General features: G+C 69.7%; 55 protein-coding genes (2 of these 55 only partly in view). 24 read left to right on the forward strand and 31 right to left on the reverse strand.

Going from position 1 to position 54,996, the window contains the following annotated elements; genetic code table 11:
* The 3 genes from hutI to ACFWYW_RS11690 form a co-directional block, all read right to left on the reverse strand.
* On the reverse strand, positions 1 to 854 hold the 5' portion of the coding sequence (gene hutI, locus ACFWYW_RS11680) for an imidazolonepropionase (protein ID WP_379616555.1). It extends 355 nt beyond the left edge of the window; the window shows 854 of its 1,209 coding nt (coding positions 1-854); it begins with the start codon at positions 852 to 854; its stop codon lies off the left edge, out of view.
* Positions 855 to 1,281: 427 nt separating this feature from the next.
* Positions 1,282 to 2,700 carry a GTPase HflX gene (hflX, locus tag ACFWYW_RS11685; RefSeq protein ID WP_379616553.1) on the reverse strand — a complete coding sequence of 473 codons (1,419 nt, stop codon included), beginning with the start codon at positions 2,698 to 2,700 and terminating at the stop codon, positions 1,282 to 1,284.
* A 75-nt stretch (positions 2,701 to 2,775) separates the two neighbouring features.
* The gene (locus tag ACFWYW_RS11690; protein WP_379616551.1) at positions 2,776 to 3,465 is read right to left on the reverse strand and encodes a DUF4097 domain-containing protein; all 690 of its coding nucleotides are present in this window, start codon (positions 3,463 to 3,465) and stop codon (positions 2,776 to 2,778) included.
* Positions 3,466 to 3,612: 147 nt separating this feature from the next.
* Between ACFWYW_RS11690 and aceB the strand changes: the two genes are divergently transcribed.
* The 5 genes from aceB to ACFWYW_RS11715 all read left to right on the forward strand — a co-directional run bounded on the left by aceB (position 3,613) and on the right by ACFWYW_RS11715 (position 9,861).
* Positions 3,613 to 5,190, forward strand: a complete 1,578-nt coding sequence (aceB, locus tag ACFWYW_RS11695) for a malate synthase A (RefSeq protein WP_379616549.1) — start codon at positions 3,613 to 3,615, stop codon at positions 5,188 to 5,190.
* The gene (locus ACFWYW_RS11700; RefSeq protein WP_379616547.1) at positions 5,187 to 6,635 is read left to right on the forward strand and encodes an FAD-linked oxidase C-terminal domain-containing protein; all 1,449 of its coding nucleotides are present in this window, start codon (positions 5,187 to 5,189) and stop codon (positions 6,633 to 6,635) included. The genes aceB and ACFWYW_RS11700 overlap by 4 nt, the downstream gene beginning before the upstream one ends.
* Entirely contained in the window at positions 6,635 to 7,789 is a 1,155-nt protein-coding gene (locus tag ACFWYW_RS11705; protein ID WP_379616545.1) for an FAD-binding oxidoreductase, read from the forward strand. The genes ACFWYW_RS11700 and ACFWYW_RS11705 overlap by 1 nt, the downstream gene beginning before the upstream one ends.
* A gap of 1 nt (position 7,790) precedes the next feature.
* Positions 7,791 to 9,014, forward strand: a complete 1,224-nt coding sequence (locus ACFWYW_RS11710) for a (Fe-S)-binding protein (RefSeq protein WP_379616543.1) — start codon at positions 7,791 to 7,793, stop codon at positions 9,012 to 9,014.
* 109 nt (positions 9,015 to 9,123) lie between these two features.
* Entirely contained in the window at positions 9,124 to 9,861 is a 738-nt protein-coding gene (locus tag ACFWYW_RS11715) for an IclR family transcriptional regulator (protein WP_379616739.1), read from the forward strand.
* A 347-nt stretch (positions 9,862 to 10,208) separates the two neighbouring features.
* Here ACFWYW_RS11715 and ACFWYW_RS11720 read toward each other — a convergent pair whose 3' ends face one another.
* The gene (locus ACFWYW_RS11720; protein WP_379616542.1) at positions 10,209 to 10,979 is read right to left on the reverse strand and encodes a VOC family protein; all 771 of its coding nucleotides are present in this window, start codon (positions 10,977 to 10,979) and stop codon (positions 10,209 to 10,211) included.
* On the opposite strand from ACFWYW_RS11720, the gene ACFWYW_RS11725 reads away from it, so the two are divergent.
* The 3 genes from ACFWYW_RS11725 (at position 10,978) to ACFWYW_RS11735 (ending at position 13,917) form a co-directional block, all read left to right on the forward strand.
* Positions 10,978 to 11,715, forward strand: a complete 738-nt coding sequence (locus tag ACFWYW_RS11725; protein WP_379616540.1) for an IclR family transcriptional regulator — start codon at positions 10,978 to 10,980, stop codon at positions 11,713 to 11,715. The genes ACFWYW_RS11720 and ACFWYW_RS11725 overlap by 2 nt on opposite strands.
* Positions 11,716 to 11,718: 3 nt before the next feature.
* On the forward strand, positions 11,719 to 11,931 hold the full coding sequence (locus tag ACFWYW_RS11730) for a DUF2277 domain-containing protein (RefSeq protein ID WP_379616538.1): 213 nt from the start codon (positions 11,719 to 11,721) through the stop codon (positions 11,929 to 11,931).
* 72 nt (positions 11,932 to 12,003) lie between these two features.
* Positions 12,004 to 13,917 carry a hypothetical protein gene (locus ACFWYW_RS11735; RefSeq protein WP_379616536.1) on the forward strand — a complete coding sequence of 638 codons (1,914 nt, stop codon included), beginning with the start codon at positions 12,004 to 12,006 and terminating at the stop codon, positions 13,915 to 13,917.
* Here ACFWYW_RS11735 and ACFWYW_RS11740 read toward each other — a convergent pair.
* Positions 13,914 to 14,354, reverse strand: coding sequence for a hypothetical protein (locus ACFWYW_RS11740; protein ID WP_379616534.1), 441 nt, complete (start codon positions 14,352 to 14,354; stop codon positions 13,914 to 13,916). The two genes, ACFWYW_RS11735 and ACFWYW_RS11740, sit on opposite strands and share 4 nt — an antisense overlap.
* A 50-nt stretch (positions 14,355 to 14,404) precedes the next feature.
* On the opposite strand from ACFWYW_RS11740, the gene ACFWYW_RS11745 reads away from it, so the two are divergent.
* Genes ACFWYW_RS11745 through ACFWYW_RS11755 form a run of 3 tightly spaced genes read left to right on the forward strand, consistent with a single transcriptional unit; the run spans position 14,405 to position 16,666 of the window.
* Positions 14,405 to 15,085 carry a response regulator transcription factor gene (locus tag ACFWYW_RS11745; RefSeq protein WP_379616532.1) on the forward strand — a complete coding sequence of 227 codons (681 nt, stop codon included), beginning with the start codon at positions 14,405 to 14,407 and terminating at the stop codon, positions 15,083 to 15,085.
* Positions 15,082 to 16,320: a sensor histidine kinase gene (locus ACFWYW_RS11750; RefSeq protein WP_379616530.1), complete on the forward strand. Its 1,239-nt coding sequence runs from the start codon at positions 15,082 to 15,084 to the stop codon at positions 16,318 to 16,320. Before ACFWYW_RS11745 ends, ACFWYW_RS11750 begins: the two co-directional genes overlap by 4 nt.
* Before the next feature lie 46 nt (positions 16,321 to 16,366).
* Entirely contained in the window at positions 16,367 to 16,666 is a 300-nt protein-coding gene (locus tag ACFWYW_RS11755; protein ID WP_379616528.1) for a PepSY domain-containing protein, read from the forward strand.
* 3 nt (positions 16,667 to 16,669) lie between these two features.
* Here the strand turns inward: ACFWYW_RS11755 and ACFWYW_RS11760 are convergent, their stop codons facing one another.
* Positions 16,670 to 17,341: an HNH endonuclease family protein gene (locus tag ACFWYW_RS11760; protein ID WP_379616526.1), complete on the reverse strand. Its 672-nt coding sequence runs from the start codon at positions 17,339 to 17,341 to the stop codon at positions 16,670 to 16,672.
* Between the two features lie 185 nt (positions 17,342 to 17,526).
* On the opposite strand from ACFWYW_RS11760, the gene ACFWYW_RS11765 reads away from it, so the two are divergent.
* Together ACFWYW_RS11765 and ACFWYW_RS11770 are read left to right on the forward strand one after the other, a co-directional pair.
* On the forward strand, positions 17,527 to 18,108 hold the full coding sequence (locus tag ACFWYW_RS11765) for an RNA polymerase sigma factor (protein WP_379616524.1): 582 nt from the start codon (positions 17,527 to 17,529) through the stop codon (positions 18,106 to 18,108).
* A complete protein-coding gene (locus tag ACFWYW_RS11770) occupies positions 18,105 to 19,172 on the forward strand; it encodes a CU044_5270 family protein (RefSeq protein WP_379616522.1) in 1,068 nt (355 codons plus the stop codon). Before ACFWYW_RS11765 ends, ACFWYW_RS11770 begins: the two co-directional genes overlap by 4 nt.
* On the opposite strand, the gene ACFWYW_RS11775 is transcribed toward ACFWYW_RS11770, so the two are convergent.
* From ACFWYW_RS11775 to miaA, 10 genes are all read right to left on the reverse strand, one after another.
* The gene (locus ACFWYW_RS11775) at positions 19,132 to 22,269 is read right to left on the reverse strand and encodes a 2Fe-2S iron-sulfur cluster-binding protein (protein ID WP_379616520.1); all 3,138 of its coding nucleotides are present in this window, start codon (positions 22,267 to 22,269) and stop codon (positions 19,132 to 19,134) included. The two genes, ACFWYW_RS11770 and ACFWYW_RS11775, sit on opposite strands and share 41 nt — an antisense overlap.
* Positions 22,266 to 22,505 (reverse strand): sarcosine oxidase subunit delta, encoded by a 240-nt coding sequence (locus tag ACFWYW_RS11780; RefSeq protein ID WP_379616518.1) that lies wholly within the window; start codon positions 22,503 to 22,505, stop codon positions 22,266 to 22,268. Before ACFWYW_RS11780 ends, ACFWYW_RS11775 begins: the two co-directional genes overlap by 4 nt.
* Positions 22,505 to 23,707 (reverse strand): sarcosine oxidase subunit beta family protein, encoded by a 1,203-nt coding sequence (locus ACFWYW_RS11785; RefSeq protein ID WP_379616516.1) that lies wholly within the window; start codon positions 23,705 to 23,707, stop codon positions 22,505 to 22,507. Before ACFWYW_RS11785 ends, ACFWYW_RS11780 begins: the two co-directional genes overlap by 1 nt.
* Before the next feature lie 437 nt (positions 23,708 to 24,144).
* Positions 24,145 to 26,556, reverse strand: a complete 2,412-nt coding sequence (locus tag ACFWYW_RS11790; protein ID WP_379616514.1) for an FAD-dependent oxidoreductase — start codon at positions 26,554 to 26,556, stop codon at positions 24,145 to 24,147.
* Between the two features lie 421 nt (positions 26,557 to 26,977).
* On the reverse strand, positions 26,978 to 27,340 hold the full coding sequence (locus ACFWYW_RS11795) for a phosphomannose isomerase type II C-terminal cupin domain (RefSeq protein WP_379616512.1): 363 nt from the start codon (positions 27,338 to 27,340) through the stop codon (positions 26,978 to 26,980).
* 37 nt (positions 27,341 to 27,377) lie between these two features.
* Positions 27,378 to 28,136 carry an SDR family NAD(P)-dependent oxidoreductase gene (locus ACFWYW_RS11800; protein WP_379616510.1) on the reverse strand — a complete coding sequence of 253 codons (759 nt, stop codon included), beginning with the start codon at positions 28,134 to 28,136 and terminating at the stop codon, positions 27,378 to 27,380.
* Positions 28,136 to 30,412: a tetratricopeptide repeat protein gene (locus ACFWYW_RS11805; protein WP_379616508.1), complete on the reverse strand. Its 2,277-nt coding sequence runs from the start codon at positions 30,410 to 30,412 to the stop codon at positions 28,136 to 28,138. Before ACFWYW_RS11805 ends, ACFWYW_RS11800 begins: the two co-directional genes overlap by 1 nt.
* A 19-nt stretch (positions 30,413 to 30,431) precedes the next feature.
* A complete protein-coding gene (locus tag ACFWYW_RS11810; RefSeq protein WP_379616506.1) occupies positions 30,432 to 31,187 on the reverse strand; it encodes a hypothetical protein in 756 nt (251 codons plus the stop codon).
* Between the two features lie 25 nt (positions 31,188 to 31,212).
* Entirely contained in the window at positions 31,213 to 32,025 is an 813-nt protein-coding gene (gene dapF / locus ACFWYW_RS11815) for a diaminopimelate epimerase (protein WP_379616504.1), read from the reverse strand.
* Complete coding sequence (miaA, locus tag ACFWYW_RS11820) at positions 32,022 to 32,915, reverse strand: tRNA (adenosine(37)-N6)-dimethylallyltransferase MiaA (protein ID WP_379616502.1); 894 nt, start codon at positions 32,913 to 32,915, stop codon at positions 32,022 to 32,024. The genes dapF and miaA overlap by 4 nt, the downstream gene beginning before the upstream one ends.
* 79 nt (positions 32,916 to 32,994) lie before the next feature.
* Here miaA and ACFWYW_RS11825 point away from each other — a divergent pair, with 79 nt between their 5' ends.
* Positions 32,995 to 33,276 (forward strand): antitoxin, encoded by a 282-nt coding sequence (locus ACFWYW_RS11825; RefSeq protein WP_379616500.1) that lies wholly within the window; start codon positions 32,995 to 32,997, stop codon positions 33,274 to 33,276.
* Here ACFWYW_RS11825 and ACFWYW_RS11830 read toward each other — a convergent pair.
* On the reverse strand, positions 33,273 to 33,767 hold the full coding sequence (locus tag ACFWYW_RS11830; RefSeq protein WP_379640968.1) for a methylated-DNA--[protein]-cysteine S-methyltransferase: 495 nt from the start codon (positions 33,765 to 33,767) through the stop codon (positions 33,273 to 33,275). The two genes, ACFWYW_RS11825 and ACFWYW_RS11830, sit on opposite strands and share 4 nt — an antisense overlap.
* A 1-nt stretch (position 33,768) precedes the next feature.
* Here ACFWYW_RS11830 and ACFWYW_RS11835 point away from each other — a divergent pair, with 1 nt between their 5' ends.
* Positions 33,769 to 34,665 (forward strand): ribonuclease Z, encoded by an 897-nt coding sequence (locus ACFWYW_RS11835; protein ID WP_379616496.1) that lies wholly within the window; start codon positions 33,769 to 33,771, stop codon positions 34,663 to 34,665.
* On the opposite strand, the gene ACFWYW_RS11840 is transcribed toward ACFWYW_RS11835, so the two are convergent.
* The 4 genes from ACFWYW_RS11840 to miaB all read right to left on the reverse strand — a co-directional run bounded on the left by ACFWYW_RS11840 (position 34,662) and on the right by miaB (position 39,212).
* Complete coding sequence (locus tag ACFWYW_RS11840) at positions 34,662 to 35,330, reverse strand: hypothetical protein (protein WP_379616494.1); 669 nt, start codon at positions 35,328 to 35,330, stop codon at positions 34,662 to 34,664. The genes ACFWYW_RS11835 and ACFWYW_RS11840 overlap by 4 nt on opposite strands.
* A gap of 36 nt (positions 35,331 to 35,366) precedes the next feature.
* On the reverse strand, positions 35,367 to 36,101 hold the full coding sequence (locus tag ACFWYW_RS11845; RefSeq protein ID WP_379616492.1) for an isocitrate lyase/phosphoenolpyruvate mutase family protein: 735 nt from the start codon (positions 36,099 to 36,101) through the stop codon (positions 35,367 to 35,369).
* 126 nt (positions 36,102 to 36,227) lie between these two features.
* Complete coding sequence (locus ACFWYW_RS11850; protein WP_379616490.1) at positions 36,228 to 36,755, reverse strand: hypothetical protein; 528 nt, start codon at positions 36,753 to 36,755, stop codon at positions 36,228 to 36,230.
* A gap of 963 nt (positions 36,756 to 37,718) precedes the next feature.
* Positions 37,719 to 39,212 carry a tRNA (N6-isopentenyl adenosine(37)-C2)-methylthiotransferase MiaB gene (miaB, locus tag ACFWYW_RS11855; RefSeq protein WP_379616488.1) on the reverse strand — a complete coding sequence of 498 codons (1,494 nt, stop codon included), beginning with the start codon at positions 39,210 to 39,212 and terminating at the stop codon, positions 37,719 to 37,721.
* A gap of 173 nt (positions 39,213 to 39,385) precedes the next feature.
* Between miaB and ACFWYW_RS11860 the strand changes: the two genes are divergently transcribed.
* From ACFWYW_RS11860 to ACFWYW_RS11880, 5 genes are all read left to right on the forward strand, one after another.
* Positions 39,386 to 40,105, forward strand: a complete 720-nt coding sequence (locus ACFWYW_RS11860; RefSeq protein WP_376773517.1) for an amino acid ABC transporter ATP-binding protein — start codon at positions 39,386 to 39,388, stop codon at positions 40,103 to 40,105.
* Between the two features lie 18 nt (positions 40,106 to 40,123).
* A complete protein-coding gene (locus tag ACFWYW_RS11865) occupies positions 40,124 to 40,987 on the forward strand; it encodes a glutamate ABC transporter substrate-binding protein (RefSeq protein WP_379616485.1) in 864 nt (287 codons plus the stop codon).
* Between the two features lie 62 nt (positions 40,988 to 41,049).
* Positions 41,050 to 41,718, forward strand: a complete 669-nt coding sequence (locus tag ACFWYW_RS11870; RefSeq protein ID WP_379616483.1) for an amino acid ABC transporter permease — start codon at positions 41,050 to 41,052, stop codon at positions 41,716 to 41,718.
* Positions 41,715 to 42,587: an amino acid ABC transporter permease gene (locus ACFWYW_RS11875; protein WP_379616481.1), complete on the forward strand. Its 873-nt coding sequence runs from the start codon at positions 41,715 to 41,717 to the stop codon at positions 42,585 to 42,587. The genes ACFWYW_RS11870 and ACFWYW_RS11875 overlap by 4 nt, the downstream gene beginning before the upstream one ends.
* 65 nt (positions 42,588 to 42,652) lie before the next feature.
* Positions 42,653 to 44,476, forward strand: coding sequence for a S9 family peptidase (locus ACFWYW_RS11880; protein ID WP_379620652.1), 1,824 nt, complete (start codon positions 42,653 to 42,655; stop codon positions 44,474 to 44,476).
* Here ACFWYW_RS11880 and ACFWYW_RS11885 read toward each other — a convergent pair.
* Positions 44,473 to 45,333 (reverse strand): NAD(P)H-binding protein, encoded by an 861-nt coding sequence (locus ACFWYW_RS11885; protein ID WP_379620654.1) that lies wholly within the window; start codon positions 45,331 to 45,333, stop codon positions 44,473 to 44,475. The genes ACFWYW_RS11880 and ACFWYW_RS11885 overlap by 4 nt on opposite strands.
* 118 nt (positions 45,334 to 45,451) lie before the next feature.
* Complete coding sequence (locus tag ACFWYW_RS11890; RefSeq protein ID WP_379620656.1) at positions 45,452 to 46,480, reverse strand: saccharopine dehydrogenase NADP-binding domain-containing protein; 1,029 nt, start codon at positions 46,478 to 46,480, stop codon at positions 45,452 to 45,454.
* An 88-nt stretch (positions 46,481 to 46,568) separates the two neighbouring features.
* Here ACFWYW_RS11890 and ACFWYW_RS11895 point away from each other — a divergent pair, with 88 nt between their 5' ends.
* The gene (locus ACFWYW_RS11895) at positions 46,569 to 47,156 is read left to right on the forward strand and encodes a TetR/AcrR family transcriptional regulator (RefSeq protein WP_379620658.1); all 588 of its coding nucleotides are present in this window, start codon (positions 46,569 to 46,571) and stop codon (positions 47,154 to 47,156) included.
* 388 nt (positions 47,157 to 47,544) lie between these two features.
* On the opposite strand, the gene rny is transcribed toward ACFWYW_RS11895, so the two are convergent.
* Positions 47,545 to 49,161: a ribonuclease Y gene (gene rny / locus ACFWYW_RS11900; protein WP_379620660.1), complete on the reverse strand. Its 1,617-nt coding sequence runs from the start codon at positions 49,159 to 49,161 to the stop codon at positions 47,545 to 47,547.
* Between the two features lie 452 nt (positions 49,162 to 49,613).
* Between rny and ACFWYW_RS11905 the strand changes: the two genes are divergently transcribed.
* A complete protein-coding gene (locus ACFWYW_RS11905; RefSeq protein WP_379620662.1) occupies positions 49,614 to 51,044 on the forward strand; it encodes a hypothetical protein in 1,431 nt (476 codons plus the stop codon).
* Between the two features lie 100 nt (positions 51,045 to 51,144).
* Here ACFWYW_RS11905 and ACFWYW_RS11910 read toward each other — a convergent pair whose 3' ends face one another.
* Entirely contained in the window at positions 51,145 to 51,399 is a 255-nt protein-coding gene (locus tag ACFWYW_RS11910; RefSeq protein ID WP_379620664.1) for a helix-turn-helix transcriptional regulator, read from the reverse strand.
* A 161-nt stretch (positions 51,400 to 51,560) separates the two neighbouring features.
* Between ACFWYW_RS11910 and ACFWYW_RS11915 the strand changes: the two genes are divergently transcribed.
* On the forward strand, positions 51,561 to 52,700 hold the full coding sequence (locus ACFWYW_RS11915; protein WP_379620666.1) for a tyrosine-type recombinase/integrase: 1,140 nt from the start codon (positions 51,561 to 51,563) through the stop codon (positions 52,698 to 52,700).
* Between the two features lie 103 nt (positions 52,701 to 52,803).
* The gene (locus ACFWYW_RS11920) at positions 52,804 to 53,154 is read left to right on the forward strand and encodes an STAS domain-containing protein (RefSeq protein WP_379620668.1); all 351 of its coding nucleotides are present in this window, start codon (positions 52,804 to 52,806) and stop codon (positions 53,152 to 53,154) included.
* 89 nt (positions 53,155 to 53,243) lie between these two features.
* Here ACFWYW_RS11920 and ACFWYW_RS11925 read toward each other — a convergent pair whose 3' ends face one another.
* The 6 genes in view from ACFWYW_RS11925 to ACFWYW_RS11950 are tightly spaced (at most 60 nt apart) and all read right to left on the reverse strand, a layout consistent with a single transcriptional unit that may run on beyond the window.
* The gene (locus tag ACFWYW_RS11925) at positions 53,244 to 53,477 is read right to left on the reverse strand and encodes a hypothetical protein (RefSeq protein WP_379620670.1); all 234 of its coding nucleotides are present in this window, start codon (positions 53,475 to 53,477) and stop codon (positions 53,244 to 53,246) included.
* Positions 53,474 to 53,848, reverse strand: a complete 375-nt coding sequence (locus tag ACFWYW_RS11930) for a hypothetical protein (RefSeq protein ID WP_379620672.1) — start codon at positions 53,846 to 53,848, stop codon at positions 53,474 to 53,476. The genes ACFWYW_RS11925 and ACFWYW_RS11930 overlap by 4 nt, the downstream gene beginning before the upstream one ends.
* Positions 53,845 to 53,967, reverse strand: a complete 123-nt coding sequence (locus ACFWYW_RS11935) for a hypothetical protein (RefSeq protein WP_379620674.1) — start codon at positions 53,965 to 53,967, stop codon at positions 53,845 to 53,847. Before ACFWYW_RS11935 ends, ACFWYW_RS11930 begins: the two co-directional genes overlap by 4 nt.
* On the reverse strand, positions 53,957 to 54,421 hold the full coding sequence (locus ACFWYW_RS11940) for an XF1762 family protein (RefSeq protein WP_379620676.1): 465 nt from the start codon (positions 54,419 to 54,421) through the stop codon (positions 53,957 to 53,959). Before ACFWYW_RS11940 ends, ACFWYW_RS11935 begins: the two co-directional genes overlap by 11 nt.
* Complete coding sequence (locus ACFWYW_RS11945) at positions 54,411 to 54,746, reverse strand: hypothetical protein (protein ID WP_379620678.1); 336 nt, start codon at positions 54,744 to 54,746, stop codon at positions 54,411 to 54,413. Before ACFWYW_RS11945 ends, ACFWYW_RS11940 begins: the two co-directional genes overlap by 11 nt.
* Positions 54,747 to 54,806: 60 nt before the next feature.
* Positions 54,807 to 54,996, reverse strand: the 3' portion of a protein-coding gene (locus ACFWYW_RS11950) for a KTSC domain-containing protein (RefSeq protein WP_379620680.1). It continues 266 nt past the right edge of the window; only the last 190 of its 456 coding nucleotides appear in the window; the start codon falls outside the window, past its right edge; its stop codon occupies positions 54,807 to 54,809.

Consider the following 54,996-nt stretch of genomic DNA (forward strand, 5'->3'; position numbering starts at 1 on the left):
ACGGCGGGCACGCCGTACCGGGAGAGGATGGCGAGGTCCTCGTCGGAGGTGTGGTGGAGGCCGTCGGCGGAGGCGCAGCCGAGTTCGGCGGCCAGCTGGACGGCGCCGCGGCGGCTGAACAGGCCGGCGTGGATGCGCGGCAGCAGGCCGACGTTGCGGCCGGAGGCGAGGACCCAGCGGGATTCCTCGGTGGTGAAGTGGCCTTCGTCGCAGTAGACGTCGACGCTGTCGGCTCCGGCGGCGGCCGCGTCGGCGCACCAGGCGCCCACGGCCTCGACGTACTCGCGCTGGCGGCCGAAGTACTCGGGCGGGACCACGTGGGCCGCGAGGAAGGTGACGTGCACCCGCGGCATCATCGGCTCCTTCTCCAGCTCGCGCAGGAGCCGCACGTCGGCGAGTTCGCCGTCGCGCGTCAGGTGGTAGCCGGTCTTGGCCTCGACGGTGGTCGTGCCGCTGAGCAGCCAGGCGCGAAGACGTTCGCGCACGCCGTTGCAGAGGGTCCACGGGTCGGTGCCGCGGGTCACGGTGACGGTGGAGCCCACGCCGCCGCCCGCGGCGGTGATCGCCGAGGAGGTGGAGCCGCCGGTGCGGATGGCCAGTTCGGCGTAGCGGTTGCCGGCGTAGACGGGGTGGGTGTGCGCGTCGATGAGGCCGGGAGTGACGAGGGCGCCGCCGAGGTTCTCCACGTGGTCGACGTCGACGATGTCGTCGACGACGCCGGGCACGCTCTGCGGCAGGTCCGGCGCGCGGCCGACCCAGGCGATGCGGTCGTTGTGCACGAGGATGGCCGCGTTGCTCAGGACCTCGTTGCCGGTCCAGAGGCGGCCGATGTTGGTCAGCAGGCGAACGGTCACCGCATCACCGCCACGCACGGACGCGAAACAGAGCGCACGGCTCCCGCCGCGCCCACTGAGTCCAGTCCGGGTCCGGACGACATGGGGTCTCCTGCTCTCATCCGCCAATGATGTGCGGTGACCGTATCGCCGGACGCATGATCCGGCGATTTCAGTTCAGTTACGTTATTTCACAGGTCGGCCGACTGTACAGGGTTATTCGGAAGAAATCACAATCGTCACAGCGCCCCCTGCATGCGTCTCGTCCCGCAGCAGCCATCATCCGCAACCCGTGCCCTTTGCTGTCCTGAGGCTTGGCCAATGGTAGCAATCCCAGGCACATCAAGGCCACTGTCGCATTTGTCAGGATTTAAGATGTACGGCTACCGCCATACGCTGGGCATTCACCCAATCGAGATAGCGATAGCCGTACAGATGAAAATGGAGATCAGACCCGTTCGACCGGCTTGGCGACCTTCTCCAGCTCGTGGAAGAGGCTCGACAGCACCCAGGCGTGCAGGATCGTGCCGTCCTCGACGTGCTCGACGGAGACGACCTCGCCCTCCTCGTGGGCCCGCGAGACCAGGTCTCCCCTGTCATAGGGGACCAGCAGGCGCACCTCGTGGTCCAGGCGGGGCAGCTGCCGTTCGATGAGCTCCATGAGCTCGGGCAGGCCCGCGCCGGTCCGCGCGGAGACGACGATGCTGTTGCGCTCGCGCCGCATGATGCGGTCGATCACTTCCTGGTCGGCGGCGTCGGCCTTGTTGATCACCACGACCTCGGCCACGTCGAGCGCGCCCTCGATGGTGGAGAAGACCTCGCGAACCGCCGCGATCTGCCCCTCGGGGTCGGGATGCGAGCCGTCCACCACATGGAGGATCAGGTCAGCGTCGGCGACCTCCTCCAGCGTGGACCGGAACGCCTCCACCAGCTGGTGCGGCAGGTGGCGCACGAACCCAACGGTGTCGGCGATCGTGAACAGCCGCCCGTCCGGCGTGCGCGACTTGCGCACGGTCGGGTCCAGGGTGGCGAACAGCGCGTCCTCGACCAGTACGCCCGCACCGGTGATGCGGTTGAGCAGCGAGGACTTGCCCGCGTTGGTGTAGCCGGCGATGGCCACGGCCGGCACCTCGCGGCGCTGGCGCTGGTGGCGCATGACCTCGCGTGAGGTGGACATGCCGGAGATCTGCTTGCGCAGCTTCGACATCCGCTCGCGGATGCGCCGCCGGTCGAGCTCGATCTTCGTCTCACCGGGTCCGCGACCGCCGACGCCGACGCCGTTGGAGGAACGGCCGCCGACCTGACGGGACAGGTTGCCGCCCCAGCCGCGCAGGCGCGGCATGAGGTACTGCAGCTGGGCGAGCTCGACCTGGGCCTTGCCCTCCCGGCTCTGCGCGTGCTGGGCGAAGATGTCGAGGATCAGCATCGTCCGGTCGACGACCTTCACCTTGACGACCTCTTCGAGCTCGCGCAGCTGGGCCGGGGTCAGCTCGCCGTCGCAGATCACCGTGTCCGCGCCGGTGGCGTCGACGATGTCGCGCAGCTCCAGCGCCTTGCCGGAGCCGATGTAGGTCGCCGGATCCGGCTTCTGCCGCCGCTGGATGAGGCCCTCGAGCACCTCGGATCCCGCGGTTTCGGCCAGAAGCTTGAGCTCCAGCAGGGAGTTTTCGGCATCGCTCGATGTACCAGAGGTCCAGACGCCCACGAGGACCACCCGCTCGAGACGGAGCTGGCGGTATTCGACCTCGGTGACGTCCTGGAGTTCGGTGGAAAGGCCCGCTACGCGGCGGAGCGCGTGGCGCTCTTCGAGGTCCATCTCGCCGGTCTCGATCTGGTCGAGCGTGGAGTATTTCTGCATTCGTGTCATCTCTATTAGGGAACGTCCGGACACCGTGGTGTCTTCCCCAGATGGTGGCACGACATCCCCACGGCCATCACCTGGTTATCCGGGTACGACGTTGATGTTCCCCGATCCGGCCTCGATGGTCACGCGGTTGGCGGCGTTCGGGTCGTTGGTGACCTCGACCTTGGAGTCTCCGGAGTCGGCGTTGGCTTTGACGTTGTAGGAGCCGCCGGGCAGGGTGAGCGTGACGTCGCCGGAACCGGCTTCGAGGGTGACGTCGGCGGGCGCGCTGGCGTACTTGAGGTCGATGCTGCCGGAACCCGCGTCGGCGAGGACCTTCTTGCCGCCGAGGGAGGAGGCTTCGATGTCGCCGGAACCGGCGGAGGCCTCGAGCTCTCCGGTGAGGTTGCGCAGCGTGATGGTGCCGGAGCCGGCGTCGGCCTTGACCTTCAGGCCCTTGGGCACTTCGATCTTGTAACTGACGCTGCAGGAGCCGAAGCCGCCCTTGCAGTCGTACGTGACGCGGAGCGTGTCGCCCTCGACCTTGTGCTCGGCCTGCGGCTTGTTGTTGCGCCACTGGAGGGTCTCCGTGACGCGGATGCCCGACCGTTCACTCTCGGTGATGACGATGTCGCCGGATCCCGAGTTGACATCCAGGAGCGCGACCTTGTCGTTGACGTCGTAGTTGACGACGCTCTCCTCGGTGGGCCCCCCAATGCTCGCCAGCCCGCAGCCGGTGAGGACGGCCGTGGAGGCCAGCAGGGCCCCCGCGAACACGATTGTTTTCATATCTCGAATCTTCCCGGCCTGGGCCCGGACCCGCATCCGGGATGCCCCCTAGCCGACCCCCGTCTTTGACCCTCGACCCCTCATGAAGTAGCTTCGCTTCCATAATCCAGAACAGGTTTTCCACGGCATGGAAAGGGGTTTCGGCCCATGGAGATCACCGGCCCGATGCTCGACCGGTTCGACGAGGTTCTTACCCCGGAGGCGCTCGACTTCGTGGCAGCGCTCCATCGGCGTTTCGACGCCCGCCGCCTGGAACTCCTGGAGGCCAGGCAGACGCGGCAGGCCGAGCTGTCGGCCGGCGGCACGCTCGACTTCCTGCCCGAGACGAAGGCGATCAGGGAGGGCGAGTGGCAGGTCTCCGCGCCCGCCCCCGGCCTTGAGGACCGCCGCGTCGAGATCACCGGCCCGGTCGACCAGAAGATGACCATCAACGCGCTCAACTCCGGCGCCAAGGTCTGGCTGGCCGACTTCGAGGACGCCAACGCGCCGCTGTGGGACAACTGCGTCGCCGGCCAGCTCAACCTGCGCAACGCCCTCGACCGCGCCATCGACTTCGAGACCGGCGGCAAGAGCTACTCGCTCAGGCCCGACGACGAGCTCGCCACGATCGTGGTCCGCCCGCGCGGCTGGCATCTCAACGAGAAGCACGCCCTGGTCGACGGCCAGGAGGTCGCCGCCTCGCTCTTCGACTTCGGCCTCTACTTCTTCCACTGCGCGCGGCGCCAGCTCGCCAAGGGCAAGGGCCCGTACTTCTACCTGCCGAAGATGGAGTCCCACCTTGAGGCGCGCCTGTGGAACGACGTCTTCGTCCAAGCCCAGGACACGCTCGGCATCCCCCAGGGCACGATCCGGGCGACCGTCCTGATCGAGACGTACCCGGCCGCGTTCGAGATGGAGGAGATCCTGTACGAGCTGCGCGAGCACTCGGCCGGTCTCAACGCGGGCCGCTGGGACTACCTCTTCAGCGTGATCAAGAAGTTCCGCACGCGTGGCCGCGAGTTCCTGCTGCCCGAGCGCAACGCGGTGACGATGACCGCCCCGTTCATGCGCGCGTACACCGAACTGCTGGTGCGCACCTGCCACAAGCGCGGCGCGCACGCGATCGGCGGCATGGCCGCGTTCATCCCGAGCCGCCGCGACCCCGAGGTCAACGCGGTCGCGCTGGAGAAGGTGCGCGCGGACAAGACCCGCGAGTCCGGCGACGGCTTCGACGGCTCGTGGGTGGCCCACCCCGACCTGGTGCCGATCTGCCGTGAGGTCTTCGACGGCGTGCTCGGCGAGCGACCCAACCAGCTCGACCGCACCCGCGAGGACGTGCGGGTCAGCGCCGAGGACCTGCTCAGCGTCTCGGCCACCCCCGGCGGCATCACCGAGACCGGGCTGCGCAACAACGTGGACGTCGCCCTGCGCTACCTGGCCGCCTGGATGGGCGGGCTCGGCGCGGTCGCGATCCACAACCTCATGGAGGACGCCGCCACCGCCGAGATCTCCCGTTCGCAGATCTGGCAGTGGATCCACAACGGCATCGCGCTGGCCGACACCGGCGAGACGGTCACGAAGGAGCTGGTCGAGCGGATCATCGCCGACGAACTCGCCAAGATCGCGAAGGAGCCCGGCTACGACGCCGAGCGCTACGCCCAGGCCGAGGCGCTCTTCAAGGAGGTCGCGCTCGACGATGATTTCGCGGAGTTCCTCACACTTCCGGCTTATGCTCGCATGCCATGACCCCTTTGGCGGAGTTCATCACGGCGCTGCACGGGGTGGCCTCGGGTGAGGGCGAGGTCATCACCGACCCGGTACGCCTGCGCACCTACGAGTGCGACGGCCTGACCTACCACCGGGCCACCCCCGGCGTCGTGGTGCTCGCCGAGTCCGCCGAGCAGATCGCCGCGATCGTCAAACTCTGCAACAGGTACGGCGTGCCGTTCGTCGCCCGGGGATCGGGCACGGGCCTGTCCGGCGGCGCGCTGCCCAGGACCGACGGCGTGCTCATCGTCACCTCGAAGATGCGGCGCATCCTGGAGATCGACCTGCCCAACCGGCGCGCGGTCGTCGAGCCGGGCGTCACCAACCTGGCGATCACCGAGGCGGTGCGCGAGCAGGGCTACTACTACGCCCCCGACCCCTCCAGCCAGCAGATCTGCTCCATCGGCGGCAACGTGGCCGAGAACTCCGGCGGCGCCCACTGCCTGAAGTACGGCTTCACCGTCAACCACGTCGAGGCCTGCGAGATCGTCACCCCCGACGGGGACATCGTGGTGCTTGATCGGATGGATCCGGGTTACGACCTGCTCGGGGCCTTCGTGGGCTCGGAGGGCACGCTGGGCATCGCCACCAAGGTGACGGTGCGGCTCAGCCGTACACCTGAGGCAGTGACGACGGTGCTGGCCGCCTTCGTGAGCATCGAGCAGGGCGGTCAGGCCGTGTCGGCGATCATCTCGGCGGGGATCGTCCCGGCGGCCATCGAGATGATGGACGCGCTGTCGATCGAGGCGGCCGAGGCGGCGGTGGCCTGCGCCTATCCCGAGGGGGCGGGCGCGGTGCTGATCGTGGAGCTGGACGGTCCCGCCGAGGCGGTCGAGCGGCAGTTCGCGCAGCTCACGGAGATCTGCGCGCAGGCGTTCGAGCTGCGGGTGGCGGCCGATCCGGCCGAGCGGGCGGCGATCTGGAAGGGGCGCAAGTCGGCGTTCGCCGCGGTGGGGCGGATCAGCCCGGCGTACATCGTGCAGGACGGTGTGGTGCCACGGACGAGCCTGCCCGCGGTGCTGGCGAGCATCGACCGGCTGTCCGCCGAATACGGGATCAAGGTGGCGAACGTCTTCCACGCCGGGGACGGGAACCTGCATCCGCTGGTGCTGTTCGACGACGCGGAGCCGGGGGCGGGCGAGCGCGCCGAGACGGTGTCGGGCAAGATCCTCGATCTGTGCATCGAGAACGGCGGATCGATCACGGGTGAGCACGGGGTCGGGGTGGACAAGTCCCGATATATGCCGAGGATGTTCTCCGACGACGACCTCGACACCATGCAACTCGTCCGCTGCGCCTTCGACCCGGGGAACCTGTCGAACCCCGGCAAGGTCTTCCCCACGCCGCGGCTCTGCGGCGAGGTGCCAGGCGTGCGGAAGGGCGTGCATCCCCTGGTCGAGTCGGGGAAGGCGGAGCAGTTCTGATGACGGAGAAGGCACTCGAGAAGAGCGGCGTCACCCTGCGCGAGGCCGGTCCGCTCGACGCCGTCGGCGACGTGACGCCCGCCTACGTCGCGCTGCCGGAGTCCGTGGAGGAGATCTCCGCGCTGCTGCGCGCCTGCGCCGAGGCCGACCTCGCCGCCGTGCCCGTCGGCGGCGGCACCAAGCTCGACTGGGGCGCGCCGCCCGAGCGCTGCGACGTGCTGATCGACACCTGCTGCATGAACCAGATCATCGAACACGCCGCCGGCGACCTCGTCGTCCGCGCGCAGGCCGGGGTGACGCTGGAGGCGCTCGCCGGCCGGCTCGCGGCGCAGGGCCAGGAGCTCGTCTACGACGGCCCCTTCCGCGACGAGGCCACCGTCGGCGGGCTGCTCGCCGCCGGGACCGCCGGCCCCCGCTCCTTCCGGTACGGCACGCCGCGCGACCTCCTGATCGGCATCACCGTCGTCCTGGCCGACGGCACGATCGCCAGGTCCGGCGGCAAGGTCGTCAAGAACGTCGCCGGCTACGACCTCGGCAAGCTCTTCACCGGCTCGTTCGGGACGCTCGGGGTGATCGCCGAGGCCACCTTCCGCCTGCATCCGCTGCCCGCCGAGCACGCGTGGGTCCAGGCGCGCGTGGCCCCGTCGCAGGTCCAGGAGGCCGCGGTACGGCTGGCCGCCGCGCAGGCCGAGCCCGCGGCGGTCGAACTCGACTGGCCGGACCCTTCCGGATCGGTAACGCTGGCCGCCCTGGTCGAAGGCGCCTCCGCCGCCCCGCGCGCACGGACGCTCCTGGAGGAGGTCACCTCCTCGATGCCCGGCTGGTGGGGTACGGCCGGCGAGGGCGAGTCGCTGGCCGAGGTGCGTTGCCTGCCCGATCGGGTCGGCGGCGTCCTGGACGTTTTGGCGGGCACGGGGCTGGCGCTGCGCGGGTCTCCCGTCTCCGGCCGGTTCTTTCTCTGGGGGGACGGGGCCGGGTTCGGGCCCGCCGTCGCCGGGCTGCGGGAGGCGGGGGCGCGGGTCGGCGTGCTGGCTTCGCCGTACCGGATGGACCGGTGGGGTGAGGTGTCCGCGCTGCCGCTGATGCGGCGGGTGAAGGAGCGGTTCGATCCCGGGCGCAGGATGTCCCCCGGCCGGTTCGTGGGAGGGATCTAGCATGGACCCGAAGCTGATCAAGGACTGCGTGCACTGCGGGTTCTGCCTGCCGACCTGCCCGACCTACGTGTTGTGGGGCGAGGAGATGGATTCTCCGCGCGGGCGGATCCACCTCATGAAGCAGCACACCGACGGCACACCGGTCACACCCGAGATGGCCGGGCATTTCGACGCGTGCCTCGGGTGCATGGCGTGTGTGACCGCGTGCCCGTCCGGGGTGAAGTACGACCGGCTGATCGAGCAGACGCGCGCCGAGGTCGAACGCGTGCACGTGCGCGACCCGCGCGAGCGTGCGGTGCGGGGGATCGTCTTCAGCCTGTTCCCCTATCCGCGGCGGTTGCGGCTGTTGCGTCCTGGTATCGGGCTGGCTGAGCGGATGGCGCCCTTCCTGGAGCGTGTGCACCCCAGCCTCGGCGCCATGGCCGCCCTCGCGCCCCGGGTCACCCGCCGCCAGCGCCTTCCGCGTCGTGTCCGTGCCCGCGGGCCGCGCCGGGCCGTCGTCGGCATGCTCACCGGGTGCGTACAGGGTGAGTTCTTCCCGCAGGTGAACGCGGCGACCGCGCGCGTGCTCGCGCTGGAGGGCTGCGAGGTCGTGATCCCGCCCGGCCAGGGCTGCTGCGGGGCCCTCAGCGTGCACTCCGGCCGCGAAGACCAGGCCCGCCGCTTCGCCAGACGCACCATCCGCACCTTCGAACGCGCCGGCGTCACCACCGTCGTCGTCAACGCCGCCGGCTGCGGCTCCTCCATGAAGGAGTACGGCGAGCTGCTCGCCGACCGGCCCGACTGGGCGGCCAGGGCCCGCGCCATCAGGACCGTCGACCTGGCCGAATGGCTCGCCGAACTGGGCCCCGCCGCCACCCGCCACCCCCTGCCCCTGACCATCGCCTACCACGACGCCTGCCACCTCGCCCACGCCCAGGGCATCCGGGCCGAGCCGCGCGCGCTCCTGTCGGCCATCCCCGGCCTGTCGGTGCGCGAGGTGCCGGACGCGGCGATCTGCTGCGGCTCGGCGGGCACGTACAACATCTTCCAGCCCGAAGCCGCCCGCGACCTGGGCGACCGCAAGGCCAAGTCGGTGGCGTCGACCGGGGCCGAGGTGCTGGTGTCGGCCAATCCGGGATGCACGATGCAGATCGCCTCGGCGATGACGCGGGCGGGCGGCTCGATCCGCGTCGCCCACACGGCCGAGGTCCTCGACGCGTCCCTACGCGGCGTACCCCTGTGAGCCCGCCATGCCTGCCGTACCGGGGCCGGGTTGGTCTGGAGGCGGGTGGAACGGGAGTAAGTTGCCCGGGGAGCCGGGTGGGGAGCGAGTCGGGGGTGAGCGGGTGAGCGTGCAGTCGGTCGATCGGGCGCTCGACGTGCTGGAGGCGCTGGCCGAGCACGGCGGCGAAGCCGGTCTGTCGGAGATCGCGGCCAGGACGGGCCTGCCGTACGGGACGATCCACCGCCTGCTGCAGACCCTGCTGTCACGCGGCTACGTGCGGCAGGAGTCCGACCGGCGCTACGCCCTCGGTGGCGGGCTGGTACGGCTGGGCGGCGTCGCCGAGCGGATGGTCGGGGTGTGGGCGCAGCCGTACCTGACGAGGATGGTCGAGCTGTCCGGTGAGACGGCGAACCTGGCCGTGCTGGAGGGCGACTTCATCGTCTACGTGGCGCAGGTGCCGTCGCCGCGGCGGCTGCGGATGTTCGCCGAGGTCGGGCGGCGGGTGCTGCCGCACAGCACGGCCGTCGGCAAGGTACTGCTCGCCGACCGGGCCACCGACGAGGCCCTCAGCCTGTTCGAGCGCACCGGCATGCCCCGCAAGACCGCCAACACCATCACCGACCCGCAGGCGATGCTCGCCGAACTGGACCGGGTCCGCGTCCGCGGCTACGCGATGGACCTGGGCGAGGAGGAGCTGGGCGTGCACTGCCTGGCGGTACCGGTACAGGACGGCAACCGCGTGGTGGCCGCCATGTCGGTATCCGGCCCGGCCGAACGCATCGACGCCCTGGACCGGGACGAGCTCGCCACCGGCATGCGCAAGATCGCCACCGCCTTCGGCGCAGAACTCAGCCCCACCCCCTGACCCCCGTCCCGGGACCCGCATCGGGGTAACACCCCGAACCCAACCGGACAGCCACCGCGACCCCGGCCACTCCACAAGCGCGCCAGACGAACAGCCACGTCACTCCGCGAACGCACCACACACGCGGGCGCGAGGACCCCGCATGCGTCACCGACAGATACGGGCGACCACCATCGACCTGACGCGCTGGCCGACCCCACACGCGTGCCGCCAACGGCGCGGGGCAGGTAGGGCACGAGGCAGCGCGAGGCGGCACGGCGCGGGGCCGGGGCAGAAGCGGGAACCCTGCGGGCGGCCGAAGGTGAGTGGCGCGTGCGTGCCGACCAAGCGGCCGGCCCGCAGGGCAGCTAGGTGGGTGGGGTTGTGGGTTGGGTGGGGGTGATGGCGGTGAAGGGGATGCCGGTGGGGTCGCCGATGATGGCCAGGCGGCCATGGGGGGAGGCCACGGGGCCATGGCCCACGGTGCCGCCCAGGTCTTCGACCAACGAGGCCACGGAGTCCACGTCCGCCACCGCGAAGTACGTCATCCAGTGCTCGGGGACGCCGGCCCACTCGGCGTCGTTCATCTCCAGGCGGCCCGCCACCGGCCGGCCGCCGGAGTGCCACAACGTGTAGTCGCCGGCCGCCGGATGCGGGTCGTAGGACAGGACAGCGGCGTAGAAGGCGTCGATCCGCTCGCCGTCCCGGGTGTTGAGGTCGAGCCAGTGCACGCCGCCGCCCGTGAACTCCCTCGGCTGCCACAGCACGAACGGGGTCCCGGCCGGGTCGGCGGCCCGGGCGTAGTGGCCGTGGCCGGGGACGTCGAAGGGTTCTTCCAGGAGGGTGCCGCCGGCGGCCGGGACCCTGGCCGCGGCCGCGGCGAGGTCGGGGGTGGTCAGGTAGACCTCCCACGCCTCTCCCGGGGCCTGCGTGATCTGGGCGACGGGGCGGGTGCCGTCCAGGCACACGGCCCAGGCGCCGCGCTCGTCGAAGGTCCAGCCGAACAGGCCGCCGTAGAAGCGCTTGGCCGCGGCGGCGTCGGGTGTCAGCAGTTGCACCCAGCAGGGTGTGCCTTCCGAGAACTCCATGAGCGAGAGCTTCCCACCCGGCACCGACAGAACCCAGTAGTGTTGCGTCATGAGCAACAGCTCGGTGCAGTCGGTGGATCGGGCGATCGCGATCCTGGAGATTCTCGCCAGCAAGGGCGCCACCCGGGTGACGGACCTGGCCGTGGAGCTGGACGTGCACAAGTCCACCGCGTTCCGCCTGCTCAACGCCCTCGAACAGGGCGGCCTGGTCGAGCAGAGCGGCGATCGCGGGCGCTACCGGCTCGGGTTCGGGGTGGTCAGGCTGGCCGGGGCGGCCACCGCGCAGCTCGACCTGTCCAAGGAGAGCCGGGAGGTCTGCCGCCGCCTGGCCGAGGACGTCGGCGAGACGGTCAACCTCGCGGTCCCCCAGGACGGCCACGCCGTCAACATCAGCCAGGTACGCGGCCCGTCGGCCATCAGCGGACACAACTGGGTGGGCCAGCGCACCCCCTCCCACGCCACCTCCAGCGGCAAGGTCCTGCTGGCCTTCGGCGCGCTGCCGCTCCCCCGCGACCTGGAGCGCTACACGCCCGCCACGATCGTCACGGTCGAGGGCCTCGCCCTGGCCGAGATCAGGGAGCGCGGCTGGGCGGGCACGGTCGAGGAGCTGGAGCTGGGCCTGAACGCGGTGGCGGCGCCGGTGCGCGGCTCGGACGGTTCGGTGGTGGCCGCGGTCAGCGCGTCGGGACCGTCGTACCGGCTGACGGCCGAGCGCCTGCCGGAGGTCGGCGCGATCCTGGCGGCGGGTGCCCGCGAGATCAGTCAGCGCATCGGCTATTACCGTTGAGGCATGTGTAGAAGCATCAAGACGCTGCGCCCGCCGTACACCGAAGACGTGACCGAGGAGGACGTGCGGGCCGCGGCGCTGCAGTTCGTGCGCAAGATCTCGGGATTTCGCGCGCCCGCCGCACACAACGCGGACGCCTTCGACCGCGCGGTGGAGTCGATCACCCAGGCCTCCGAGGAACTCCTCAGCTCCCTCCAGGTCCGCGGAGCTCGCTGAAACGGCCTGTTGACAGGCTCCCTCAGCGAGGGGAACGTCCCCGGTGTAACCCCCATCGGGAGGGAGCCCCCCATGATCAGCGGGCTGTACCAGGGCCAGAACGGCGACTCGCGGCTGGAGCTGAGGGTCGACGTCGACGGAGCACGACCCACCGGACGGGTCAGCGGCGATCTGTTCTCGGTGGCCGGGGCGACCACCTCGTACGTGGGCTCCTTCCGCGTCGACCAGCCGAACACCCAGGCCGAGGGCGACAGGACCCGGGTCTGGGGGTCCGGCCGGTTCACCTACAGCGTGCCGACCGGGAGCGTCAGCATCACGGTCACCGACGAGGGCGCGTCCGCGCACGTGGGCGGGGACGACTTCCAGCTCGCCTACGTCTCGCCGTACTTCCGCACCGTCCTTCTGGAGCAGGATTCGGTGGCCGGGACGGCGCCGTTCGTGTCGTACGACACGGGTTCGCTGCCGGGCCCGACCGGCTCGCCCGCGCGTGAGCTCAGCGTGCCCGCCGCCTACGCCGAGGCCGGGATCGAGCTGCGCGTCACCGAGCCGGGCACGGTGCCCACCGGCGGCGAGGGCGCCGACCTCGCCTGGGACGACGCCGAGCTGCATCACGCGATGACAACCCAGTTCAGCCGGTACGGCGACGCCGCCGCCTGGCGGGTCTGGCTGCTGGTGGCCAGCAAGCACGTGGGCGGCTACCGGGGCATCATGTTCGACTACAACGACGGCTTCCAGCGGCAGGGCGCGGCCGTCTTCTACGACGCCATCCAGGGCCAGAGCCCGCAGGCGCAACGCGCCCAGCTCCGCACGTACGTCCACGAGCTGGGCCACGCCTTCAACCTGCTGCACTCCTGGCAGAAGAACCTGGCAACCCCGCCCCAGCCGCTGGGCCCGAACGGCGGCTTCGGCGACCTGTCGTGGATGAACTACGTGCAGAACTACCGCCCAGGCGGCGAGCAGGGCTACTGGTCGGCCTTCCCGTTCCAGTTCACCGACGTGGAGCTGGTCCATCTGCGCCACGGCTTCTTCCGCGACGTCGCGATGGGCGCCAACGCGTTCGGCACCGGCGCCGCCGAGATCGACCCGTTCGAGCAGCCCGTCATGGACCAGTCGGGGCTGCGGCTGGAGCTGCGGGCCAAGGAGTCGTTCGGCTTCGGCGAGCCGGTCGTCGTGGAGCTGAAGCTGTGCGTCACGGGCGAGGCGCGGACCACGCACAGCCACCTGCACCCGGACACGGAGTTCACGCAGGTCTGCATCACGCAGCCCGGCGGCCGCACGGTCGTCTACCGCCCGATGATGCGCCACTGCGTGGACGCCTCGCCGGACATCCGCCTCGACGAGAACAACCCGGCCGTCTACCGCAGCGCGTACATCGGCCACGGCCGCGACGGCCACTACTTCCAGCAGCCGGGCGAGTACCAGGTGCGCGCCCAGTACATCGCGGGCGACGGCTCGCGCATCGTCTCCAACGTCTGCGCGGTCAGGGTCGGCTACCCGGTCTCCGTCGACGACCACCGGGTGGCCGAGCTGATGCTGGGCGAGGAGCAGGGCAAGCTGTTCTCACTGCTCGGCTCCGACTCTCCGGCGCTGCGCTCGGGCAACGACGCGCTGGACGAGGTGATCTCCCGGTACGGCTCGCACCCCCTGTCCGTCTACGCCCGGATGGTGAAGGGGCTCAACGCGGGGCGGGAGTTCAAGGACCTGACCCCGGCCAAGAACCTGCGCATCCGCCCGCCGGACACCAAGGAGAGCATCGAGCAGCTCGGCGTGGTCGTCAGGGACACCTCGATCGACAACATCACGCTCAACATGGTCATGCGGCGCCTGGCCCGCGCCGAGGCCCGCCAGGGCGACCTGGCCCAGGCCCACGCCGTCATGGACACGATGATCGCGACCTTCGAGGCCAGGAACCTGAACCCGGTCGTGATGCGCCAGATCCGCCGCCAGGCGGAACTGACCAAGGCGGCGCTGAGCGCGGAAGGCTAGATGACCGGCCGGCCGTTCTGGCAGCGGACCACGACCTCGACGTCCTCGCCTTCCTCCCGGTCGAACTCGACCTTCAGGGAGGAGGCGGGGCCGGGCTCGGGGTCGTCGACGGAGTAGCCCTGGGAGGGGCTCCAGTTGCGGAGGCTGACCTGCCCGGCCGAGCAGGTGGCGATGACGGTGCCGCCCCGCGTCTTGATCACCTTGCCCACGGGAGCACCGCCGCCGGTCGGCGCCGTGGACGGGGAGGCGCCGGGGTCCGTCGGAGAGCCGGTGGGGTTGGCCGACGGGAGGGTGGCGAGCGCGGAGCGGGCTTCCGCCTGCGTCATGACATTTCCGGACTGGCCGGTGAGGACGCCGCCCAGGAGCCCGAGCACCGCCACCGCCACCCCGGCAGCGGCCAGCGCGGTCACCGCCCATGCCAGCATCAGTCTCTTCACGGCCCCACACTCCCCCAACCAGGTCTAACGCCAGGTTAACGTGGAGTTATATGGCCTCCATCCTCCTCATCGAGGACGACGTGACCATCCGCACCGCCCTGACCAGGGGTTTGCGCGAGCTGGGTCACGCCGTCTCCTCCTCGTCCACCGCCCTCGACGGCCTGCGCCTGGCCGTGCAGGACCGCCCCGACCTGGTCGTGCTCGACCTCGGCCTGCCCGACCTCGACGGCCTGGAACTGCTGCGCATGCTGCGCTCGGTCAGCCAGGTGCCGGTGATCGTGGCCACGGCGCGCGACGGCGACGCCGAGATGGTCCCGGTCCTCGACGCGGGCGCCGACGACTACGTGGTCAAGCCGTTCAGCGCCGCCCAGCTCAACGCCCGGGTCAAGGCGGTGCTGCGCCGTACCGCGGAAGATCGCCCTGACGCGTCGGTGAAGGTCGGCGGGCTGAGCGTCGATCCGCGCTCGCGGGTGGCGGCGCTCGACGGGACACCGCTGGACCTGACGCCGCGGGAGTTCGACGTGCTGCACTACCTGGCCGCCCGCGCGGGCGAGGTGGTCTCGAAGCGCGAGCTGCTCACGGAGGTCTGGCAGCTCCCGTACGGCGGCGCCGACAAGACCGTCGACGTCCACCTGTCGTGGCTGCGCAGAAAGCTCGGCGAGACCGCCTCGGAACCCCGTTACCTCCACACCGTCCGGGGCGTCGGCGTCAAGCTGGTCGGGCCCGCGTGAGGCGCTGGCTGGGGCTGCTGGTGGCGGCCACGACGTCGGTGGTGCTGATCGCGCTGCTGGTGCCGATGGCGCTGCTGATCCGCTCGGTGGCCGAGAACGGCGCCATGGCGCGGGCCACCAGCGCGGCCGAGTCGGTGGTCGTGGCGGTGGGCACGCCGGACCTGGAGCTGGCGGTCGAGCGGGTGCCCGCGCCCGTGTCGGTGTTCCTGCCGGACGGGCGGGTCGTGGGCGCGCGGGCGCGGGAGTCGGACGCGGTCCGGCTGGCGCGCGCGGGGCGCAGCGTGACCGCGGAGGCGGCGGGCGGCAGGGAGGTCCTGGTCTCGGTCAGGTCCGCGCAGGGCCCGGTGGTGATCCGGGTGTTCGTGAGCGACGCGGAGCTGTTCGCGGGCGTGCGGGAGGCGTGGCTGGCGCTGTTGTTGCTCGGTCTCGCGCTGGTGGTGCTGGGGATCGTGCTGGCCGACCGGCTGGCGGTGCGGGTGACGCGGCCGGTGGACGAGCTGGCGCGGGTCTCCCACCGGCTGGCGGGAGGCGACCTGGAGGCGCGGGCGGAGCCGGGCGGGCCGCCCGAGGTGGAGTCGGTGGGCCTGGCGCTCAACCACCTGGCGGGCCGGATCGGCGACCTGCTCGCCAGTGAGCGCGAGTCGGTGGCGGACCTGTCGCACCGCCTGCGCACGCCGCTGACCGGTCTGCGCCTGGACGCCGAGTCGCTGCGCGACCCGGAGGAGGCGGCCCGCATCGGCGAGCGCGCCGACGCCCTGGAACGCGCGGTGAACGCCGTCATCACCGAGGCCCGCGGCCGCACGGGCGTCCGGCCGCCGCAGGCCTCGTGCGACGCGACGGCGGTGGTGGGCGATCGGGTGCGGTTCTGGGCGGTGCTGGCCGAGGATCAGGAGCGCGCTCTCACGGTCGAGCTGCCCGGCGCGCCGCTGGAAGTCGCGGTGGGCGCGGCCGAACTGGCGGCGTGCGTGGACGCGCTGCTGGGCAACGTCTTCGCCCACACCCCCGAGGGGGTCGCCTTCTCCGTACGGCTGGCGCAGCACGAGAAGGGCGCCGCCCTGACCGTCGCCGACGAGGGCCCCGGGTTCCCACCCGAACTGCAGGAACGCGGCTCGAGCGCGGGCGGCTCCACCGGGCTGGGCCTGGACATCGCCCGCCGTACGGCCGAGTCGTCGGGCGGCGCGATGACGGTGTCGAGGGCCGCGGTCGAGCTGATACTCGGGTTAACCCAGCCTTAGGGTTGCCACAGCGCGGCTTTACCGTTGATCGCGCTTTTCTTGACCCATGAACATCACCAAGAAGATCGTCATCGCCGGCGCCGGCGCCGTGGTCCTGCTCGCGGGCGGCGGCGTCGCCTACGCCTCGGTCAACGCGCCCGTCGCCCCGAAGGTCGGGGTCGAGCAGGCCATCGACATCGCCAAGAAGCAGGTCCCCGGCGCCTGGGTGCGCTCGGTCGACCACGACGACGACGGCACCTGGGACGTCGAGCTGATCAAGGGCGGCACCGAGCACGAGCTGGAGCTTGACTCGGCCAACGGCAAGGTGCTCAAGAACAGGACCGAGAAGGCCGACAACGACGACTGAGCCTCAGCACCCGTCGAGTACGCGCTCCATGGCCTCTTTCTCCGCGGCCGTCACCCAGAGCGCGTACTTGACCTTCACGTCGATCTGCCGCGCGATGTAGGCGCACCGGTAGCCCTTGCGCGGCGGCAGCCAGGTGGCCGCGTCGGAGTCGCTCTTCTGGCTGTTGAGCGGCCCGTCGACGGCCATGAGGTTGAGCGGGTCGTTGGCGAACTCCCTGCGCTTGCCGTCCGCCCACTGCTGGGCGCCCTTCTGCCAGGCGTCGGACAGCGGGATCACGTGGTCGATCTGCACGGCCATGCTGGTGTCGTTGCCGCGCTTGAACTTGATCGTCTTGCCGCTGTAGGGGTCGTCGAGCACGCCCGTGAGCACGATGCAGTCGTGGGTGCCCGCCTTGAACTTCTCCTCGCGCATGTCTCGCTTGAGGATGTCGTTGCGCGTGTCGCAGCCGTTGCGGTCGACATCGGCCCACGCGGGGCCGAACTTCTCGCGCTCGAAGCCGGTACGCGGCGCCCGCCCCTTGACCGAGAGCTTGTCCAGCTTCTTGCGTGCCTCGCCTGCCTTGACCGGAGTCGTGGACTTGTCGGTCCCCTGCTCCACCCCGGCCTGCAACCCTCCGCACCCGGCGGCCAGCGCCGCGACGACGGCCAGCCCGCCCGCGAGACGACGTACGCGCACCGCAACCTCCATGCCAAGAAATGGTCAAGCGACTCCCCCTAGAGTCTAAACAGGGCAAATTCCTTAATATCCTGATTCAGCCTTTCAAAAGATCTTGGGAACCGAACAGCCGGTGCGGGTGAGAACGGGGTGAAGGGCGCGAACGCGCCCTACGGAAGGAAAGCCCCCATGGAAAGACTCACGCTGTGGTGAGCGCCGCGCTGTCCGGCCGTCCGACGGCCGACGCCGACGCCGCCGTCATCGCGGAGTCGCTGGCCGAGCCCGATCGTTTCGCCCGCATCTTCGACCTGCACGCGGACGAGATCCACCGCTACGCCGCCCGGCGGCTCGGCGCCGACCAGGTGAGCCTGGCCGACGACGTGACCGCCGAGACCTTCCTGGTCGCCTTCCGCAAGCGCCGGCGCTACGACCTCACGCGCCCCGACGCCCGCCCCTGGCTGTACGGCATCGCCGCCAACCTCATCTCCAAGCACCGCCGTACCGAGACCAGGAAGCTCAGGGCGCTCGCCCGCACGGCCGAGCCGGACGGTGAGGCGTTCGAGCAGCGCAGCGTCGACCGGATGGACGCCGAACGGCTCGGCCCCAGCCTGGCCGCCGCCCTGGCCAAGCTCGGCGCGGCCGAGCGGGAACTGCTGTTCCTCGTCACCTGGGCCGAGCTGTCCTACGAGCAGGCGTCGGAGGCACTGGGCATCCCGGTGGGCACCGTGCGCTCGCGCCTGTCACGCACCCGAGCCAAGATCCGCAGCGCCCTGGAAGGCACATCATGAACGAGTTCGACCAGGTCAACCAGGCACGTCCCGACGTCCCCCCCTACGATCCCGGCACCAAGGCCATGGCCAGGGATCAGCTGGTCGCGGCGGGCAGGAAGCGCCTCGCGTGGCGCAAGCCGTACACCTTCGCCGTGGCGGGAGCGCTCGCGCTCGCGGTCGGCGTGGGCGCGGCCGTGTTCCTGCCCGCCGAGACCCCTCGCGTGAGCCCGCGGCAGAGCGCGCCCGTCGCGCTGCCGAAGATCGCGCTCATGTCGGCGGAGCAGGTGTTCGACCGTGCGGCGGGGGCCGCTGTCGAGGAGCTGGAGCCACGCGACGACCAGTATGTCGTCACCGAGTCGCAGACCATGTTCGCCTCGTATGCGATCGGCGAGAACACGGAGGAGCGCTGGCTGTACCGGACGAAGCGGAAGATCTGGCTCAGGGCCGACGGGAAGCAGGACGCCCAGGGGCGTGACGGCGTGCTCCAGATCGAGAGCATCGACCCGGTCGCCTACCCCGGCTGGAAGATCCCGAAGCAGGCCTACGAGGAGAAGGGCGTCTCGGTCATGCCGCTGACGTCCTGCGGCACGAGGGGCCCGTGGAGCAAGGACTACGCGACGCTCAAGCAGTTGCCCACCGACGCCGAGGCGATGAAGGCGTGGCTGCACAAGACCTTCCCCAGCGACGGCGACAAGCAGGTCGGGCCCGAGTTCGCGGTCTGGGACGGCGCCAGCGAACTGCTGCGCGAGGCGTACATGCCGCCGGCGCAGCGGGCCGCGCTGTTCAAGGCGCTGGGCACGCTGCCCGGCATCACGGTCACCGAGGGGGCCGAGGACGCGGCGGGCCGTAAGGGGCTCGGCGTCGGCGGCGTCTGGCGGGGCCAGCGCTCCGAGCTGATCATCGACGGGGAGAGCTACGCGCTGCTCGGCGAGCGCAGCGTGGTCGTGGACGAGAAGGCGGCGGGCGCGCCGGTCGGCAGCCTGCTGGCCTCCACCGCGCAGCTGAAGGTCTCGGTCTCCGACACCGCGCCGGACGCGCCGGTCACCTCGAAGGAGGACTGCTCCCAGAGCCAGGGTGGCTGAGCGCGTCCAGCAGCCATTCGGCCAGGTAGCCGGTGAAGGACGAGCGCACGTAGACGCGGAAGACGGCCGGGGCGGTCCGTTCCAGGATCACCCCGGCCTTTCCGAGCAGCGTCTGCGCGTATCCGGGGAAGACCGCGGGGTGCAGGTCGATCGGGCAGCCGGTGACCAGCACCTCGACGGCGTCCGGGCCGGACAGCTCCAGCACGGTGCGCTGGCCGGAGACGTCCGTCCAGCCCTCCTGGCCGCTCTCCCCGGTCACCAGCCACCAGGCGGGGCCCAGGCGCAGTCCTTGCCCCGGGTCCTGGCCCCGGACCTCCCACATGCGCACGAACGGCAGCTCGCGCAGCCGTACCCGCTCGGAGCTCGCGGCCAGGAAGCGGTGGGCGAACCGCGCGGCCGGGCTCTCCGGCCGCCACTCCCCCACCGTGCCGACACTCTCGACGCCGACGCTCTCGACGCCGATGCTCTCGACGCCGACGCTCTCGACCGGGTCGCCGTCGCGGCGGGTGTTGTCCGGGTCGTAGAAGACCGGCTCGACCACCGTGACCGGCACCGTACGCCCGCCCGACACCGCCTCCAGCCGGTCGCCGGGCGCGACGTCGCGCGCCATCGCCAGCACGGCGCCGGTGTAGCTGGAGGTCACGTGGCCCAGCATCTCGCGACCGCCCGGCGCGACGAGCTGCGCCCCTTCCTCCACGAACGCCTCCGGCCGCAGCCCGACCAGGCGCTTGCGGCCCTCGCGTGCGGTGTCGGGGCGCGCGTGCGAGCGCTTGCCGACGTAGTCCGGCTTGCGGCGCGAGACGATCCACGCCATGCCGAGGTCCTGCGGGGTGACGGTCCCGTCGGTCTCCTGCCCGACGATCGCGAAGCCCTTCTCGGCGCGCAGCACGTGCATGGCCTCCGTCCCGTACGGCACCGCCCCCAGGGCCAGCACGCTCTCCCACAACGCGGCGCCGTACCACCAGGGCACGTTGACCTCGTAGGCCAGCTCTCCCGAGAAGCTGATCCTGAACACGCGCCCGTCCACCCCGGCGACCGGCGTCTCCACGCACCGCATGAACGCCAGCTCCGCCGCCTCGGGCGCGAGCGCCGCCACGACCTCGCGCGCCTTGGGCCCCGCCACCGCCACGGTCGCCCAGTGGTCGGTCACCGAGGTGAACCGCACGTCCAGCTCGGGCCACTCGGTCTGATGCCACTCCTCCAGCCAGTCGAGCACGGCGGCGGCGTTGCCCGTCGTGGTCGTCATGAGGAAGTGATCGGGCCCGAGCCTGGCCGTGGTGCCGTCGTCGAAGACCATGCCGTCGGCCTTGCACATCAGCCCGTAGCGGCAGGCGCCCACGGCCAGCGTCGAGTACATGTTGGTGTATATCCGGTCCAGGAACTCACCGGCGTCCTCGCCCTTGATGTCGATCTTGCCGAGCGTGGAGGCGTCCATGGCGGCCACGCTTGTCCGCGCCGCGCGGCACTCGCGCCGCACCGCCTCGTCCATGTCCTCCTCGCCGAGGGGGAAGTAGCGCGGGCGCTTCCACTGGCCGACGTCCTCGAAGACCGCGCCCCTGGCGAGGTGCGACTCGTGCATGGCGGTGGTCCGCACGGGGTCCGACAGCGCGCCGCGGTCGCGCCCCGCCAGCGTCGCGAAGGACACCGGCGTGTACGGCGGGCGGAACGTCGTCGTCCCCATCTGGCCCGGCGCCGTCCCGAGCAGCGCGGACATGACGCCCACGACCACCGCGCCCGCCGTCTTGCCCTGGTCGGCCCCGGTGCCCGCGGTGGTGTAGCGCTTGACGTGCTCCACCGAACGCATGCCGGTGCCGGAGGCGCGCTGGAGGTCGGCCACGGTGACGTCGCGGTGGAGGTCGGCGAAGGACGTCGCGGGATCGTCGCCCATCACCCAGAGCGCGGCGGGCGGCCTCCGGGGCGGCTCGTCACTGCTCGGGACATGGTGGCTGTCCCGCTCGGCGAACCCGGTCAGCCCCGCCGCCTGGGAACCGGCGGCGAAGCCGTCCGCGATCGCCTCGGCGGTGCCGTACAGGCCTCTGCACGCCCCGGCCGAACGCTCGGCCTGCGCCGACAGGTGCGGCACGAACGCCTGCAACTCCTCGTCGAAGCGCAACCTGCCCTGCGACTGGCTGAACAGGTGCACCACCGGGTTCCACCCGCCCGCCACGGCCAGCAGATCGGCCGCGAACCACCCGCCGCCGCGCGTACGGACGCCGGTGAGCACCCCTTCCGCGTCGGCGGTGGTGCCGGTGATCTCCGCGCCGTCGCGGGCGTCGAGGACCGCGAGCACCTCCACCCCCGCCGCCGCCAGGTCGCGAGCGGCCTCGTGCCCGGAGTCGGCGCAGGTGAAGACCACCGCTCTGGTGCCGGGCCGCACGCCGTACCTGTTGGCATAGGTACGCGCCGCGGAGGCGAGCATCACGCCGGGACGGTCGTTGTCAGGGAAGGCCAGGGAGCGCTCCTGCGCGCCCGTCGCCAGCACCACGCGGCGCGCCCGCAGATGCCACAGGCGCTCGCCCGAGCCGCGTTTCTCCACCGCGGTCAGGTAGTTGTCGTCGTAGTAGCCGATCGCGGTGGTCCTGGTCAGCACCCGCACCTCGGGCAGCACCGCGAGCTGGTGCGCGACCTCGGCCACCCAGTCGAGGGCGGGCAAGCCGTCCAGCGTGGCCCGGCCGGCGAGCAGGTCGCCGCCCAACGCCGGCTGGTCGTCCACCAGGATGACGCGCGCGCCCGACTCGCCGGCCGCCAGCGCCGCGGCCAGCCCCGCCGGGCCGCCGCCGACCACGAGCACGTCGCAGTGCAGGTAGCCCTTGTCGCAGCGGCGCCCGTCCGGCTCGGACAGGTCGACGCGGCCCTTGCCGCGCAGGCTCCACGCGGCCAGGCCCTCGTACAGCTCGACCGTCGTGGCCGCGAGCATGGGGTCGGCGCCCACGCGGACCAGCGCGTTCGGCTCCTCGGGGCCCGCGGAGAAGACGCCGCGCGGGCGGCCCAGGTCGACGCTGCGCCCGACCACGCGCACGCCGTTGCGCAGCAGCGCGGCGGCGAGCGTGTCGCCCGGCCGCCCCTCGTAGGTCCGCTCGTCGAAGGTGAACCTCACGGGTGCGGCCTCATCTCATGGGTGACGGTGTGGCGGTGCACGGTGAACCAGGTCCGGCAGCCGTGCGCGTGGAACCAGCGCTCGTGGAACCAGCCCTTGGGGTTGTCGCGCATGAACAGGTATCCGGCCCACGCCTCGTCGTCCGCGTCCGGGGTGTAGGCGATCCCGGCCTGGCCGCCGTAGGTGAACTCGTTCTCGTCGCGTGGCCCGCAGTGCGGGCAGTCGATCAGCATCATCAGTGCGCCACCGCCGCGGCTCCGTGCTCGTCGATGAGGGCGCCGGTGGTGAACCGCTCCAGCGCGAAGGGTACGGCCAGCGGATGCGGCTCGTCATGGGCGATCGTGTGGGCGTAGACCCAGCCGGAGCCGGGGGTGGCCTTGAAGCCGCCGGTGCCCCAGCCCGCGTTGACGAACAGGCCGTCTACCGGCGTCCTGCCGATGATCGGGGAGGCGTCGGGCGAGACGTCCACGACGCCGCCCCAGGTGCGCAGCACCCGGACCCGGCTGAAGATCGGGAACAGCTCCAGGGCCGCGGCCATCTGGGCTTCGATGACGTGGAAGGCGCCGCGCTGGCCGTAGGAGTTGTAGGAGTCGATTCCGGCGCCCATGACCAGTTCGCCCTTGTGGGCCTGGCTGACGTAGACATGGACGGCGTTGGACATCACGACGCAGTCGAGGACCGGCTCCAGCAGTTCGGAGACGAGGGCCTGGAGGGGGTGGGACTGCAGCGGCAGCGGGAACCCGGCTTTGGCGGCGAGCACGGAGGTGTGCCCGGCGGCCGCGAGCGCGACCTTCCCGGCCGCGATCCGTCCTCTGGTCGTCTGGACGGCCAAGACCCGATTTTTCACCATTTCGAAGCCTGTGACTTCGATGTTCTGGATGAGGTCTATGCCGTAGGCGTCCGCTTTGCGGGCCAGGGCCCAGGCGACGTGATCGTGCTTGGCGATGCCGCCCCGCCGCTGCAGCGTGGCGCCGAGGACCGGGTAGCGGGCGGAGTCCGAGACGTTGACGACCGGGCAGAACTTCTTGACCTCGTCCGCCTCCAGCCACTCGGCGTCGACGCCGTTGAGGCGGTTGGCGTTGACCCTGCGCCTGCCCTCGCGGACGTCGGCCAGGTTGTGGGCGAGGTTGAGCACACCCCGCTGGCTGAACTGCAGGTCGTAGCCGAGGTCGTCGCTGAGCCCCTCCCAGAGCTTGAGCGAGTGCTCGTAGATGGCGGCGCTCTCGTCCCACAGGTAGTTGGAACGGATGATCGTGGTGTTCCTGGCCATGTTGCCGCCGGCCAGCCAGCCCTTCTCCAGGACGGCCACGTTGGTGATCCCATGGTTCTTGGCCAGGTAGTAGGCGGTGGCCAGCCCATGCCCACCGGCGCCGACGATGACCACGTCGTAGGCGGGCTTCGGCTCAGGATTCCGCCACAGAAACTCAGGATGCCTCACGCCGCCCGCCTCCACCCTTCCCCACCCCACAACAACCCAAGACCCGCCAACCCCTGCTCCGGCCAACCGGGACCCGAAAGCCTCCGCCCCGACCCACCCGAGCCCGTCAGCCTCCGGTCTGTCATACCCCGGACCGACAGCCCCGGGCACGACCCACCCGGGTCCGACCACCCCGTGTCCGACCAACCCGGGGCCTGGCAGCCTCCGGCCTGACCCACCCGAGCCCGTCGACCTCCGACCTGTCATTGCCCGGACCGACAGCCCCGGGCACGACCCACCCGTGTCCGACCACCCCGAGTCCGACCCACCGGAGTCTGACCCACCGGAGTCTGACCCACCTGGGTCTGACAGCCGCGGGTCTGACCGACCGGGGTATCGGGGGTTCTGGTCCGGTGTCGCGGGCTGGGGTGGGGTTGGTGGGGGTTCCGTCGATCGGGTCATCGTCGGATCTTCTCCATCTTGGCGTCGAACAGGGGCTCGGCGGCGACCTCGGCCGGGACGGGGCGGCCGAAGTAGGCGACCTCCACCTCTGTCCCCGGAGTGGTGAGGTCGATCGGCAACCAGGCGTAGGCGATCGGGCGGCCGATGGTGTGGCCGTAGGCGGCGCTGGTGGTGTAGCCGACCGTGGCGCCGCCGTGCCGTACCGGCTCCTTGCCCATCACGACCTCGGCCGTCAGCAGCGGCACGAGCTTGCGCGTGATCTCCTTGGACAGCGCGTCCCGGCCGAGGAAGTCCTTGTCCTCCCGGACGGCGAAGGCCAGCCCCGCCTCGTACGGGTTGTGCTCAGGCGTCATGTCCACGCCCCACAACCGGTACCCCTTCTCCAGCCGCAGGCTGTTGAACGCCGCCCGCCCACCCGCGATCGGCAGCCCCGTCGCCCAGAGCGTGTCCCAGAGCTTGAGGCCCAGGTCGGACGTGGTGTAGAGCTCCCAGCCCAGCTCCCCCACATACGACACACGCATGGCGGTCACCGGCACATGCCCGATATAGCCCTGCTTACAGGTGAAATACCGGAACCCCTCATGAGACATGTCCAGGTCCGTGAGCGGCTGCACCAGTTCGCGGGCCCGTGGCCCCCACACCCCCACACAGCATGTCCCGGGCGTGATGTCCCGAACCTGCACATCGCCCGGCGCGTGCCGCCGCAGCCAGTCGAGGTCGAGGTTCCCGTTGGCGCCGACCTGGAACCGCTCCTCGGCCAGCCGCGCGACCGTGAGATCGGACCGCACCCCGCCACCGGCGTCGAGCAGCAGCGTGTACGTCACGGAACCGGGCTTCTTGTCCACATTGTTCGTCGTCATCCGCTGCAAGAACGCCGCCGCCCCGGCCCCCGCCACCTCGATCCGCTTGAGCGGCGTCATGTCGTAGAGGGCGACCTGTTCACGGGTGTGGTGGGACTCGGCAGCGGCGATCGGCGACCAGTGCCGCGCCGCCCAGTCATCCCGCCGCCCGGGATCACCATCGGAAAGCGGGGCATTGGCCGTGAACCACTGCGGACGCTCCCACCCCGCCCCCTCCAGGAAGAACGCCCCGAGCTCCCGCTGACGCGGATAGAAAGGGCTGGTCCGCAGAGGACGGGGCGATTCCATCGGCTGGAGCGGATGGATGATGTCGTAGACCTCGACGAAGTTCCGCTTGCCGCGTTCCTCGATGAAGGCGGGCGCGAGGTGGACGGGCTCGAACCGGTTCAGCTCGCATTCATGCAGGTCGAAGCTGGAACGCCCGTCGACCAGCACCTCCGCCAGCGCCTTGGCCACCCCCGCCGAATGCGTCACCCACACCGCCTCGGCCACCCAGAACCCGTCGAGCTGCGGCGCCTCCCCGATCAGCGGGAACCCGTCCGGTGTGAAGGAGAAGATCCCGTTGATCCCGTCGGTGTAGGCCGACTCCTTGAGCGCGGGCAGCAGTTCGACGGCGTCCCGCCAGGCAGGTTCGAAGTCCTCTTCGGTGAACGCCTGTACCGACGGCATCGTGGTGCCGTTGGGCCCGATCTCCTCCTGCCGGACCGGCATCGGCCGGTGCGCATAGGACCCGACGCCGATCTGATCCCCGTGTTCCCGGAAATACAGGTCTCTGTCCTGGTGCCGCAGGATGGGCCGTACCGCTTCAGGATTTCCTTCCAGTACGGCCAGCGGCTCCGACCGCGCGTACTGATGAGCCAGCGGCAGCAACGGCACACTGACGCCCGCCATCGCCCCGATGCCCGGCCCCCAGAACCCCGCCGCGCTGACCACGACATCAGCGGGTATGACCCGATACTCGAGCCCCTCAGCACCGGCCTCGACCGCCACCCCGGTGACACGCCCGCCCTGCTGTTCGATCCCGACCACGGTGTGGTGCGGCAGGAACCGCGCCCCCCGCTCGATCGCCCGCCGCGCCTGCGCCTCGCCGCACCGCAGTGAGTTGGCCAGCCCATCAGTAGGCACGAAATACCCGCCCAGCACCCGAGCGGGATCGAGCGGAGACCAGAGTTCAAGGCACCGCTCGGGACTGATCACCTCACCGTGCACACCCCACGCCTCGGCCCACCCCTGACGCCGCCGCAGGTCGGTGAGCCGCTCAGGCGTGGTGGCCACTTCCAGCCCGCCGACCTGCTTGAAGCACCACTGCCCGTCGAGCGAGAGCCCGCTGTACTTGTTGACCGTGTAGGTGGCGAACTCCGTCATCGTCTTGGACGGATTGGTCTGGAACACCAGCCCGGGCGCATGAGAACTCGACCCGCCCGCGGCGAACAGGGGCCCCTGCTCGACCACGGTGACGTCGGTCCACCCCCGCCCGGTGAGCTCATCGGCCAGGGCACAGCCCACAATGCCGGCTCCAATGATCACTAACCGCGGCCGGGACACCATGCGCCCTCCGGTTGTTCCCTAATACGCAACACGTACCGGACTACGCAACGAACATAGAGCCCACCCGACCCCCAAACAAGAGCCCCACAGCCACCAACCCAAACATGACATCAAGCCAAACACCCCGAAAACCCAGGACATCCACCGCCCAGAACACAACAAACCCGAAGGACAACCAGACCCAGAAGCCGAAGGGGCAACAAGGGACAGAAGCCGGGGGCAAGAAACAGGAGCCAGGGGCGAACGAGGCGGAGGGCACTCGGCTCGAAGAAGGCAACGGACGGACAGCGAGCCCGGGAGCCGGTTAAGGAGGGCCGTTACGGTGGGGACCACGTCCGACGTGAGAAGCGATCCCCCCGATCGGCGTCAACGAGCGACGGCGGGTGGCGTCAGCCCGGCTTGCCGTAACAGAAAGGAAAAACTAAGAACGCCCGTACGCATCCTCGAGGCGCTCGATGTCGTCCTCGTCGAAGTGGCCGAAGGCGATCTCGAGGATGCGGGTGGCGGGGCCGGAGCTGCTGAGGCGGTGGGTCTGGCCGGCGCGGATCAGAACCCGGTCACCAACGCCGGGCTCCGTGCGCTCGCCGTCGATCTCGAACACGCAGCCCGGGTCCAGCGCCACCCACAGCTCGTCGCGCGAGGTGTGCCGCTGAAGGCTGAGCCGCTGACCGGGCGCCACGTCGATGATCTTCACGGTCGACATCTCATTCAGGGTGAAGCGCTCAAACCCACCCCAAGGCCGGTCGTCCCTGATAACTGCCGCAAGACGGTCGATGTCGCCCATAAATCCCTCCGAAACGTGAAGATCAGCGAGCAACCTATCAGGTCAGCAGAATCCCACCGTCAACCGGCAGCGTCACGCCCGTGATGTACGACGAGGCTTCGCTCGCCAGAAACACCGCCGCCGCCACGAGTTCATCGGCCTCGCCCACCCGGCCCATCACCACCCGCTGCTCCAGCATGCGCTCCAGGTACCCGGCGCTGTACTCATCCGTCATCTCCGAGGCGAAGAAACCGGGCTCCAGGCAGTTGACCCGGATCCCGCGCCGCCCCGTCCACTGCTGCGCCAGATCACGGGTCAGCCCGATGACCCCGGCCTTCGACGCGCTGTAGGCCGCCTGCGGCAGCCCCGCCGTGGTCTCACCGAGGATGCTGCCGATGTTGACGATCGACGACCCGGGCCGCATGACGCGCGCGCACGCCTGCGCCATCCAGTAGCTCCCGTGCAGGTTGATGTCGATCACCCGCCGGAACTCCTCGGGACTCTCCCGCAGCGCCGGTACGGCCGTGCCCACCCCGGCATTGTTGATCAGAACATCGACCTGCCCGAACTCCGCCACAGCCGCCTCGACCAGCGCCTGGCACTGCTCGACCACGGTCACGTCGGTCGCGACGGCCAGGCAACGCCGCCCGGCCTCCTCGACCAGCTTCCGGGTCCCGTCGAGCCGGTCGGCCCGCCGGGCGCCGATCACGATGTCGGCCCCCGCCTGCGCCAGCCCGCGGGCGAAGGCCACGCCCAGGCCCGACGAAGCCCCGGTGACGATGGCCACCTTCCCGTCGAGCCTGAACTTGTCGATCATCAGAGACCGTACTCCTTGACGATGCGCTCGTGCCGCTCGACCTCGACGTCGATCTCGCGGGCCAGGTCGAGCCAGGCCAGCGGGTGCGACCAGCGCTCGGTGGCGTCGTCGAGCAGGGCGTCGACATCGGTCGCGGCGACGTCCGGCGGGACGGCGACCCAGCCGTAGACACCGGGCAGCGTCTCGCCGGAGCTCGGGTGGGTGACGGTGTAGTTTTCCTCCGAGTAGACCCACATCGGCCAGCCGCGCTCGGCCATGACCTCGGTGAACTCGGCCCAGTCGCTCTCGGACGGCGCGGCGCCGTCGAAGAAGTAGCTGACGTAGCCGCCGGGACGCAGGATGCTCACGGCCGCGAACGGCGGCACGAAGTTCTCCTGCTCCTTCGGGTCGTCGGGGATGGGCTCCAGCAGCTGCGGGTCGAAGACGACCAGGTCGCCGGCGTTGTACTCCATGCCACGCGGCTGCGGCAGCGCCAGGCGCGCCGTGGCCGGGCCGGTACGGATCGACAGCACCTGCCGCTGACCGCCGTCGGGCGCCGGGAGGATGACCCGGATCAGGCCCATCTCCTCCTCGATCGGGCCCTCGGTGGACTGGATCGGCATCCCGATCTTGGCCGCGCCCTTGCGGACGGTGTCCCAGTCCTCGGCGGCGGTGGCCATCACGACCATGCGCCAGACGTCCTCGTCGTTGAGCTCGTCGAGGACCTCCAGCAGCACCTGGGCACCGCGGGCGTTGTCGTCGAGCTGCTGCGCGGCGCCCGAGACCAGGCGGCGCGCCTCCGTGCCGGCGCCGGCGGCGATGGCGTGCTCACCCTCGGCGGCGGTCTCGGCCCAGCGCTCGCGGGCGCTGTGCAGGCGGGCGAGGGTGAGGTGCTGGGCGGCGTGCGGCAGCATCGCGGCCATCTGCTCGAGCCGCTCGTCCTGACGAGCCTCGATGAGCAGCGTGGTCAGGTACGCGACGTCGTCGGGGTCGGCCGTGGCGATGTCGCCGGAGTCGACGAGCATCTTCCAGTAGATGTCGGCGCCGGTGGCCGGGTAGCCGAGGAAGCCGAGCGTGGTGGTGTGACGGCGGGTGGCCTCCAGGTCGGAGCCGGAGATCGGGGCCAGCCAGCCGACCCACTTCTCGGGGTCGGCGTTGAAGCCGTCGGCGGCGTCGAAGTAGGCGACCCGCTCGTCCTCGGAGCCGGGAGCCTCCGGCTCGGCGGTGGCGTCGGCGGCGGCGCGCAGGCCGGCGATGCGCCCGGTGACGCTCTCCGGCTCGCGCAGTTCGCCGGAGAACTGCTCGGCGAGGTCGGCCAGCAGCCGCGCCTGCCACACGCCCTGGCGCGCGATGGCCAGGTCGCCGGCGACCAGGGCCAGCTCGACGCGGGCCTGGTAGCCGCCCATCATGCTGAAGTAGTCGATCCACTGGCGCAGGACGCGGCCGAGCTGCCAGGTGTTGGTGATCTGCGAGGAACCGGCCAGCTTGAGCACGACCTGCGCCCACTCGACGAAGTCGCGCGGGTGGTTGCCCACGACGTCGAGGTCGGGCAGCGCGTCCACGGCCTCGGCGGTACGGCCGAGCTCGGCGAGGATGCGTGCGCGGCGTACACCGTCGCGGTGGGGCTTGGCGGGCGGGTCGTCGGCCGGGAAGTCCGCGGCGGCCTGCAGCGCGGTCAGCGCGGCCTCGGCGCGGCCCGCGGTCAGCAGCGCGTGGGCGCTCGCGGCGCCGAGCTCCCAGCTGGCCGGCTTGTCGACGGCGCGCAACTGCTCGACGGCGGACTCGGCGTAGGTGACGGCCTCCTCGGCGCGCCCGGCGTCGACCAGGGCCGCGACGTACTGCGTCACCAGACCGGTGTAGGCGGGCTGGTCGGCGGACAGGCCCTCGATGGCCGCGCCCAGCTTCTCCAGGCGCTGCTCGGCGTAGCCGGGGCCGTCGGCGTTGGCCCAGGCCAGGGCGAGCGCCTCAACGGCGGCCGGGGCCGCGGGGCAGTCACGCACCTCTTCGCGCTGGGCGAAGGCGAGCAGCTCCTCGGCGTCGCCGATCGCCACCGCGCCCTGGGCCCGGTCGCCGACCCGGCCCACGAGATGCCAATAGCGGGCGTAGAACTCGAGCCAGGGCAGCCCGAGCTGCTCCGCCTGCTGCGCGATGGCCGGGGCCATCACGTCGAGCTGGGGATAGCGGCCCTCGTAGGCCTGTGCGGGGAGGTCTCCCAGCGCCATGGCGAGGCCAACGTTGCCCGCCTCGGAAAGCTGCTGCTGGGTGTCGCCGACCCAGGCCCAGATGTCCACGTCCATGGGGAGTCAGTCTGCCAGGTCAATGGGCGTGCCCCAAACGGAGAAGGCCTATCAGCTCATCCGATTCAGCCGCGTTCAGGACAGAAAATACCGGAGCCATGAGCCGATCGGTCGTCTCCTCGATCTTCGCCCGGCGCTCGATCACCTCGGCGGGGAGCTGCGGATAGGGCTCCGGCCAGGTGAAGAACCGCGCGATCGACTCGCCGGTCGCGCGTCCGAACGGGGTGCCCTCGTGCGAGGCGGCGAGGATGGCGTCCAGCGGATGCATCCCTTCCGCGATCACCGCATTGGCATGCAGACCGCCCCGTAGCTCCCGCACGACGTGCATGAGCTGCGTCGCCCGCGCGGGCGCGTCATCGGGCAGGGGTACGGCCCGCCACCCGGCGAACAACGGAGCCCCGACCGGCGAGGCCTTCTCGACGACCGGTTCGAGCAGCTCGGCGATCCTGGCGCAGCCGTCGAAGCCGCCGAGCTTGCGGCGCCCCCACGCGTGGCAGGCGCCGGTGTAGAGCTCGACCGCCTGCTCGACGGGCATCTTGCGGCCGGCGTCCCAGTTCTGCGCGACGTGCTCCGGCGGGAAGAAGGCGGCCACGGAGGTGACCACGTCGGCCTCGCACTCGCCGAGCACGCCGCAGCGCCCGCGGAAGTAGAGCTCGCGTGGGCCGAGGCCGTACTCCTCGCAGAGTGCCTTGGCCTCCCTCGACAGCATGAAGTTGCCGCCCAGGACGCCGATGGGCGCTTTGACCTCGATCGCGGTGGTCTGTGGATCAGCCATGCGCCCAGCATCGCTCAGGAGAACATTATTCTGCAAGGGTCAGGTCGCCGGAGGCGATGATCACCGCCGGTCCGCTGAGGTAGCTGGTCTCCTCGTCGAGGGTGACCGTGAGCCGGCCGCCGGCGACCTCCACGATCCACTCGCCGGTGACCTCGCCGCTCAGGTGGGCGGCGGCGACGGCGGTGGCAACCGCCCCCGTGCCGCACGAGCGGGTCTCGCCGGAGCCGCGCTCGAAGACGCGCATGACCGCGCGGCGCGGGCCCACGGCGTTGAACAGCTCGATGTTGACGCCGCTGGGGAAGACGCCGGGGTCGAAGGCCGGCTGGTGGGTCAGGTCGAGCTGGACGACGGGGTCGCCGATGGCGCAGGCCAGGTGCGGGTTGCCCATGTCGACGTGCAGGCCGGTGTATTCCTGGCCGGAGACGGAGGTGACGCTCTCGCCGTACACCGTGGGCTTGCCCATGTCTATCGTCACGTCCCCCTCGGCCCCGAGGCGGACCTTGCGGACGCCGCCGCGGGTGGCGATGCCGAACTCGCCCGGCTCGGCGAGACCGGCGTCGACGAGGTAGCGGGCGAAGACGCGGACGCCGTTGCCGCACATCTCGGCCATGCTGCCGTCGGCGTTGCGGTAGTCCATGAACCACTCGGTCTGCCCGGCCTGCTCGGAGACCTCGGGGCTGGTCTTGCTGCGGACCACGCGGAGCACGCCGTCGGCGCCGAGGCCGGTGCGGCGGTCGCAGATCTCGGCCACGAGCGCGGCCGACAGGTCGATCTCGCCATCCGGGTCGGGGATGATGACGAAGTCGTTCTCAGTACCGTGGCCCTTCAGAAACTTCATGACCCAAGCCTATCGACCGCAAGTCCCAGCAGATCGGGCGCGTCGTAGGGCAGCCAGACCACGCGGGGGTCGCGGCGGAACCACGACTCCTGGCGGCGGGCGAAGCGCCGGGTGGCCCGGACGGTCTCGGCGAACGCCTCCTCCTCGGTCCACTCCCCCGCCAGATATTTCATGACCTGGGCGTATCCCAGGGCGCGGCCTGCCGTACGGCCGTCCGCCAGGCCCTCATCGAGCAGGACCCGCACCTCGTCGACCAGGCCCGCCTCCCACATCCGCCCGACCCGCAGCTCGATGCGGGCGTCCAGTTCGGGGCGCGGCACGTCGAGGCCGATCTGGACACTCGGGTACAGCGCCTCGTAGGAGGGCATCGTCGCCGAGAAGGGGCGCCCGGAGAACTCGATGACCTCCAGCGCGCGCACGATCCGCCGGCCGTTGCTGGGCAGGATCGCCTCTGCGGCCTTGGGGTCGCTCGCCCGCAGCCGCTCGTACAGGACGGCGGGCCCCACCTGGGCCAGCTCCGCCTCCAGCCGGGCACGGACCGCCGGGTCGGTTCCGGGGAAGTCGAGGTCGTCGAGGGCGGCGCGCACGTACAGGCCGCTCCCGCCGACGAGGATCGGCACCTCCAGCTTGTCCAGCAGGGGCCGGACCAGCCTCTGGTACTCGGCCACGCTGGCGGTGACGGTCACATCCCAGATATCGAGCAGATGGTGAGGAACACCTCTTTGCTCGGTTTGGGAGAGTTTGGCCGTTCCAATGTTCATTCCTCGGTAAAGCTGCATGGAGTCGGCATTGATGCATTCGCCCCCCAGCCGGAGGGCCAGATCCACGGCGAGATCGGACTTTCCGGCCGCGGTGGGCCCCACGACGGCGATGACAGGCTGCTTGCGCACACCGATAAGTGTGTCAACACAAGGGGTATGAAGGAGACGACGGCTCGGGGGGGCCGTCAATGAGACATCGGGGGAAGACATGTCGATTTTCGACAAGGTCAAGGAGATGTTCGGCGGGCACGACGAGAAGCTGAAGAACATCCCCGAACAGGCCAAAGACACCGCCGGTCAGACTCAGGACTCGGCGGGCGGCATAATGGACGGCCTGCGCGAGAAGGCCGAGGACGCCGCCAACCAGGGCATCGACAAGGCCTCCACGGCCGCGAGCGAGGCCACCGGCGGCAAGTTCGACGAGCACATCGCCAAGGGCACCGACATGGCCAAGGACGCCGCCGACAAGATCGACGGCAAGGAAGGCTAGAGATCCAGCAGCGTGGGCTGTAGGTAGCCCTCGTGGGTGAGCAGCCAGCGTTTGGTCTCCACGCCGATACCGCCGCTGAAGCCGCCCAGGCCCGCCGCCGCGAGCACGCGGTGGCAGGGCACCACGATCGGGATCGGGTTCGAGCCCATGATCGACCCGATCCCGCGTGCGGGCACGCTCGTGCCGCTCAGCTGGGCGAGCTCGCCGTAGGTGACGACCTTCCCGTACGGCACGCCGTGCAGGGCCCGTAGCACCGCCCGCCGCGACCCCGCCATGAGACTCCAGTCGATGGGCGTCTCGAACGCCCTGAGCTCACCGGCGAAATAAAGCTTCAGCTCATCGAGCACGAAAGCCGTACGATCCGGGTCATGAACCTCGTCGAGGCCGACCTGGAGCGGACGCCAGCCCGTCGCGACCAGCCCGTCCTCGGTGACGGCCACATGGAAGGCGCCGACGGGCGTCGGCAGCTGAGCGTAGGCGACGGTGAGCATCGTGTCCTCTCGTGAACTGGTCGTGCTGGGCACCTCAAGCGCGGTCCCTACCCGACACCGTAATCACAATGGCTATGTTTTGCGGTGGGATGGGCAGGGTTACCTGTTCGATCCCGGCGAGGGCAGCCAGCGCCAGCTCCTGCACGCCGGGCTCAGCTCCAGCCAGCTGCACTGGATCTGCGTCACGCACTTCCACGGCGACCACTGCCTCGGCGTGCCCGGCATCGTCCAGCGCATCGCGCGCGACCGCGTGCAACACGAGGTCAAAGCGGTCTACCCGGCCAGCGGCGAGCAGTACTGGAACCGCCTGCGCCACGCCGCGGTCTTCACCGACACCGAGGCCATCACCGAACACCCCGTCTCCGGCGACACCGCCACCCTGCCGCCGCTGACCGCGCGCCGCCTGTCCCACCCCGTCGAGTCGTACGGCTACCGCCTCCAGGAACCAGACGGCCGCCGCATGCTCCCTGAACGCCTCAGAAGGCACGGCGTCACCGGCCCCGACGTGCGCGTTCTGCAGGAGGAAGGCGTGCTGCGCGGCGTCACGCTGGAGATGTGCAGCACGCCACGCCCCGGCCAGTCGGCGGCGTTCATCATGGACACCCGCCTGTGCGAGAACGTCTTCGCCCTGGCCGACGGCGTGGACCTGCTGGTCATCGAGTCGACGTTCCTGTCGGCTGAAGCCGCCCTGGCCAAGGAGTACGGCCATCTGACCGCGCAGGAGGCCGCGCTCGTGGCCAAGGAGTCGGGCGCGCGCCGCCTGGTCCTGACCCACTTCTCCGAGCGCTACGGCCTCGACGCCGAGCCGGTCTTCCTGGAGGAGGCCCGCGCGGTCTTCGACGGCGACGTGATCGTGGCCCGCGACCTCATGACCGTCCAGGTCCCGAAGCGCCCCTAACTCCAGACCGCCACCGCATACCCGACCCCGTAGGGCGCGCACTCCAGCACCAGCTCCGGCCGCAACTCCACCCCCGCCGCCGCTCCGGCCAGCACCTGCAGCGGCGCCCGCCCGCCGGCCCACAGCTCCGCCGCCTCGCCGGGGTCGAGCTCGGCGAGCGCCGCGAGGTCCGCCTCGGCGAGCGCCTTGACCAGCCTTCTCTGGTACGGCTCCGCCGCGGGGTCCAGGTAGCCGGGGGACTTGCCGGTCAGCCTGGCCGAGCCGTCGGCCATGACCAGCAGCGCGACCCGCGACCCGGAGGCCAGGCGCTCCCCCAGCTCAAGGCACTGGGCGGGACCGGCGTCCACGGCCACCGCCAGGAACCCGTCCGGGTCGCCGCCCAGCAGCCATCGCCCGATCGTCAGCGACAACGGCAGCACCGGATCGCCCACGCCGGTCCTGACGTCCACGCCCCAGGGGGCCAGCGAACCCGCCGAACGCGGGCCGTACTCGCGTGTGGTGTCGTCACCGCCGACGACGAACAGCAGGTCGGGGGCGGCGGCACGCAGGGCGGCCACGGCCTCCGCGCAGGCGGCGCGCAGACCGTCGAGCTCGGGGGCGGCGGCACCGGCGAGCTCGGGCACGATCAGCGGAGGATGCGGGCAGACGGCCGCGGCGACAAGCACGCCGCCAGGGTATGCGAACGCCTGACGGCGGTTCACCTACAGATAGGGGTTGTGCCCTTCGCGGACCCGGCCGAACAGGTGAACGGCATGGGCATGCGCCGCGGCGTGCAACCCGTGACCGAAGCTCACCCTGGCCACCCCCATCGCGGCCAGTTCGGCCAGGGACGGTGAACCCTTGTGGAAGATCACGTTCACCGGACCGCCGATCGCCGCGGCCAGGGCGGCGGGGTCCGGGGCGAGGATCGGGTAGACGCAGTCGGCGCCCGCCTCCAGGTACCGATGGGCCCTGGCCGCCGCGTCCTCCCGCGTCCCGGCGCCGCCCAGGAAGGTGTCGACACGAGCGTTGATCACCAGCTCTCCTCCGGCGGCGGCCCGTACCTCGGCCAGGAAGTCCGCCTGCTCCGCCGGGTCGATCATCTGGCCGGTGCCGGGGTCGGAATCCTCCAGGTTGCAGCCCACGGCGCCCGTCGCCAGCAGGCGCTCCACCAGCTCGGCCGGCTTGAGCCCGTAGCCGCGCTCGATGTCGGCGGTCACCGGCACCTCCACGACCCGCGCGATCCGCCCCACCGCGGCCAGCATCTCGGCCACCGGCGTGGCCTCGCCGTCGTCGTAGCCGAGCACACGCGCGATCGCCGCACTCCCGGTCGCCACGACGGCGAACCCCGCCTCCCGAACGGCCCGCGCCGACGCGGCGTCCCAGACGTTCGGCAGGACCAGGGGATCGCCGGGCACGTGCAGAGCTCGCAGGGCGGCGGCCTTCTGACTCGTCATACCCGGAACCTACGGTCACACCAGGCCACCCCAGAAGGTCCATTCACCCCCAGAACCGCCCGACCACTCCACCCGCGACGCGAGATTTCCGGCACGCGGACGGAACTGGTCAGGGGTTGGGGTGGGTCAGCAACCGGATGCGGCGCATTGGCCGGTCAGCTCGCCGGCCGGGCCGTCCGCCGGGTTGTCCGGGGCGGTGGTGTTGTTGCCTGCCGAACCCGGCTTGTCCGTGCTGGGCTTACCGGTTCCGGGCTTGGGCGTTCCGCGGTCGGCGGTGTTCGGCTTGGCCGGGACCTGCGGGTTGGGGTTCTGGGGGACGGCGTCCTGGGGAAGGTTCTCGTCGGCGGTGTCGCCGTCCTTCGGCGCGTCGGTGGTGACGTCGCCCACCGAGGCGTCCTCGTCCTCCGCCAGCCGCGGATCCGGCTTCTGCTGCTGCGTCTGCTGAACGGTCTGCGGCTGCGTACCCCCGGCCGGGGTCTGGTCACCGTTGGCCAGGAAGAAGCCGGCGCCTCCCGCCGCGAGCGCGACCACCAGGGCCGACGCGACGATGATGATCGTCTTGTTCTTCTTGGAGGGGGTACGGCGTGCGCGCCGAGGCTCCTCGCCCGGTCCGTCGAGGATCTCGGGCTTGTCCGGCTCGGTCGGGTGATGCATGGGGGACAGCTCCCTGCGGTCGTATCGGGAAAGCTCGCCGGCTTCCGCGGGTGATGGACCACACTAGCCGCAGCAGTGGAATGCTCGCACAACAATCACAGCCTCAATCACCGCTCAATCACAGGGAATCACGACTTGTCACGCTTTGGAGCCATTCGCCCAGGTGGGCAGGGCCGGCTGGCGTCCGCCATATCCGTGGTGATCGTCTTGACCGTGGCCGGGTTCGGCATTCTGCTGGCATTCGGGCCTTCCGAAAGATCACCCGAACTCCACTATCGGGTAACGCCGCTTTCCCCATCACCCTCGCCCCCCGCCCTGACCGGCGACACCGCCCCCGCCGCCTGGATCCAGCTGATCCCCGCCCCCGGCAAGACGCCCCCGCCATCCTCTCCACCGGAAACCCCAACCCTGGGCCCACCTCCGGCAGACGGCTTCCCCCCAACCCTGCCCAGCACACCCCTGAACGACCACACCTCCCGGGCCACCGACCCTCCCCCTCAGGGCAACTCCCGCCAGGACGACCCCCGCCAAGCCGGCCCACCCGCTCAGAGCAGCACCCCGCCGGCCGTCAACCCACCAGCTCAGAACACCGCACCGGCCAACACCGGCACCCCCGCCCAACCGGCCCAGCAGGCCCCCGAGCCGGCACCGAACCCGGGCCACAACCCGTGCGCCACCTTCCCGGACATCCGCCGGGACTACTGCGACCGCCTACTCAGCAATCCCGGCTAACCCGGCAGCCGGGGCACCGGGTAGCGGGGCCGGAGCAGGGGGTCTGCGTGCGTTGTCGCGGCGGGGACCACGTCCGGCTGCCGGCCACCGAACCGGGCCGCCCGCCAGGGTCGGCGGGCGGCGGGGGCGGCGGCTTGCCGTAACGGAAAAGGGGCGGACACACCGAACCAGACAGCAACCCCAGAGAACCGATCCAACGGGAAACCAGCAGAAACGACCGAAATAGAGGATCTACTGGGGTGCGCAGGAAGAGGTGGGAAGGGGCGGGCGGCCGAGGGTGGGCATGCCGAGGGAGACGCCCTTGGGCGCAGACGGGACGGGGGAGCCCTGGCGGGCCTGCCACGCGTCGCCCGCGCGGGTACGGCGGAGCGACCGCACGGCGCCGTCGGCCACCAGGTGGTGCGGTGCCGCGTACGTGACCTCGACCGTCACCATGTCCCCGGGCCGCGGCGTCTCGCCGTCGCCCACCGCGAAGTGCACGAGCCGGTTGTCGCCCGCGCGCCCGCTCAGCCGCAGCGTCGCCGCGTCCTTGCGACCCTCGCCCTCCGCGACCAGCACCTTCAGCGTCCGTCCGACCTGCTTCTTGTTCTCCGCCCAGGAGATCTCCTCCTGCAGGGCCACCAACCGCTCGTACCGCTCCTGCACCACTTCCTTGGGCAGCTGGTCGGGCATGGTGGCGGCGGGCGTGCCGGGCCGGATGGAGTACTGGAAGGTGAAGGCGTTGGCGAAGCGCGACTCGCGCACCACGTCGAGCGTGCCCTGGAAGTCCTCTTCCGTCTCGCCGGGGAAGCCGACGATGATGTCGGTGGAGATCGCGGCGTCGGGCATGGCGTCGCGGACCCGGGAGATGATGCCGAGGTAGCGCTCGGCCCGGTACGAACGGCGCATCGCCTTCAGCACCCGGTCGGAGCCCGACTGCAACGGCATGTGCAACTGGTGCATCACGTTGGGCGTCTCGGCCATGGCGGCGATCACGTCGTCGGTGAACGCGGCCGGGTGCGGCGAGGTGAAGCGGACCCGCTCAAGCCCCTCGACGGAGCCGCAGGCGCGCAGCAGCTTGCCGAAGGCGAGCCGGTCGCCGAACTCCACGCCGTAGGTGTTGACGTTCTGGCCCAGCAGGGTGACCTCGAGAACGCCCTGGTCGACCAGGGCCCTGACCTCGGCCAGCACGTCGCCGGGGCGGCGGTCCTTCTCCTTGCCGCGCAGCGACGGCACGATGCAGAACGTGCAGGTGTTGTTGCAGCCGACCGAGACCGACACCCACGCCGCGTAGGCCGACTCGCGCTTGGTCGGCAGCGTCGAGGGAAAGACCTCCAGCGACTCCTTGAGCTCGACCTGCGCCTCTCCGGCGATCCGCGCGCGCTCCAGCAGCACCGGCAGTGATCCGATGTTGTGGGTGCCGAACACGACGTCCACCCACGGCGCCTTGCGGACGATCTCGCCCTGGTCCTTCTGCGCCAGGCAGCCGCCGACGGCGATCTGCATGTCGGGGTTCTTGACCTTGGCGGGACGCAGGTGGCCGAGGTTGCCGTAGAGGCGGTTGTCGGCGTTTTCCCTGACGGCGCAGGTGTTGAAGACGACCACGTCGGCGGTCTCGCCGTCGGTCGCCGCCACGTAGCCCGCGTCTTCCAGCAGGCCCGACAGCCGCTCGGAGTCGTGCACGTTCATCTGGCACCCGTATGTGCGCACTTCGTAGGTGCGGGCGCTCTCCTGGGTAACAGTCATCGCACGTTCAAGGGTAGTCGTTGTACGGCTTGCGCCGTCCCCCTCACTGGCTAAAACTCCAGCTTGGTGGCGTGATGTGATCGGATCGGTACCGCCTGGTTAGTGACCAGCGTCCTTACGCCCTTTAGGTTGCATCCATGACGGAGAACGGGCACGCGTCTCCACTAGTACAAATGGAGAACGTCAACAAGCACTTCGGGGCGCTGCACGTCCTGAGGGACATCAACCTGACCGTCTCCCGTGGCGAGGTTCTGGTCGTGATCGGCCCTTCGGGTGGAGGGAAGTCGACGCTCTGCCGTACCATCAACCGGCTTGAGACCATCGACGCCGGGAAGATCGTCTTTGACGGGCAGGTGCTTCCGGACGAGGGCAAGGCGCTGGCCAAGCTCCGGTCCGAGGTCGGGATGGTGTTCCAGTCGTTCAACCTGTTCGCCCACAAGACGATCCGCGAGAACGTCACCCTGGGCCCCACCAAGGTGCGCGGCACGGCGAAGGATCAGGCCGACAAGCGGGCGATGGAGCTGCTGGAGCGGGTGGGCATCGCCACGCAGGCGGACAAGTACCCCGCGCAGCTCTCGGGTGGGCAGCAGCAGCGCGTCGCGATTGCCAGAGCGCTCGCGATGGATCCGAAGATGATCCTTTTCGACGAGCCCACCTCGGCCCTGGACCCGGAGATGGTCCAGGAGGTTCTCGACGTCATGATCGGGCTCGCGCGCGACGGGATGACCATGATGGTCGTCACGCACGAGATGGGGTTCGCACGCAGGGCGGCCAACCGGGTCGTGTTCATGGCCGACGGGCAGATCGTCGAAGAGAACACCCCTGACGAGTTCTTCACCAACGCCCAGACCGACCGGGCGCGGGACTTCCTGTCGAAGATCCTCACGCACTGAAGATTGAGGTAAAGACTCATGTACAAGCGTCGAATCGGCGCCGCGGGCGCCGTGGCCGCACTCGCGGTCGGACTGGCGGCCTGTGGCGGCGGCGGGGGCGGCAGCTACTCGACCGTGGTCGACAAGGTGACCGGTGCCAGCGAGATCATCGTGGGCACCAAGTGGGACCAGCCCAGCCTGGGCCTGAAGACCGGCAACGAGCCCGTCGGCTACGACGTCGACATGGCCAAGGCCGTCATCAAGGAACTGGCCGCCGGCAAGGATGTCAAGATCACCTGGAAGGAGGCGCCTTCCAAGAACCGCGAGGCGCTGCTCCAGAACGGCACCGTTGACATCATCTTCGCCACGTACTCCATCACCGAGGAGCGCAAGGGCAAGGTCTCCTTCGCCGGGCCGTACATCGTCGCCCACCAGGACACCATGGTCCGCGCGGACGACGCGGCCATCGCCAAGGCGATGGACCTCAAGGACAAGCGGATCTGCCAGGCCGCGGGCTCCAACTCCTACAAGCGCATCACCGACCCGCCGCCGGACGGCAAGCTGGGCCTGCCGGCCAAGCTGGTCGGCGCGAGCAACTACTCGGAGTGCGTGCAGAAGCTGAGCGGCTCGAACCTCGACGCGGTCACCACCGACGACCTGATCCTGGCGGGCTTCGCCAAGCAGGCCGGCGGCAACTTCAAGATCCTCGGTGACCCGTTCACCGACGAGAAGTACGGCATCGGCCTGAAGAAGGGCGACACCAAGACCTGCGAGGCGGTCAACAAGGCCGTCACCTCGCTGTACCAGAAGGGCGAGGCCCAGAAGATCTGGACCACGTGGTTCGGCGACGCCAAGGGGCTGACGGCGCCCACCGCCGCGCCGCCCTTCGAGGGTTGCGCGTAAGGACACGCCCATGTCGCGGCGGCCGGTGATCCGGCCGCCGCTGCTATATGCGGTGGAGCACAATGGACGAACTCATTGAATACGGGCCGGACCTTCTCAAGGGCTTCCTGGTCAACCTTCAACTGTCGGCGATCTGCACGGTCCTCGCGCTGGTCCTGGGCACGATCCTGGTGGCGATGCGGGTCTCCCCCATCCCGGTCCTCCGGGCCGCGGGCACGACCGTCGTCAACGTCGTCAGGAACACGCCGCTGACCCTGCTGCTGGCGTTCAGCGCACTGGGTCTCAGCGACACGCTCGGGCTCACGTTCTCGGACGAGCCGTACGACAACGCGTTCTGGCTGGTCGTGATGGCCATGTCCATCTACGCCTCGACGTTCGTCTGCGAAGCGCTGCGCTCGGGCATCAACACCGTGCCCATGGGTCAGGCGGAGGCGGCGCGGGCGGTCGGGCTGACCTTCATGCAGACGTTGCGGCTGATCATCCTCCCGCAGGCCTTCCGCGCGGTCATCGCGCCGCTGGGCAGCGTCATCATCGCCCTGATCAAGAACACCACGGTGGCCCAGGCGGGCGGCCTGCTGGCCGACGCGGCCTTCGTGATGTACGACACCTTCGACACCACGGGCGTCTCCATCCCGATCTTCATCGGGCTCGTCATCGCCTTCATGGCGGTCACTCTCCCGATCGGCTGGTTCACCGGCTGGCTGGCCAAGCGACTGGCGGTGGCGCGATGACCAAGCCGCAGGCAACCGTCCTCTACGACGCCCCCGGCCCCAAGGCGCGGCTGCGCAACAACCTCTACACGATGATCACCGTGGTCGCCCTGCTGGCCATCGCCGCGTTCGTGGTGGTCAAGCTCAACGAGAAGGGTCAGTTCGCCGGCAACATCTGGGCGCCCTTCTTCGAGTGGGAGACCTGGAACCAATACCTGATCCCCGGCGTGCAGGGCACGCTGACGGCGGCGGTGCTGGCCTCGATCTTCGCGTTGATCTTCGGCTCCGTCTTCGGCCTGGCCAGGCTCTCCGACCACAGGTGGATCAGGATCCCGGCGGGCTGGGTGGTGGAGGTCTTCCGTGCCATCCCGCTGCTGCTGCTGATCTTCTTCATCTGGTTCCTGGCGCCCGACCTGATGGGCGGCGGCGACTACGGCCTGCTGGCGCTGGTGATCGGCCTGACCCTGTACAACGGGTCGGTGCTGGCCGAGGTGGTGCGGGCCGGCGTGCTCGCCGTGCCGAAGGGCCAGTCGGAGGCCGCCTACGCGATCGGCATGCGCAAGAGCGGCGTGATGCGGCTGATCCTGCTCCCGCAGGCGCTCACCGCGATGATGCCCGCGGTGGTGAGCCAGCTCGTGGTCCTGCTCAAGGACACCGCGCTCGGCTACATCATCACCTACATCGACCTGCTGAACATGGGCTTCAAGATCCTGCCTTCGGTGCATTTCGGCACGAAGCTGGTAGCGGCCATCTTCATCGGCGTCTTCTACATCGGGCTCAACATGCTCCTCAGCTGGTTCGCCAACTGGCTGGAGAAGCGCAGCCGCCGCAGCCGCAAGACCGCGGCCAAGCCGGTGGCCCTGACCAACGACATGGGCAACATCGCCTGAGTCCGTGAGGGGTGGTTCCACGCGACCACCCCTCACGAGCGGCCGTTTTCCGGCAGGATGCCGCTATGCCGTGGCCTTCCCCCATCTCCACCACCGACGTCGCGCGTGCGGCCCTGCGGCTGGGCTGGCCCAGCGCCCAGTCCGGCCAGGTGTGGTGGACAGAGGACCGCCCCGACGAGGGCGGCCGCACGACGATCATGCACAGGGCCGCCGACGGCGCACGGAGCGAGCTGCTGCCCGCCCCCTGGAACGCCCGCACCCGCGTCCACGAGTACGGCGGGCGCCCCTACGCCGTCACCGCCGACAACCTGATCGTCTTCACCCATCAGCCCGACCAGCGCCTCTACCTCCTCGACGGCGAGCCACGGCCGCTCACCCCCGACGACGGCGCCCGTTACGCCGACCTGCTCGTCCGCGACGACCAGGTCTGGTGCGTACGCGAGCGCCACACCGGCGACGGCAAGGTCGTGCGCGCCATCGTCTCGGTCCCCTTAGAGGGCGGCGACCCGCGCGAATGGGTGACCGGCGCCGACTTCTACGCCGCCCCCGCCCTCTCCCCCGACGGCCGCCACCTGGCCTACATCTGCTGGAACCACCCGCGCATGCCCTGGAACGGCACCGAACTGCGCGTGCTGCGCCTTGAGGACGGCTCCTCCTGGACGGTCAAGGGCGGCTCGTCCGAGTCCGTCCTCTCCCCGCAGTGGAAGGACGACCAGACCCTCTACCTGGTCTCCGACTGGTCAGGCTGGTGGAACCTCTACCAGATCACCATGTACGGCACCTCCGCACAGGCGCTCTTCCCGGCCGAGGAGGAGTTCGCGTGGCCGCTGTGGGTGCTGGGCGGCCGGCCGTACCTGCCGCTCGGCGACGGGCGACTCGCGGTCGTGCACGGCCGCGGGGACCTGCGCCTGGCGCTGCTCGACCCCGACTCGGGCGAGCTCACCGACCTCGACGTCCCCTACGACGGCTGGGAGCCCAAGCTCGCCGCCGACGGCACGTCCGTCATCGGGCTCGGGTACGGCGGCGCCGTCCCCCGATCGGTGGTCAGGATCGACACGGTCACCGGCCGGGTGGAGGCGTTGCGGCGCGGCATCGACGAACTGCCCGACATCGCCTACCTGCCCAAGGCGCGCGCGGTCGAGTTCCAGGGCAGGTTCGGACGGCACGTGCACGGCTTCCTCTACCCGCCCGCCAACCCGGAGGTGCGCCAGGAGGGCAGCACGCCGTACGTGGTGTTCGTGCACGGCGGCCCCACCGGGCACGCGCAGTCGGAGCTCGACCTGGAGAAGGCGTTCTTCACCTCGCGCGGCATCGGGGTGCTCGACGTCAACTACGGCGGCTCCAGCGCGTACGGCAGGGCCTACCGCGACCGGCTCAAAGGCCAGTGGGGCGTCGTCGACGTCGAGGACACGGTCGCCGCCGCCGAATGGCTGGCCGCCGAGGGCCTCGCCGACCCGGCCAAGATCGCGGTGCGCGGCGGCAGCGCCGGTGGCTGGACGGTCATGGCGGCCTGCTGCCGTTCCGACGTGTTCGCCGGCGGCGTCTCCTACTACGGCGTCAGCGCGCTGGCCCCGCTCATCGCGCACACCCACGACTTCGAGTCGCGCTACATGGAGTGGCTGGTCGGCGCCGACGAGTCCGTCTACGCGGAACGCGAGCCGCTCGCCCTGGTGTCCGGGGTTTCCTGCCCGATGTTGCTGCTCCAGGGGCTGGAGGATCCGATCGTGCCCCCGGAGCAGTCGAGCGCGTTCGCCGACGCGCTGCTGGAGCGGGGCATCGCGTGCACGTACCTGGCGTTCGAGGGCGAATCCCACGGCTTCCGCCGCGCCGAGACCCGCACCACCGCCCTGGCCGCCGAGCTGGCCTTCTACCAGCAGATCTTCAGCTAGCTCCGGCCGATGAGCAGCGGCGCCCGCCCGCCCACCCGTTCGATCACGTCGGTGACGCGGTAGAGCGGATGGTCGCCCGAACCGATGAACCGGAAGATCCCCCACAGATGGGTCAGATGATCCACCGTGTACGGGTCCTGATACCGCTCCATCGCCCGCTCCTCCCAGACCTCCGGCGCGACGTCCACATACTCCAGCCCGAGCGCCGCCGCGGCCTCCCCGGCCGTCGCCATCTGCCCGGTCAGTGGTACGACCCGGTCCACCGGCCCCGCCTCCTCCAGGAACCCGGCCGCCACCCTGGCCACGTCCTCGGCGGCGATGAGCGGGATCTTCGTGTCCGGCGCGCCCAGCGGAAGGGCCAGCTCACGTTCGCCGGCCGCCACCTTGAGGTTTTCGAAGAACACCGCGGCCCGCAGATGCACCGCACCGACGTCGGCCCAGTCGAAGACCTGCTCCGACAGCCAGTGGCGGCGCATGCGCGGGGTGAACGCCTCGGGTGAGGCGTCCAGTTGCGACACCTCCACCACCCGCTCCACCCCTGCCCGCTTGGCCGCGGCGGCGACCGAGGCGGTGGCGTCCAGCAGTCCCGCGGTAACCGGGTAGGTGAAGTAGACCCGCGAGACCCCCTCGAACGCCTTGACCACCTGGGAGACCTCCCGCAGATCACCGACCACCACCTCGGCGCCCCGTTTTTTGAGCTCTTCGGCTCGATGGTCGTCCCGGCGCACGAACGCCCTCACTTGGTGACCACGTTCAAGCAGCAGCTCGGCGACCAAGCGCCCGGTACCACCCTGGGAACCACCTGCGGCTCCGGTAACAAGAATCATCGCGACACCCTTCTCGGTAACCCAGCCCATCCGACACCCGCGCGGCGTCCTCCACCCGCTCAACAGCCCCACGCAACGCACCCCGCGCGGCGTGCTCTGTGCGGCATTTCTCCCGGTGTTCCTCCCTCAACCCGATGTCCCGGGGTGGTCAGGAGGGGGTGAGGGGTTCGGGCAGGGTGAGCGTGAAGAGGCCGAGCCGTTCCAGATCGCGCAAGAACGGCGCGGCGGCGAAGGCCTGAGCGGGGCCGTAGACGCCCGGACGGTCGGGGCCGCGGCCGTCGGCCAGGCGCACAGCGGCCTCCACCGAAGCCACCGCGCTCTCCCCCCACAGGTCACGCCCGCTTGCCTGACCGGCCCGGTTGCCGTCGGCCGTCACCACCTGGACGGCGACGGTGAAGTGGGAACCGGCGCGCGTGGCGGCGTCGACGTGTTCGTTGGTGAACGCGCGTTCGTCGCTGAACGTGTCGGCCGTGAGCTGCGCCTCCACCCGGCGGGCGGTCACGTGGCGGGGGATGGTGACGACGTCCGACGACGGAAGGGGGGCGATCATGCTGCGCGGCCCCAGCGGCGGCGGGAAGGGGTAGACGGCGTTGCGCGGTTCGATGTCGCCGACGTGGAAGGCGCCGTCGGTGTAGGTGATGCGCCGCGTGTCGGCGAACAGCAGCTCGGCCGTCCCCTTCGCGCCGGTCGTCAGCATCCAGTCGCTCACCGCGTAGGCGACGGTGACCCGGTCGACCTCGCTCATCCCGGCCGCCACGGCGCCTGCGAGCAGGTCGCCCAGCCCGCCGTAGAAGCTCATCGCGGTGACCATGGTGATGCCGGCGCTCTGGGCACGGGCGTCCATCTCCGCGTACATCCAGGCGGTGTGGTGCTGCTCCAGCGCGTGGTCGACGTAGTGGCAGCCGCCGTCGACGGCGGCCCGCGCGACCGGCCGTCCGGTGTGGGTGAACGGCCCCGCGCAATGGATCAGTACGTCAGCCTCGGCGGCCAGCTCCCGCAGGGCCGCCGGGTCGTCCAGTGCGGCCTGACGGACCCGGGCCCCGCCGAGTTCGTCGGCCATGGCCTTGAGCTTGCCCTCGTCGCGCCCGGCCAGGATGACCTCCGCGCCCCGGGCACGTAATTCGGCGGTGGCCAGGCGGCCGGTGTGGCCGGTGGCCCCGTAGACGGCGATGTTCACGACTCGCCTCCGTGTTTCATACTGACGGTAGGTAACGTGCCTTCGAAGTTACGTACCGCGAGTATGCAAGTCAATGGGGAGCACGAAGATGACGCGCCGCACGCAGGCGGAGCGCTCGGACACGACCACGTCGCAGCTGATCAGCGCGGCGCGAAAGCTGTTCGGCGAGTACGGCTACGCCGCCACCTCCATCGACGCCGTCGCCGCCACGGCCGGGGTCACCAAGGGCGCCGCCTACCACCACTTCGATGGAAAACTCGGCCTGTTCCGCGCCGCCTTCACCCGCGAACAGGAGGAGATCGCCGCCCACCTGGAAGAGGTGGGCGCCGCATCCCCCGACGCGTGGACCGCGCTGCGGCACGGCTGCCGCACCTTCCTGGAGCACTGCCTCGACCCGGGCTTCCGCCGCATCGTCCTGCTGGACGCGCCATCGGTGCTGGGCTGGGAAGAGGTACGCCAGATCCAGCAAGCCCACACCCTGCGCGTCCTGCTGAACGCCATGCGAGCAACCGACGACACACTCCCCGCCGAAGCGTTGGCGATCAGAGGTCAGTTGATGTTCGGCGCCCTGTGCGAAGCCGGCATGCTCCTGGCCCGCTCCCCAGACCCCACCGCCGCCCTACCCCCCATAATCACCCAAGCAAACCACCTCCTAACCGCCCTCCACACCCCCTAATCCCCACCCCCCAAGAACCCCAGCCCCTCACGCCCCCTGCCAGCCCCTGCCAGCCCCTGCCGCCTCACGGTCTCCGCCCTCCCAGCCCCCGGCCCCCGGCCTCACGCCCTCTCTGTCCCACGCCTCACGGCCCGCCCCCCTCCGCCGGCTCTGCCGCCTCACGGTCGCCGCTCTCTCAGCCCTGTCCTCGGACACCTCACCCTCTAGTGCGGCGTCCGGGCCATCGGAACCGTGGGGGAGGTTGACGAAGGGCCGTTGCGGCGGGTGCCACGTCCGACGTGAGAAGCGATCCCCCCGACCTGCCCCGGCGCACGTCGGCGGGTGGTGGTGGCGGTGGCTTGCCGTAACAGAAGAAAGGGGGATTCGCCGCTGGCGAGACGAAATCCCGTCAGCGGGCGAACTCGGTGGCGCGGGACTCGCGGACGACGGTGATGCGGATCTGCCCCGGGTAGGTGAGTTCTTCTTCGACCTGTTTGGCCACGTCGCGGGCGATCACCTGGGCCTGGATGTCGTCGATCGCGTCCGGCTTCACCATCACGCGGATCTCGCGCCCGGCCTGCATAGCGAACACCTTGTCCACGCCGTCGTACGACTGGGCGATCTCCTCCAGCCGCTCCAGCCGCTTGACGTAGGCCTCCAGCGACTCGCGGCGCGCACCAGGGCGGCTGCCGGAGATGGCGTCGGCGGCCTGGGTCAGTACGGCCTCGACGGTCCGGACCTCGACCTCGTTGTGGTGGGCCTCGATGGCGTGGACCACGTCCTCGTCCTCGCCGTAGCGCCGGGCGATCTCCGCGCCGATCAGCGCGTGGGAGCCTTCCACCTCGTGCGTCAGGGCCTTGCCGATGTCGTGCAGCAGGGCGCAGCGTTTCATGAGCGCTTGGTCCATCTTGAGTTCGGCGGCCATGATGCCGGCGATGTGCGCGGACTCGATGAGGTGCTTCAGGACGTTCTGTCCATACGAGGTGCGGTAGCGGAGCTGGCCGAGCAGCAGGGTGAGCTCGGGGTGCATGTCCGTGATGCCCAGCTCGACCAGGGCGTCTTCACCGGCCCGCGCGCACAGGTCGGCGACCTCCTGGCGGCTGCGGTCGTGCGCCTCTTCGATGCGTTGCGGGTGGATACGCCCGTCGAGCACGAGCTTTTCGAGAGTGAGCCTTGCCGTTTCCCGGCGTACCGGGTCAAAACACGACAGAAGCACCGCTTCCGGGGTGTCGTCGATGATCAGGTTCACGCCGGTCGTGGATTCGAACGCGCGGATGTTGCGCCCCTCGCGGCCGATGATGCGGCCCTTCATCTCGTCGCCCGGCAGGTGCAGGACGCTGACGACCGACTCGGCCGTCTGCTCGGCCGCCACCCGCTGTACGGCCAGCGTCACGATCTTGGTAGCCCGCTTCTCACCCTCCTTGCGGGCGGTGCCCTCGATGTCGCGGATGATCAGCGCCGCCTCGCGCTTGGCCTGGTTCTCGATCTCCTTGACCAGCTCGGACTTGGCCTGATCCGCGCTCAACCCGGACACCCGCTCCAGAATGGCCCGGCGCTCGTCCTCGACCTGCAGCAGTTCCTCGCGCCGCCCGGCCAGCTCCGTCTCGGTCTCGGCCAGCTTGCGGTCGCGTTCGCTCTGGCGCCGTGCCTCCTCGTCGAGCCGCTGCTCACGCTCGGCCAGCCGGCCTTCCCGGCGTTCGAGGTCGGTGCGCAGCTCCTTGAGCTCGGTCTTCAGGATCCGGCTCTCCTCTTCGACCTCCCGCCGCATCTGCGTCGCGCTCGCCGCCGCCTGCTCCGACCTGCGCAGAATGTCCTCGGCGTCGGTCTCCGCCTTCGCGCGGATCTCCCCGGCCTCCAGACGCGCCTGCTCCAGTTCCTCGTGGACGGCGGCCTCCTGCTCGGGGGACGGCTTCGCCGTACCTGGAACGTGCCCGGACGTACGCCGCAGCACTATCACCAGTGTCGCCATCGTCACGAACACCAACAGGAGCACAGCCACCAGCAACACCACGACCAGCGGATCCATGTGCTCCCCGCCCTCCTCGCGTCACAAGACTTTCAAAACGCGGACTGAAAAACGGGAGGGGTCACGTGCGCGGCACGGACAGCCCGATCGGCGTGTGGACCGATATCAAGCCAAGACCGACCGGGCGTCGGCCCACCTGGCCAACACCTCGCCTGTCTCGGTCAATCGAGCTCGCTCGTACGTCGTTCACCGGTATGGCAATCCGCGCTGCGCGGAGTAACTCCTCACTGCCGTCGAGGTTATGCGTCGAACAAGTCACGAGCAAGCATGGGTTTGCTCACGGTCAGGTGTCGCGTAGCAACTCCTACCCCAGGTCAAGGGCAATTTGCCCCCTCGTGGCGGAGCGTGCCGGGCGGTGCCGGATCGGGCGTGTTCTACCGAGATTTCTACCGCCAAAGAGTCCCTAAGGTGCACATACCGGACACGCGAAAGCGTGCGAAGAGGGGCTGGCAATGGCATACGTGAAGACCAACCGTGGCAAGCGAGGCACTGACCGTTACACCGGGATGTACCGCGAGCCTAAGGGCGAGTGGGTCACAGAAGTGGTCGAGCGAGGCAACGGCACAACCGAGAAGATCAAAAAACTGGTCCACCGGTACAAGAGCGCCGGCACCTTCGACTCCTACGACCGAGCACTGGAGGTCGCCAAGCAGATGGAGGAGGCCGCAGACTCGCTCATGGGCACGGATCCCAAGTTCCGGGCCACGGTGACGTTGGAAGAGTTCATTCCGATCTTCCTCGAGCAGCACCGAGTGACTCCCAACACCAAGCTCCAGTACCGGGCGGTGCTGTTCCGGCACGTGGTTCCGCTGATCGGGGACTTCCGGGTGGCGGAACTGCGGCGCGAGAACATCAGAAGGCTCCTTCTGAAGCTGGAGGAAGACGGTGCTCCGGCTTCCTCGATGAAGGTCGTGCGTTCCGCGCTGTCCGCATTGATGAAGATGGCCCGGAACGACGGCTACCGGGACGACAATCCGGTGGAAGGTCAGGTGACACCGTCCTTCCAGCGCGCTCCACAGCACGCCTGGGACATGGCGATGTTCAACACCTTCCTGCCGCACCTACCCAACCGCCCGGCCAAGACCTACGCGATGACCCAGGCGTCCGTGGGCGCCCGGTTCGGCGAGATGGCCGCGCTGCGAGTGTCCGATGTCAACTTCGTGCGGGCGCGGCTCGCGATCAACAAGCGGGTGGTCAAGCTCTCCCGGCTGCTGCCGGAGTACCCCTATCGCCTGATCGAGATGCCCGGGACCAAGACCGGCAAGGACCGTGAGGTCGACCTGGGCAACGAGATCCTGCGGGTGCTGCGCTCCTACATCGACGACTACGGGCTGTCGGGCGACGATCTTCTGTTCCCGGCCTACCTGGTGACCCCGAAGGACGAAAGTCCTCGTCCAACCGTTGAGGAGTTGATGGCGGCCTGTGAGGCGCTGGGCCCCATCGTGTCGCCCAAGACCGGACGGCTCTTTGAGCACGGCCACTACAACAACTACTACACCGGCAGATGCAACGGGCCGTGGTGCACGGCCTCGGCCAACGAGTACTCCCGCAAGCAGCGGCGCAGGCGCAACGGAATGCCCGTGGAGGACTCAGAACAGCCGCAGAGGGTCGAATCGCCGTACCTAGACCCCGATGAGTGGGGGAAGATCTTTGAGGCCGCAGCGGTCGCTGCGGGGCTCGCACCGATCCCGATGAAGAACCTGCGCCACACGCACGCCATCGCCTTGCTGGATGCAGGGGTCAGCGGCATCTACATCGCCAAGCGCCTGGGGCACACGCGCGAGGTACTGATGGAGCACTACATCGTCGAGCGGCCGGGGGTCCACTTCATCAACCCGGACGTGCTCGACAGCATCGGTATCGAGTTCGACTTCGCCAGCTAGACGCGAAGGAGCCCGCGGCCGTTAAGATCGGCTGCGGGCTCCTGCCCTCCCGTGGGAGGGCTTAGGCGTAATGTTCGCAGGGCCTTCAAATCTCAGGCCCCTAGGCTGCGCGGCGTTCGCGCCCTCGTCTGATGATGGTTCGTTCGGCCATCCACTTCTTCAGGTCTGGGACAGAGAAGCGCGTGGTCCGGCGGCCGAGCTTGATGTGTGGCAGGCCGCCCTTCTCTACCTGGTCGTAGATCCATTCCTTCTCGACACCCCATAGTTCGCAGAGCATCTCGGCGTCAATGAGGGCGATGTCGGCGAACTGGTCGCGTGGGCTGGTGAGGCCCTGGTTGGTGTGTTTGGTGGTCACCCGACCAGCGCACCATGGGTATCAACTCCTCAGTCAATATGGCGAAAGTCACACTACATGCGCAGCTTTCAGAGATATTCCTGTGGACTTGGTGATCACGCGTTCATATGCTGACCCCACCACCACCAACCAGGGCCTCACCAGCCCATGAAGGACACCTCATGGCTACCGCCACCCTTCGTCGCGGGATGGGTTCCGTCCTGCGTCCCGCCTTCTGCAAGCACGGCGAGAAGTCCCGCTGCAAGTGCCCGCGGGTTGCTCGCTGGCGCGATATCGAGGGCAAGCAGCGTGAGCTCACGTTCAGCACGCACACCGAGGCCCTGGACCACCTCTGCGCGCAGTACGAGCTCAAGCGCAAGATCCGCCAGGGCATGCGGCCCAGGGGGGCCGCTCCCCTGCTGTCCACGTTCGCTTCCTCTTGGCTGGAGCAGCGGTCCTCGCTGTCGGCGAGCACTATCCGTAAGTACGACTCCGCGCTGACCAATCATGTGCTGCCGTACCTCGGACAGATGTCGGTTGCCGAGGTCGATTTCGACATCGTGAACCAGTTCATCCAGGAGCTGAAGAAGTCTGGAGCGGAGCCGGGGCTGATCCAGACGTGTGTGGTCAACCTTCTGGGTCCGATCTTCGAGCTGGCCATTCGGTTGAAGTGGCGGGACGACAACCCAGCCAAAGGCCACGAGCTGGCCAAGGCCAAGGTGGGCAAGCGCGTCCTCCCGCTCGTGGAGGAGGTTGGGGCCCTGGCGGACGCCATCGGTCCCCGCTACCGGTTGGCTATCTGGCTTATGGCCGGGTGTGGCCTACGTCAAGGCGAGGCGCTGGGCGCGCGCGCCGGGCTACTGCGTGGAACGGACACCATCTACATCGACGAGCAGTGGCTTGACCATGGTGTGGGATATGGGCCGCTGAAGCACAAGGACGTCGGCGAGGGCAAGATCATCCCGCTGCCGCGGGACGTCCTTCGTGAATATCAGGAGCACGTGGCGCGGTACGGCATCGCCGACGGCGAGCCGCTGTTCCCCTCCCCCGTCAAGGCAGGCCAACCGGTCAGCCACTCGGCGTTCTCGGCCGCCTTCTCCCGTGCGCGGAGGAAGGTTGGCCTGCGGCCGGAGGTCAAGCAGCACAACCTGAGGCACTTTTTCGCCACGCATGCGATCGAGAACGGTGCGGACATCACGCACGTCAGCAAGTGGTTGGGGCACGACTCGATCGAGACGACCTACCGGATTTACGCCGACTTGCTCCGGCCGTCGTTCACCCGAGGTGCGGCAGCCATGGATCTGGCACTCTCTGGCGTTTGATCGGGATTACGCCTCTTGGATTTTCCAGTAATCGGGCGGCGCTCAGGCGTAACGTTGCGATTGCACTTGGTTCAGATGAGTAGTCGGACGTTGGGGGCTTGCCATGCCGTTCAGTGCGGTGGCTGCCAACGTTCGCGATCATCAGGTTGTTGAACTACGTGGCGAGTTGGACATTTCGACCGCCCCGTATCTCATGCATGAGCTTGGGACGGTCCTTGGGTTGGCACGGCAGCCACGGGTGGTGATGGATGCGTCGGAGCTGACCTTCATGGATTCGATGGGAATGAGGGCGATCTTGGATTTCCATCGTGGCGTTAAGGCATGTGGTGGACAGCTAGCGCTGGTAGGACCGACTCAGCACGTGCAGCGTGTCCTGAGAGTGACTGGAGTCGATCGGTACCTGGACGTGTTCGATTCCGTTGCAGATGCCGTCGAGTCGTGGCAACAGGGTTGACGCCAACCCTGTTGGTTGGTTCCCGAAGCTCTTGAGGTCTCCTGGCGAGGCGGACTGGAGGGGTCGTCTCGCCAGGTAGCACGGTGGATCTACGGGAGACGGTTCTGTAGGTCGTCCATGAGGCCGAGCATGCTCTGGAGTCCGCGGCGGGCTTCGTCGAGTCGGTGTGGGGCGCTGTCCTTGCGGTAGTCCTCCAGTTCGCGCCAGACGCCTGCGAGGCAGACGTCGCCCCAGGAGAGTGCGTCGGGGATGGGGAGGCGGGCCAGGCGCTTGCGGGCCAGGTCGCGTGAGGCGTCGTGTTGCTTGAGGCGGCGGAGTCTCACTGTCCGGGTCTCCTGATCATGGTGTTGCTGATCTCGTAGTCCTTGTTGCGCCCCTTGTTGGGGGTGTAGCCGTGGCGTCGGTAGAAGCGGTCGAGGCCGGATTTGGTGCCGCCGTAGTCGGTGCTGGGGGTGAGCGACACTGTCCAGCCGTGGGCGTCGGCCGCGGTGTGGAGGTCGCGCAGGATGGCGCTGCCGTGGCCTTGGCCGCGTGCTTCCTTGGGCAGGACGATGCGGTCGAGGCTGACGTTGGCGCTGCCGTCGGCGAGGGGGCGTCCGGACAGGTTGATCTGGGCCTGGGGGTAGCGGTCGCGGAGTTCGTCTTGGATGCGGTCGAGGTGTTCGGGCAGGAACTGGTGGGGGCTGAGCGTCACGCCATCAGCCCCAGCATGTCGAGCAGGGCGAACTCGTCGTCGATGTTGAGTGCCGCGTCGGCCACGATGGTGCGGACACTGTCTTCGAGGGCGCGCTGGTGGTCGGCTTCAGTGGGCAAGGCGCACCTCCCACAGGAGGCGCTCGGTGCGGTCGACGCCGTGGTCGGCGCGGTTGCGGGTGGCGCAGTTCCAGCCGGGGCGGGCGGCCCGGGTGCAGGTGTGGGTCCAGCCCGCTCCCCTGAGGCTGGCGCCGCTCTCGGTGGCGTGGGTGTAGGTGATGAGGCGCTGGTAGCCCATCTCGGTGGCGATGCGTCGGACGGCGCCGTAGATCTTGGAGTTGGCGTTCCGCGTGCCGAGGGTGCAGGTGCGGGTGACCTCGAGGGTCAGGCCGTCGTCGTAGTGGCGGGCGACGGGTCGGCCGGCGATGGCGACGCCGATGAGGGTGTTGGTGATGTCGGCCAGGCCGATGCTGAATCGGTGGCCTACGGGTGCCTTGTGGTGGCGGTGGTGCTGGGTGACGAAGTCTTTGGCTTGGGCGAGGGTCACCGGCACGATGTGGAGGTCACTCGGCATCGGCCTGGGGCCTCTCGCTGTCGGAGTCCGCGGTGATGTGGCTGGGTCGTTGGAAGCGGTCGAGGAGGGTGCCGTCGTCGCTGAGGGCGTGCTCCATGTGGGCCTGGAGGGCGCGGAGCATGGCGCTGTCCTCGTCGGGCTCGGTGCCGGTCCAGATGCCGATGGCGAGCGCTCGGGTGGTGAGGGGCAGGCGGAGGATGGCGCAGCGGCCGACGCGGAAGGGGAAGTCGACTTCCTGGGTGGGGGCCAGTTCGATGATCGGCCCGGTTTTATTCATTCTCAGGAATTGGAAGTAGAGTTTCCCGAGTTCATAGGTCTTGAACACGCTGGAAACGTTATTGAGAATGGTTTCGAGGGTTGTAATTTCTGGCGACTAGTTGCTTTGTTAGCGGTTGCCGGTGGGCATGTCGAGGTCTGGTTCTGGCGCGTATGGATAGAAGTTCAGCACGCGGTTGATGTAGCGTCCTGGCGATTTGGCTCGGCGGAAGTTTCGCCAGATGTTCGGGGTGACGTTGTAGTAGCCGTAGACGCTGCCGTTTCTGAAGCGGATGTAGAGGGTGCTGATCGACTTTGCG

This window comes from Nonomuraea sp. NPDC059023, assembly GCF_042740095.1.
GTDB lineage: Bacteria > Actinomycetota > Actinomycetes > Streptosporangiales > Streptosporangiaceae > Nonomuraea.

Bases quoted from the DNA above. Each gene is read 5' to 3' on its own strand.
- ACFWYW_RS11850 (WP_379616490.1), bottom strand. From the start codon at position 36,755: ATGCATCACCCGACCGAGCCGGACAAGCCCGAGATCCTCGACGGACCG.
- ACFWYW_RS11920 (WP_379620668.1), top strand. From the start codon at position 52,804: ATGCCGTTCAGTGCGGTGGCTGCCAACGTTCGCGATCATCAGGTTGTT.
- ACFWYW_RS11730 (WP_379616538.1), top strand. From the start codon at position 11,719: ATGTGTAGAAGCATCAAGACGCTGCGCCCGCCGTACACCGAAGACGTG.
- ACFWYW_RS11845 (WP_379616492.1), bottom strand. From the start codon at position 36,101: ATGACGAGTCAGAAGGCCGCCGCCCTGCGAGCTCTGCACGTGCCCGGC.
- ACFWYW_RS11795 (WP_379616512.1), bottom strand. From the start codon at position 27,340: ATGGGCGACATCGACCGTCTTGCGGCAGTTATCAGGGACGACCGGCCT.
- aceB (WP_379616549.1), top strand. From the start codon at position 3,613: ATGGAGATCACCGGCCCGATGCTCGACCGGTTCGACGAGGTTCTTACC.
- ACFWYW_RS11810 (WP_379616506.1), bottom strand. From the start codon at position 31,187: ATGGCTGATCCACAGACCACCGCGATCGAGGTCAAAGCGCCCATCGGC.
- ACFWYW_RS11895 (WP_379620658.1), top strand. From the start codon at position 46,569: ATGACGCGCCGCACGCAGGCGGAGCGCTCGGACACGACCACGTCGCAG.
- ACFWYW_RS11915 (WP_379620666.1), top strand. From the start codon at position 51,561: ATGGCTACCGCCACCCTTCGTCGCGGGATGGGTTCCGTCCTGCGTCCC.
- ACFWYW_RS11830 (WP_379640968.1), bottom strand. From the start codon at position 33,767: ATGCTCACCGTCGCCTACGCTCAGCTGCCGACGCCCGTCGGCGCCTTC.
- ACFWYW_RS11700 (WP_379616547.1), top strand. From the start codon at position 5,187: ATGACCCCTTTGGCGGAGTTCATCACGGCGCTGCACGGGGTGGCCTCG.
- ACFWYW_RS11705 (WP_379616545.1), top strand. From the start codon at position 6,635: ATGACGGAGAAGGCACTCGAGAAGAGCGGCGTCACCCTGCGCGAGGCC.
- ACFWYW_RS11725 (WP_379616540.1), top strand. From the start codon at position 10,978: ATGAGCAACAGCTCGGTGCAGTCGGTGGATCGGGCGATCGCGATCCTG.
- ACFWYW_RS11905 (WP_379620662.1), top strand. From the start codon at position 49,614: ATGGCATACGTGAAGACCAACCGTGGCAAGCGAGGCACTGACCGTTAC.
- ACFWYW_RS11720 (WP_379616542.1), bottom strand. From the start codon at position 10,979: ATGACGCAACACTACTGGGTTCTGTCGGTGCCGGGTGGGAAGCTCTCG.
- ACFWYW_RS11745 (WP_379616532.1), top strand. From the start codon at position 14,405: ATGGCCTCCATCCTCCTCATCGAGGACGACGTGACCATCCGCACCGCC.
- ACFWYW_RS11755 (WP_379616528.1), top strand. From the start codon at position 16,367: ATGAACATCACCAAGAAGATCGTCATCGCCGGCGCCGGCGCCGTGGTC.
- ACFWYW_RS11710 (WP_379616543.1), top strand. From the start codon at position 7,791: ATGGACCCGAAGCTGATCAAGGACTGCGTGCACTGCGGGTTCTGCCTG.
- ACFWYW_RS11880 (WP_379620652.1), top strand. From the start codon at position 42,653: ATGCCGTGGCCTTCCCCCATCTCCACCACCGACGTCGCGCGTGCGGCC.
- ACFWYW_RS11825 (WP_379616500.1), top strand. From the start codon at position 32,995: ATGTCGATTTTCGACAAGGTCAAGGAGATGTTCGGCGGGCACGACGAG.
- ACFWYW_RS11885 (WP_379620654.1), bottom strand. From the start codon at position 45,333: ATGGGCTGGGTTACCGAGAAGGGTGTCGCGATGATTCTTGTTACCGGA.
- ACFWYW_RS11865 (WP_379616485.1), top strand. From the start codon at position 40,124: ATGTACAAGCGTCGAATCGGCGCCGCGGGCGCCGTGGCCGCACTCGCG.
- ACFWYW_RS11870 (WP_379616483.1), top strand. From the start codon at position 41,050: ATGGACGAACTCATTGAATACGGGCCGGACCTTCTCAAGGGCTTCCTG.
- ACFWYW_RS11940 (WP_379620676.1), bottom strand. From the start codon at position 54,421: ATGCCGAGTGACCTCCACATCGTGCCGGTGACCCTCGCCCAAGCCAAA.
- ACFWYW_RS11780 (WP_379616518.1), bottom strand. From the start codon at position 22,505: ATGATGCTGATCGACTGCCCGCACTGCGGGCCACGCGACGAGAACGAG.
- miaB (WP_379616488.1), bottom strand. From the start codon at position 39,212: ATGACTGTTACCCAGGAGAGCGCCCGCACCTACGAAGTGCGCACATAC.
- ACFWYW_RS11805 (WP_379616508.1), bottom strand. From the start codon at position 30,412: ATGGACGTGGACATCTGGGCCTGGGTCGGCGACACCCAGCAGCAGCTT.
- ACFWYW_RS11800 (WP_379616510.1), bottom strand. From the start codon at position 28,136: ATGATCGACAAGTTCAGGCTCGACGGGAAGGTGGCCATCGTCACCGGG.
- ACFWYW_RS11860 (WP_376773517.1), top strand. From the start codon at position 39,386: ATGGAGAACGTCAACAAGCACTTCGGGGCGCTGCACGTCCTGAGGGAC.
- ACFWYW_RS11875 (WP_379616481.1), top strand. From the start codon at position 41,715: ATGACCAAGCCGCAGGCAACCGTCCTCTACGACGCCCCCGGCCCCAAG.
- dapF (WP_379616504.1), bottom strand. From the start codon at position 32,025: ATGAAGTTTCTGAAGGGCCACGGTACTGAGAACGACTTCGTCATCATC.
- rny (WP_379620660.1), bottom strand. From the start codon at position 49,161: ATGGATCCGCTGGTCGTGGTGTTGCTGGTGGCTGTGCTCCTGTTGGTG.
- ACFWYW_RS11770 (WP_379616522.1), top strand. From the start codon at position 18,105: ATGAACGAGTTCGACCAGGTCAACCAGGCACGTCCCGACGTCCCCCCC.
- ACFWYW_RS11790 (WP_379616514.1), bottom strand. From the start codon at position 26,556: ATGGTGTCCCGGCCGCGGTTAGTGATCATTGGAGCCGGCATTGTGGGC.
- ACFWYW_RS11735 (WP_379616536.1), top strand. From the start codon at position 12,004: ATGATCAGCGGGCTGTACCAGGGCCAGAACGGCGACTCGCGGCTGGAG.
- ACFWYW_RS11690 (WP_379616551.1), bottom strand. From the start codon at position 3,465: ATGAAAACAATCGTGTTCGCGGGGGCCCTGCTGGCCTCCACGGCCGTC.
- hflX (WP_379616553.1), bottom strand. From the start codon at position 2,700: ATGACACGAATGCAGAAATACTCCACGCTCGACCAGATCGAGACCGGC.